General features: G+C 69.6%; 53 protein-coding genes and 2 pseudogenes (1 of these 55 only partly in view). 23 read left to right on the top strand and 32 right to left on the bottom strand.

From position 1 onward, the window contains the following. The 9 genes from L6E10_RS34020 to L6E10_RS33980 form a co-directional block, all read right to left on the bottom strand. A protein-coding gene (locus L6E10_RS34020) for an FAD-dependent oxidoreductase (protein WP_236224248.1) crosses the window boundary here: on the bottom strand, positions 1 to 405 show its beginning. Its footprint begins 831 nt before the window's first position; only the first 405 of its 1,236 coding nucleotides appear in the window; it begins with the start codon at positions 403 to 405; the stop codon falls past the left edge of the window. Further along, positions 402 to 743 carry a 2Fe-2S iron-sulfur cluster-binding protein gene (locus L6E10_RS34015; protein ID WP_236224247.1) on the bottom strand — a complete coding sequence of 114 codons (342 nt, stop codon included), beginning with the start codon at positions 741 to 743 and terminating at the stop codon, positions 402 to 404. Before L6E10_RS34015 ends, L6E10_RS34020 begins: the two co-directional genes overlap by 4 nt. Further along, entirely contained in the window at positions 740 to 1,960 is a 1,221-nt protein-coding gene (locus tag L6E10_RS34010; protein ID WP_236224246.1) for a cytochrome P450, read from the bottom strand. Before L6E10_RS34010 ends, L6E10_RS34015 begins: the two co-directional genes overlap by 4 nt. A gap of 19 nt (positions 1,961 to 1,979) precedes the next feature. After that, a complete protein-coding gene (locus L6E10_RS34005) occupies positions 1,980 to 2,879 on the bottom strand; it encodes an SDR family NAD(P)-dependent oxidoreductase (RefSeq protein ID WP_236224245.1) in 900 nt (299 codons plus the stop codon). Positions 2,880 to 2,903: 24 nt separating this feature from the next. After that, positions 2,904 to 3,824 carry an SMP-30/gluconolactonase/LRE family protein gene (locus L6E10_RS34000; protein WP_236224244.1) on the bottom strand — a complete coding sequence of 307 codons (921 nt, stop codon included), beginning with the start codon at positions 3,822 to 3,824 and terminating at the stop codon, positions 2,904 to 2,906. A 22-nt stretch (positions 3,825 to 3,846) separates the two neighbouring features. Next, positions 3,847 to 4,791 (bottom strand): alpha/beta hydrolase, encoded by a 945-nt coding sequence (locus L6E10_RS33995; RefSeq protein ID WP_236224243.1) that lies wholly within the window; start codon positions 4,789 to 4,791, stop codon positions 3,847 to 3,849. A gap of 11 nt (positions 4,792 to 4,802) precedes the next feature. Next, positions 4,803 to 5,660 (bottom strand): SDR family NAD(P)-dependent oxidoreductase, encoded by an 858-nt coding sequence (locus L6E10_RS33990; RefSeq protein WP_236224242.1) that lies wholly within the window; start codon positions 5,658 to 5,660, stop codon positions 4,803 to 4,805. Continuing rightward, a complete protein-coding gene (locus L6E10_RS33985) occupies positions 5,657 to 6,799 on the bottom strand; it encodes a serine hydrolase (protein WP_236224241.1) in 1,143 nt (380 codons plus the stop codon). The genes L6E10_RS33990 and L6E10_RS33985 overlap by 4 nt, the downstream gene beginning before the upstream one ends. Positions 6,800 to 6,879: 80 nt before the next feature. Beyond that, complete coding sequence (locus tag L6E10_RS33980; protein WP_236224240.1) at positions 6,880 to 7,290, bottom strand: nuclear transport factor 2 family protein; 411 nt, start codon at positions 7,288 to 7,290, stop codon at positions 6,880 to 6,882. 121 nt (positions 7,291 to 7,411) lie between these two features. On the opposite strand from L6E10_RS33980, the gene L6E10_RS33975 reads away from it, so the two are divergent. Continuing rightward, complete coding sequence (locus tag L6E10_RS33975; RefSeq protein ID WP_236224239.1) at positions 7,412 to 8,188, top strand: enoyl-CoA hydratase/isomerase family protein; 777 nt, start codon at positions 7,412 to 7,414, stop codon at positions 8,186 to 8,188. Between the two features lie 15 nt (positions 8,189 to 8,203). On the opposite strand, the gene L6E10_RS33970 is transcribed toward L6E10_RS33975, so the two are convergent. The 3 genes from L6E10_RS33970 to L6E10_RS33960 are packed head-to-tail and all read right to left on the bottom strand — an operon-like array spanning position 8,204 to position 12,136. Continuing rightward, positions 8,204 to 9,370 carry a glycoside hydrolase family 1 protein gene (locus L6E10_RS33970; RefSeq protein ID WP_236224238.1) on the bottom strand — a complete coding sequence of 389 codons (1,167 nt, stop codon included), beginning with the start codon at positions 9,368 to 9,370 and terminating at the stop codon, positions 8,204 to 8,206. Then, positions 9,367 to 11,319: an NAD(P)/FAD-dependent oxidoreductase gene (locus L6E10_RS33965; protein ID WP_236224237.1), complete on the bottom strand. Its 1,953-nt coding sequence runs from the start codon at positions 11,317 to 11,319 to the stop codon at positions 9,367 to 9,369. The genes L6E10_RS33970 and L6E10_RS33965 overlap by 4 nt, the downstream gene beginning before the upstream one ends. 37 nt (positions 11,320 to 11,356) lie before the next feature. After that, the gene (locus L6E10_RS33960; protein WP_236224236.1) at positions 11,357 to 12,136 is read right to left on the bottom strand and encodes an IclR family transcriptional regulator; all 780 of its coding nucleotides are present in this window, start codon (positions 12,134 to 12,136) and stop codon (positions 11,357 to 11,359) included. A gap of 166 nt (positions 12,137 to 12,302) precedes the next feature. On the opposite strand from L6E10_RS33960, the gene L6E10_RS33955 reads away from it, so the two are divergent. Beyond that, entirely contained in the window at positions 12,303 to 12,902 is a 600-nt protein-coding gene (locus L6E10_RS33955; protein WP_236224235.1) for a TetR/AcrR family transcriptional regulator, read from the top strand. A 4-nt stretch (positions 12,903 to 12,906) separates the two neighbouring features. Here L6E10_RS33955 and L6E10_RS33950 read toward each other — a convergent pair whose 3' ends face one another. The 8 genes from L6E10_RS33950 to L6E10_RS33915 form a co-directional block, all read right to left on the bottom strand. Beyond that, positions 12,907 to 14,073 carry a CaiB/BaiF CoA-transferase family protein gene (locus L6E10_RS33950; RefSeq protein ID WP_236224234.1) on the bottom strand — a complete coding sequence of 389 codons (1,167 nt, stop codon included), beginning with the start codon at positions 14,071 to 14,073 and terminating at the stop codon, positions 12,907 to 12,909. 11 nt (positions 14,074 to 14,084) lie between these two features. Continuing rightward, positions 14,085 to 15,083 (bottom strand): acyl-CoA dehydrogenase, encoded by a 999-nt coding sequence (locus tag L6E10_RS33945; protein ID WP_236224233.1) that lies wholly within the window; start codon positions 15,081 to 15,083, stop codon positions 14,085 to 14,087. Continuing rightward, the gene (locus tag L6E10_RS33940) at positions 15,080 to 16,225 is read right to left on the bottom strand and encodes an acyl-CoA dehydrogenase family protein (protein WP_236224232.1); all 1,146 of its coding nucleotides are present in this window, start codon (positions 16,223 to 16,225) and stop codon (positions 15,080 to 15,082) included. The genes L6E10_RS33945 and L6E10_RS33940 overlap by 4 nt, the downstream gene beginning before the upstream one ends. Positions 16,226 to 16,305: 80 nt before the next feature. Then, the gene (locus L6E10_RS33935) at positions 16,306 to 16,797 is read right to left on the bottom strand and encodes a GntR family transcriptional regulator (protein ID WP_236224231.1); all 492 of its coding nucleotides are present in this window, start codon (positions 16,795 to 16,797) and stop codon (positions 16,306 to 16,308) included. Then, complete coding sequence (locus L6E10_RS33930; RefSeq protein ID WP_236224230.1) at positions 16,758 to 17,003, bottom strand: GntR family transcriptional regulator; 246 nt, start codon at positions 17,001 to 17,003, stop codon at positions 16,758 to 16,760. Before L6E10_RS33930 ends, L6E10_RS33935 begins: the two co-directional genes overlap by 40 nt. Before the next feature lie 38 nt (positions 17,004 to 17,041). Further along, entirely contained in the window at positions 17,042 to 17,788 is a 747-nt protein-coding gene (locus tag L6E10_RS33925; RefSeq protein ID WP_236224229.1) for an SDR family NAD(P)-dependent oxidoreductase, read from the bottom strand. Positions 17,789 to 17,822: 34 nt separating this feature from the next. Next, on the bottom strand, positions 17,823 to 18,194 hold the full coding sequence (locus L6E10_RS33920) for a VOC family protein (RefSeq protein WP_236224228.1): 372 nt from the start codon (positions 18,192 to 18,194) through the stop codon (positions 17,823 to 17,825). Positions 18,195 to 18,679: 485 nt separating this feature from the next. Further along, positions 18,680 to 19,894: a trans-acting enoyl reductase family protein gene (locus tag L6E10_RS33915; RefSeq protein WP_236224227.1), complete on the bottom strand. Its 1,215-nt coding sequence runs from the start codon at positions 19,892 to 19,894 to the stop codon at positions 18,680 to 18,682. A 205-nt stretch (positions 19,895 to 20,099) separates the two neighbouring features. Between L6E10_RS33915 and L6E10_RS33910 the strand changes: the two genes are divergently transcribed. The 3 genes from L6E10_RS33910 to L6E10_RS33900 all read left to right on the top strand — a co-directional run bounded on the left by L6E10_RS33910 (position 20,100) and on the right by L6E10_RS33900 (position 23,457). Continuing rightward, positions 20,100 to 20,669, top strand: a complete 570-nt coding sequence (locus L6E10_RS33910) for a QsdR family transcriptional regulator (protein WP_236224226.1) — start codon at positions 20,100 to 20,102, stop codon at positions 20,667 to 20,669. 119 nt (positions 20,670 to 20,788) lie between these two features. Next, positions 20,789 to 22,150: an alpha/beta hydrolase domain-containing protein gene (locus L6E10_RS33905; RefSeq protein ID WP_236224225.1), complete on the top strand. Its 1,362-nt coding sequence runs from the start codon at positions 20,789 to 20,791 to the stop codon at positions 22,148 to 22,150. Beyond that, entirely contained in the window at positions 22,147 to 23,457 is a 1,311-nt protein-coding gene (locus L6E10_RS33900) for an alpha/beta hydrolase (RefSeq protein ID WP_236224224.1), read from the top strand. Before L6E10_RS33905 ends, L6E10_RS33900 begins: the two co-directional genes overlap by 4 nt. 32 nt (positions 23,458 to 23,489) lie before the next feature. Here L6E10_RS33900 and L6E10_RS33895 read toward each other — a convergent pair whose 3' ends face one another. Next, complete coding sequence (locus L6E10_RS33895; RefSeq protein ID WP_236224223.1) at positions 23,490 to 23,981, bottom strand: glycoside hydrolase; 492 nt, start codon at positions 23,979 to 23,981, stop codon at positions 23,490 to 23,492. Positions 23,982 to 24,182: 201 nt separating this feature from the next. Here L6E10_RS33895 and L6E10_RS33890 point away from each other — a divergent pair, with 201 nt between their 5' ends. From L6E10_RS33890 to L6E10_RS33865, 6 genes are read left to right on the top strand one after another with little or no spacing between them, the layout of a single operon-like run. Further along, positions 24,183 to 24,350, top strand: a complete 168-nt coding sequence (locus L6E10_RS33890; RefSeq protein WP_236224222.1) for a hypothetical protein — start codon at positions 24,183 to 24,185, stop codon at positions 24,348 to 24,350. A 34-nt stretch (positions 24,351 to 24,384) separates the two neighbouring features. Further along, the gene (locus L6E10_RS33885; RefSeq protein WP_236224221.1) at positions 24,385 to 25,149 is read left to right on the top strand and encodes a hypothetical protein; all 765 of its coding nucleotides are present in this window, start codon (positions 24,385 to 24,387) and stop codon (positions 25,147 to 25,149) included. Further along, the gene (locus tag L6E10_RS33880; RefSeq protein ID WP_236224220.1) at positions 25,146 to 25,883 is read left to right on the top strand and encodes an amidohydrolase family protein; all 738 of its coding nucleotides are present in this window, start codon (positions 25,146 to 25,148) and stop codon (positions 25,881 to 25,883) included. Before L6E10_RS33885 ends, L6E10_RS33880 begins: the two co-directional genes overlap by 4 nt. Then, a complete protein-coding gene (locus tag L6E10_RS33875; RefSeq protein ID WP_236224219.1) occupies positions 25,835 to 27,103 on the top strand; it encodes an extracellular solute-binding protein in 1,269 nt (422 codons plus the stop codon). Before L6E10_RS33880 ends, L6E10_RS33875 begins: the two co-directional genes overlap by 49 nt. Continuing rightward, positions 27,103 to 27,909: a carbohydrate ABC transporter permease gene (locus L6E10_RS33870; RefSeq protein WP_236224218.1), complete on the top strand. Its 807-nt coding sequence runs from the start codon at positions 27,103 to 27,105 to the stop codon at positions 27,907 to 27,909. The genes L6E10_RS33875 and L6E10_RS33870 overlap by 1 nt, the downstream gene beginning before the upstream one ends. Continuing rightward, the gene (locus L6E10_RS33865; protein ID WP_236224217.1) at positions 27,909 to 28,709 is read left to right on the top strand and encodes a carbohydrate ABC transporter permease; all 801 of its coding nucleotides are present in this window, start codon (positions 27,909 to 27,911) and stop codon (positions 28,707 to 28,709) included. The genes L6E10_RS33870 and L6E10_RS33865 overlap by 1 nt, the downstream gene beginning before the upstream one ends. Here L6E10_RS33865 and L6E10_RS33860 read toward each other — a convergent pair. After that, positions 28,690 to 31,509, bottom strand: a complete 2,820-nt coding sequence (locus L6E10_RS33860; RefSeq protein WP_236224216.1) for an AfsR/SARP family transcriptional regulator — start codon at positions 31,507 to 31,509, stop codon at positions 28,690 to 28,692. The genes L6E10_RS33865 and L6E10_RS33860 overlap by 20 nt on opposite strands. A 232-nt stretch (positions 31,510 to 31,741) precedes the next feature. Here L6E10_RS33860 and L6E10_RS33855 point away from each other — a divergent pair, with 232 nt between their 5' ends. The 5 genes and pseudogenes from L6E10_RS33855 (at position 31,742) to L6E10_RS33840 (ending at position 36,223) form a co-directional block, all read left to right on the top strand. Continuing rightward, a complete protein-coding gene (locus L6E10_RS33855; RefSeq protein ID WP_236224215.1) occupies positions 31,742 to 32,224 on the top strand; it encodes a ricin-type beta-trefoil lectin domain protein in 483 nt (160 codons plus the stop codon). 127 nt (positions 32,225 to 32,351) lie between these two features. Next, positions 32,352 to 33,316: pseudogene (locus L6E10_RS33850) on the top strand (hypothetical protein). Between the two features lie 349 nt (positions 33,317 to 33,665). Next, entirely contained in the window at positions 33,666 to 34,706 is a 1,041-nt protein-coding gene (locus tag L6E10_RS33845) for a hypothetical protein (RefSeq protein WP_236224214.1), read from the top strand. Between the two features lie 539 nt (positions 34,707 to 35,245). Next, positions 35,246 to 35,374, top strand: a complete 129-nt coding sequence (locus L6E10_RS40505) for a hypothetical protein (RefSeq protein ID WP_275677252.1) — start codon at positions 35,246 to 35,248, stop codon at positions 35,372 to 35,374. A 105-nt stretch (positions 35,375 to 35,479) separates the two neighbouring features. Beyond that, positions 35,480 to 36,223: a class I SAM-dependent methyltransferase gene (locus L6E10_RS33840; RefSeq protein WP_236224213.1), complete on the top strand. Its 744-nt coding sequence runs from the start codon at positions 35,480 to 35,482 to the stop codon at positions 36,221 to 36,223. 476 nt (positions 36,224 to 36,699) lie between these two features. On the opposite strand, the gene L6E10_RS33835 is transcribed toward L6E10_RS33840, so the two are convergent. Further along, positions 36,700 to 37,119, bottom strand: a complete 420-nt coding sequence (locus L6E10_RS33835; RefSeq protein WP_236224212.1) for a hypothetical protein — start codon at positions 37,117 to 37,119, stop codon at positions 36,700 to 36,702. A gap of 40 nt (positions 37,120 to 37,159) precedes the next feature. Continuing rightward, entirely contained in the window at positions 37,160 to 38,491 is a 1,332-nt protein-coding gene (locus tag L6E10_RS33830) for an FAD-dependent oxidoreductase (protein ID WP_236224211.1), read from the bottom strand. 98 nt (positions 38,492 to 38,589) lie between these two features. Between L6E10_RS33830 and L6E10_RS33825 the strand changes: the two genes are divergently transcribed. Then, positions 38,590 to 39,426, top strand: coding sequence for a metalloregulator ArsR/SmtB family transcription factor (locus L6E10_RS33825; RefSeq protein WP_236224210.1), 837 nt, complete (start codon positions 38,590 to 38,592; stop codon positions 39,424 to 39,426). 58 nt (positions 39,427 to 39,484) lie between these two features. Next, positions 39,485 to 40,501, top strand: coding sequence for an NAD(P)/FAD-dependent oxidoreductase (locus tag L6E10_RS33820; RefSeq protein ID WP_236224209.1), 1,017 nt, complete (start codon positions 39,485 to 39,487; stop codon positions 40,499 to 40,501). Here L6E10_RS33820 and L6E10_RS33815 read toward each other — a convergent pair. Next, on the bottom strand, positions 40,494 to 41,006 hold the full coding sequence (locus tag L6E10_RS33815) for a DinB family protein (RefSeq protein WP_236224208.1): 513 nt from the start codon (positions 41,004 to 41,006) through the stop codon (positions 40,494 to 40,496). The two genes, L6E10_RS33820 and L6E10_RS33815, sit on opposite strands and share 8 nt — an antisense overlap. Positions 41,007 to 41,122: 116 nt before the next feature. Between L6E10_RS33815 and L6E10_RS33810 the strand changes: the two genes are divergently transcribed. From L6E10_RS33810 to L6E10_RS33800, 3 genes are read left to right on the top strand one after another with little or no spacing between them, the layout of a single operon-like run. Further along, positions 41,123 to 41,851: a co-chaperone YbbN gene (locus tag L6E10_RS33810; protein ID WP_236224422.1), complete on the top strand. Its 729-nt coding sequence runs from the start codon at positions 41,123 to 41,125 to the stop codon at positions 41,849 to 41,851. Continuing rightward, the gene (locus L6E10_RS33805; protein ID WP_236224207.1) at positions 41,848 to 42,264 is read left to right on the top strand and encodes a MerR family transcriptional regulator; all 417 of its coding nucleotides are present in this window, start codon (positions 41,848 to 41,850) and stop codon (positions 42,262 to 42,264) included. The genes L6E10_RS33810 and L6E10_RS33805 overlap by 4 nt, the downstream gene beginning before the upstream one ends. Then, a complete protein-coding gene (locus L6E10_RS33800) occupies positions 42,261 to 42,569 on the top strand; it encodes a hypothetical protein (protein ID WP_236224206.1) in 309 nt (102 codons plus the stop codon). Before L6E10_RS33805 ends, L6E10_RS33800 begins: the two co-directional genes overlap by 4 nt. A 612-nt stretch (positions 42,570 to 43,181) precedes the next feature. Here the strand turns inward: L6E10_RS33800 and L6E10_RS33790 are convergent. From L6E10_RS33790 to L6E10_RS33775, 4 genes are all read right to left on the bottom strand, one after another. After that, positions 43,182 to 45,818 carry a DEAD/DEAH box helicase gene (locus tag L6E10_RS33790; protein ID WP_236224205.1) on the bottom strand — a complete coding sequence of 879 codons (2,637 nt, stop codon included), beginning with the start codon at positions 45,816 to 45,818 and terminating at the stop codon, positions 43,182 to 43,184. Positions 45,819 to 45,906: 88 nt separating this feature from the next. Continuing rightward, a complete protein-coding gene (locus L6E10_RS33785; protein ID WP_236224204.1) occupies positions 45,907 to 49,185 on the bottom strand; it encodes a helicase-related protein in 3,279 nt (1,092 codons plus the stop codon). A gap of 1,365 nt (positions 49,186 to 50,550) precedes the next feature. After that, positions 50,551 to 52,071, bottom strand: a complete 1,521-nt coding sequence (locus tag L6E10_RS33780) for an MFS transporter (protein WP_236224203.1) — start codon at positions 52,069 to 52,071, stop codon at positions 50,551 to 50,553. 73 nt (positions 52,072 to 52,144) lie between these two features. Beyond that, on the bottom strand, positions 52,145 to 52,723 hold the full coding sequence (locus L6E10_RS33775) for a TetR/AcrR family transcriptional regulator (RefSeq protein WP_236224202.1): 579 nt from the start codon (positions 52,721 to 52,723) through the stop codon (positions 52,145 to 52,147). A gap of 128 nt (positions 52,724 to 52,851) precedes the next feature. Between L6E10_RS33775 and L6E10_RS33770 the strand changes: the two genes are divergently transcribed. Continuing rightward, complete coding sequence (locus L6E10_RS33770) at positions 52,852 to 54,021, top strand: NAD(P)/FAD-dependent oxidoreductase (RefSeq protein ID WP_236224201.1); 1,170 nt, start codon at positions 52,852 to 52,854, stop codon at positions 54,019 to 54,021. Here the strand turns inward: L6E10_RS33770 and L6E10_RS33765 are convergent. Then, positions 54,008 to 54,562, bottom strand: a complete 555-nt coding sequence (locus tag L6E10_RS33765) for a TetR/AcrR family transcriptional regulator (RefSeq protein ID WP_236224200.1) — start codon at positions 54,560 to 54,562, stop codon at positions 54,008 to 54,010. The two genes, L6E10_RS33770 and L6E10_RS33765, sit on opposite strands and share 14 nt — an antisense overlap. Positions 54,563 to 54,673: 111 nt before the next feature. On the opposite strand from L6E10_RS33765, the gene L6E10_RS33760 reads away from it, so the two are divergent. Next, positions 54,674 to 55,897, top strand: coding sequence for a cytochrome P450 (locus L6E10_RS33760; RefSeq protein ID WP_236224199.1), 1,224 nt, complete (start codon positions 54,674 to 54,676; stop codon positions 55,895 to 55,897). A gap of 60 nt (positions 55,898 to 55,957) precedes the next feature. Here L6E10_RS33760 and L6E10_RS33755 read toward each other — a convergent pair whose 3' ends face one another. Both L6E10_RS33755 and L6E10_RS33750 read right to left on the bottom strand, forming a co-directional pair. After that, positions 55,958 to 56,569: a class I SAM-dependent methyltransferase gene (locus tag L6E10_RS33755; protein ID WP_236224198.1), complete on the bottom strand. Its 612-nt coding sequence runs from the start codon at positions 56,567 to 56,569 to the stop codon at positions 55,958 to 55,960. Continuing rightward, a pseudogene (locus L6E10_RS33750) lies at positions 56,556 to 56,937 on the bottom strand (MFS transporter); the annotation flags it as partial. The gene L6E10_RS33755 and the pseudogene L6E10_RS33750, both read right to left, overlap by 14 nt.

Here is a 56,937-nt window from a genome sequence, read left to right as displayed (position 1 = left end):
GGCGTCGGTGACGTCCCGCAGGACCACGACGCCCTCGAGCTCGGAGCCCTCCAGTTCCAGGCGCCGCGGTTCCGCGCCGGTGGCCAGCGCCAGCCTGTCGAACGTCCACCGCCGTCCCGACTCGGCGACCGCTTCCCGGCCGGCGAGGTCCACCTGCGCGACGCGTTCGCCCACGACGAGATCAATGCGCTGCTGGGTGTAAAAAGCGTTGCTGCGCAGGGCCAAAGCCCCTGCGTCGATCTCTCCGCGCAGGTATGCCTTGGACAGCGGCGGGCGGCCGTACGGGGCGTGCGGCTCGTGCCCGACCAACGTGATGGGACCGGCCCAGCCCAGTTCGCGGGCGCTGCTCACCAGTTGGGCGCCCGCCTGGCCCGCGCCGATGACGAGCAGGTGCCCCGTGCTCACAGCTGGGTCTCCGGAATGGTGACGTGGACTTCCTGGCCTTCGGTGAGGACGAGCTGGCAGGACAGCCGGGAGTTGTCCTCGCGGTCGGTCGCCGCGACGTCGAGCATGTCGTCCTCGTCCTCGCTGACGGGTGGGAAGTCGTCGGCGTGGCGCTCGTCGAGGAAGACGTGGCAGGTCGCGCAGGACAACGATCCGCCGCACTGGGCGAGGATGCCGGGGACGCCGTTGCGGACCGCTGCCTGCATCACGGAGTCGCCGTCCTCGGCCTCGACGACGCGCTCGGTGCCGTCGGGCTGGGTGTAGAAGACCTTGGGCACGGCTGCGTTCTCCTTCGTCACCAGGTGACCGGCAGGCTGGTCATGGGCTGGGTCAGGACCGTGCGGTCGAACACCGGCTCACCCGCCAGCTTCAGGTCCGGGATCCGCTTGAACAGCTCCGCCAGGCCGACCTGCAGCTCCATCCGGGCCAGCGGCGCTCCGAGGCAGTGGTGCAGGCCGTGGCTCAGCGTCAGGTGGGCGTTGTCCGCCCTGGTGATGTCGAACCGGCCGGGATCGGTGACGGCGGCGGGGTCGTGCCCGGCAGTGACCATGTCGATGCTGACCGCCTCTCCGGCGGCGATGACCTGACCGTCGATCTCGACGTCCTCGATGGCCACGAACGGCACCAGCCCGCCTCCTCCACCCACCATCGGGGCGATCACGAACCCGCCGTGGCGCAGCACCTCCTCGGCAGTGGTGGGAGCGAGGCCGTCCGGATCGGTGAGGAACACGGCGCGCTGGTCGTCGGAGCGCAGCAGGGAGAGCACGCCGGTGGAGAGGAAAGTCGCGGTGTTGTCGAAGCCGCCCACGATCAGGATGAACGCGATCGGCAGGATCTCGGCGTCGGTCAGCGTCTCGTCGCGGTCGCGGGCGTGTGCCAACGAGCTGAGCAGGTCGTCTCGCGGTTCGGCGCGGCGCTGGGCGATCAGGTGGGACATGTAGCCGGCCAGTTCGGCCATGTCCGCCGCCACCTCGGCCTCGGTCTTGCCCGCCACGGCGAGCGTCGAGGAGCTCCACCGCTCGAACTTCTCCCGGTCTGACGAGGGCACGCCGAGCAGGGAGCTGAGCATCTCGATGGGCAGCGCCAGCGAGTACTCGGTCACCAGGTCGCGCACACCGCCGCGAGCGACCATGCCGTCGATCAGCTCATTGGCGAACGCCACCGCCGAGTCCCGCATCTCGCGGACCCGCTTGGGCGAGATCGCTTTCTTCACCAGCTTGCGCAGCTTGGTGTGCTGGGGCGGGTCCTCGAACTGGAGGGTGCCGCGCAGGAAGTCCGGGAACGGCACGAAGAACGGCACGGCGCGCTCGCCGGTGCGGAACGGTTCGCGCACGAAACGGCGGTCGCTGAGGACCTTGCGGGCGGCGGCGTTGCGGTGCACCAGCCACACGTCACCGCCGTGCGGCATGGTCATCTTCGTCATCGGCCGGTCCGCGACCAGGCGGCCGATGTGCGCGACTCCCTCGGACGGGGTGACGGGCCCGAAGGGGTACTCGGTGCCGGGAGTGGTGGTCATCGTGGTTCTCCGGTGTTGTTCAGGCGGTGTGCGGGACGGCGACCAGTTCGGGGCGCGCGTCGGGAGTGAGGGCCATGACCTCGTCGAACCGGGCGGCGACCGTCTCAGGGGTCAGGGCCGGGTCGTGGATGCCGGTGGTGGTGACCACGACGGCGCGGTTCACCGTGCCGCCGGCGGCGTTGAACAGCTCGCCGGTGACCGTGCACGAGGGGTGCACGAGGTAGGCGGCCAGCGGGGCGACGTGCTCGGGCAGCAGCTGGGTGCGCAGGTACTCCATCACCTCGGGCGCCAGCGACTCCGCCGAGTTCTCCGCCATGCGGGTGCCGGCGCCGGGAGCGATGGCGTTGACGAGGATGCCGTGCTCCGCTCCTTCGAGGGCGAGGTTGCGGGTGAGCGCGAACACAGCGCCTTTGGAGCTGCCGTAGTGCGTCATCAGCGGGTTGCCCAGCATGGCGGCGGACACGGTGTTGACCACCCGGCCGCGGCCCGAGGCGATCAGGTGCGGCCACGCTGCCTTGCAGATGTTCAGGGAACCGAAGAAGTGCACGTCGAGATACCGCTGGTACTCCTGCGTGCCGACCTCGTCGAAGCGGGCCGTGCGCACGATGCCGGCGTTGTTGATCACGGCGTCGAGCCGGCCGAACTCACGAATCGCGGCGTTGACCACCTCGGCAGCGCCGCTCTCGGTGGAGATGTCGGCACGGCAGGCGGTAGCTCTGCCTCCGGCGGCCTCGATCTCGGCCACGACATCGCCTGCCGGGTCGTCTCCGTTCACGCCGGCACCGTCGACCTTCGCGCCGAGGTCGGCGACGACGACAGCCGCGCCACGGGACGCGAGCAGCAGTGCGTGGGCACGCCCGATGCCGCGCCCGGCTCCGGTCACGATCACGGCGCGGTCGTCGAAGGAAAGGGTTTCCACGGGTGTTCTCCTCTGTCGGGGCGATCAGGGACGGTTGGCGCCGCCGCCGACCGGGACGTCGGCGATCCAGATCGACCCGCGGCGCAGGCGGCGGGACTCCTCCCAGTCCATGACGTCCAGCCCCGCGCAGACGAACAAGGTCCGCCGGTCCTCACCGCCCAGCACGCACGCCGGGGGCAACGCCTGCTGCGGGTCGAACCGCACCACGTCGGTCACGGTTCCGCCCTCGACGACGCGGGCGACAGCGGGAACCATCGGCATGCCCGCCCACACCCCACCCTCGTCGTCCAGGCAGATGCCGTCGGGAAGCGTGGAGGTGGTGGCGAACACGCGGCGGCCGCTCAAGCCGCCGTCGGTGTCGCGGTCGAGCACGGTGATGCGGTTGGCGAAGGCCTCGGCGGTCACCACACGCGTGCCGTCGGAGCTGACGGCGATGCCGTTGGCGCCGGCGAAACCACCCAGCTCGGTCAACGCTCGGGCGGACCCGTCCGGCTCGACCACGAGCAGTGCCGAGTCGCGCGGTTGCTCCCCCGCGAACAGCTCGAAGCCCAGCTGGGTGACGTAGGCGCGGCCGTCGGCGTCGACGACCATGTCGTTGATCGGTCCGGTGACCAGGTCACGCAGGTCGGCGTGCACGGTGACGTTCTCGCCGTCGTAGGCCAGGACCAGCCGCTCGTGCATCGAGGTGACGACCAGCCTGCCGTCCGGGAGCCAGCCGAAACCGCCGGGGACGACCTCGCTGCCGTTGACCGGGGTGCGGCCGGACAGGTCGAGGACGGTCTCCGGCTCACCGGCGGCGTCGAGGCGGACGAGCCGATGGGCGTACATGTCGCTGAACCACAACGCACCTTCGTGCCAGCGCGGGCACTCGGCCCAGGTGTAGCCGCGGGACAGCTCACGCGGGGCGATCTCGCGCGCGGTGGCGAGCAGATCGGCTTCGGTCACGGGTTCTCCAAGATCAGTTCGGTCAGAACGGGAGCGGGTGGGCGAACTTGGCTCGCAGCAGCGCGCCGGTTTCGGCGACCGCGAGCCGGCCGCGTGCCAGGTAGTCGGACTGGAGCGCGAAGCCGTGGAACAAGCCGGGATAGCGGGTGACGGTCGTCTGCACCCGTGCGTCGCGCAGACGCTCGGCGTAGCGCTCACCCCAGTCGCGGATCGGGTCGCACTCCGCGGTGACCACGATCGCCGGAGGCAGGCCGGACAGATCGGCCGCGTAGGCGGGGATCCGGTACGGGCCGTCTGGCACGCCCTGGCCGGCGTCAGCCAGTTCGTTGAGGTAGAGCACGTCATCCCGGCCGAGGATCGGAGCGCCGGCGTAGCGGGTGATCGAGGCTGCGGCCAGGTCGCGGTCCACCCCGGGGTAGATCAGGACCTGGCAGGCGAGGGCCGGTCCGCCGCGGTCGCGGGCGGCCAGCGCGACCGCCGCGGCCAGGGTGCCGCCGGCGCTGTCACCGACGACGGCCAGCCGTTGCGGGTCGACACGCAGCTGCTCGGCGTGCTCGGCGACCCACGTGGTGGCGGCCCAGGCGTCGTCGAACTGCGCGGGCGGCGGCGCTTCCGGCGCGAGGCGGTACTCCACTGCCACCACCACCGCTCCACTGTGGTCGGCGAGATGGCGGGCCAGCGGCTCGAACGAGTGGTTGGAGCCCATGCACATGCCGCCGCCGTGGAAGTACACGAGCACGGGCGCGCGGTCATCCGTGGTGGGGCGATGCACGCGCAGCGCGATGTCCCCCTGTGGCCGGGGAACCACGTGATCCTCGGTAGCCGCCATCACCGGCAGGGCAGGCGGGTGGGGTGCCGCCTCCAACGCCGCGCGCACGGCCTCGATGCCCCGCTCACGCAGGGACGGGGCGTCGATCACGGCAGCGGCGATCGCGGCGGCGTCCGGATCCAACGGGAATGCGGGCACGGCTGACTCCCTCACTCGACGGCGAACCCGCCCACCGGCAGGACCGGTGCGCGGCGGTGGGCCAGGGTGTCGGCACGGGCGGCCATGGCGTCGTGCACGAACGACTGCGAGGTCAGGTAGAACTCGCCCGCGGCCGCCTGGTCGAAGAAGATGCGAGCGGCCTCGAGCGGGGACATCGCCTGCGCCTTGATCCCGAGCATGGCCGCTCGCTGCCCTTCGGCCGCTGCGGTGTCGCCGTCCTCGACCCCGCCCGCGGACTCGAAGATGTCCGACGCGACCGCGCCGGGCAGCACCGCCTGCACGTGGACGTGGCCTGCGTGTCCGGCCAGTTCGACTTCCTGGTGCAGGCACTCGGTGATCGCGAGCACGGCGTGCTTGCTCATGATGTAGGCGGCCTGCAGCGGCGCGGCCGTCACGCCGCCGACCGAGGACAGGTTCCACACCCACGACCGGCCGGGCTCGGCGAGCATGCGCGGCAGGAAGGCACGGATGCCGTGGAAGACGCCGTTGACGTTGATCGAGACCAGCCGCTCCCAGTTGGCGACCGGGGTGTCCCACAGGTAGCCGAACTGCTCCACGCCCGCGTTGTTCACCAGCAGCCGGACCGGCCCGAGCTCGGTCACCGCGCGCTCGGCCAGGCGTTCGACGGCCTGCGGATCGCGCACGTCGCAGACCACGTCCACCGCACGGGCGCCGCACTCCTCCAGTTCCGCCCGCAACGCCGCCACGGCTGCCGCGTCGACGTCGGCCAGGACCACGGTCATGCCCAGTTCCGAAGCGGCGTAGCGGGCCAGCCCGGCACCGATGCCCGCGCCGGCACCGGTGATCACCGCGACCCCGCCGCCGAAGAGGTCCTCCGCGCCGGTCATCGCGTGCCCTCCGCGACGATCTCGCGAATCGCGCGGACGATCGGGGCGAACGTCCGCTCCGGCTCGAGAACCGCTGAGGCGTCCATGTTGTTGTGGCAGATCGCCACGGCGATCCGGTCGCGCAGGTCGGCCCAGGCCAGCGAACCACCGGCACCGGGGCTGTAGACGATCTCGCGGTGATCGCCCACCAGCGGGTCCGACGCGCCGTGCTCGCCGCCGAGCCAGTAGCCGGCGGCACCGAACCACACCGGGATGGGCAGCACCTGGTCCGGGTCGTGCGCACCCTCACGGGGACGGGTGAGGGAGGCGACGCGGTCGCGGGACAGCAGCCGCACGCCGTCCAGCTCGCCACCTTCGGCGAGCAGCGCGAAGATGCGGGCCACCGACGACGCCGTGGCGATCGCACCCGCGCCGGGATCGACGGCCTGGTGCACGACCCGCAGGTTGTGCGCGTCCGAGCCGGGGAAAACGGCACGCGGGCTGATCCCGTGCTCGTCGACGATGGAGAACTCGTTGCCGCCGTACAAAGTGGCCACGCGTGGCAGGTCGTCGTCCGGCACGCCGAGGTGGAAGTCGGCGACGCCGAGAGGCGCGCAGATCTCCTCGCGCACAAAGGCGTCGAACGGTCGTCGGGACGGATCGGTCCGGCGCACGACCTCACCGATGACCCAGCCCCACACCAGCACGTGGTACGCGTTGGCCTTGCCGGGCGGGAACACCGGGGTGAACGCGGCGATCCGCTCGGTCATCCAATCCCAGTCGGCCATCAGCTCCGGCGTGACGCCCGCGGGCATCTGCGGAATGCCCGCCCGGTGCGACAGCGCCTGCTCGACAGTGGTGGTGTGCTTGCCGTTCACACCGAACTCCGGCCAGTAGGTCGCGACCGGGGCCTCGAGGTCGAGCAGCCCGCGCTCGGCCTGGAGGTGGGCGGCGAGCGCGGTGACTCCCTTGGTCACGGAGAACACCGGGAACAGCGTGCGGTGGTCGGCCGGTGTGCCGTTTTCAGCGTCGGCGAGCCCCGCAACGGCGTCGACGACCAGTTCGCCCCGGTGGTAGGCGGCGACGGCGATGCCGGTCTCCCCCAGCTCCAGGGCTCGGTCGAGCGCCTTGCGAATGCGCGGGTCGTGCGGGACGGGCATCGGATCTCCTCGAGCGGCGGCCGGCCGAGGCTAGGAGGCCGGGGCTGCGGCGGGGCCGGGTTGTTCCGGTGAGTGGACGGTCAGGTGCTGATCTGGCGCCGGGCGAACAACCAGCGGCCATCGGCGGAACGCCGCAGTTCGTCGGTGTAGGAACCGACGGCGAGGATGCTCGCGGGCAGATCGCCGGACACCAGCTGGAAGTAGGCGTGTGCCGCGGCGCGGTCGCCGTCGACGTGGACCTCGTGGTTGGTGATGACGTGCCGGTTGCGGGACTCCGGGCTGGCGTACCCGAGTTCGCGCATCGAGCCGAGTCCGTTCAGGACCTCCTGGCGGCCTCGCCACGACACCTCGGGCATCCACCACTCGACGTCGTCGGTGCACAGCTCGCCGATGTCGGCCAGCGTGCCCTCGTCGGCCATGCGGCCGAACCGGTTGAGCAGGGTGATGATCGCTGCCGTGTCGGCGGCCGGGTTGTTCCCTTTGGCGCTCAACGGTTCTCCTGTGCGGTCGGGGGAAGGCGATGATGGCGTGGCGGTCGCCACAGCGGTGGCACTCCTCCCAGTCAGCGGAACAACGGGCTCGCGCACCGCTGTTGTGCGGCAGGTTCGGCGTGTGACAACTGGTTCCGAACTGTCGGTCTCGGTGCGGGAGGGCGTTGCGCTGCTGGAGATGCGCCGCCCGCCCGCCAACTACTTCGACGAGCCGCTGATCGGCGAGCTCGTGGACGCGGCTCTCGCCCTGGACGACGATCCGGACTGCCGGGCGATCGTTCTCGCCTCGCAGGGCAAGCACTTCTGCGCGGGTGCGGACTTCGGCGACGGCGGGGGCTTCGACCAGGACCGGGTGGCCGTGTCCGAACGCCTGTACCACCGGGCCGCCCAGTTGTTCGAGGTGCGGACGCCGATCATCGCCGCCGTGCAGGGTGCTGCGGTGGGCGGCGGGCTCGGCCTGGCCTGCGCGGCGGACTTCCGGGTCGCTGAACCGTCGTCGCGGTTCACCGCCAACTTCGCGTTGCTCGGCTTCCACCACGGCTTCGGCCTGAGCGTGACGCTGCCGGACCTGGTGGGCCGGCAGACGGCGGCCGATCTGCTGCTGACCGGCCGCAGGGTCTGCGGCGAGGACGCGGTCCGCATCGGACTGGCCGACCGGCTGGCCGGACCAGGTGAGGTGCGGGAAGCGGCAGTGGGGTGGGCCCAGGAGATCGCTGACGCGGCACCTCTCGCGGTGCGGTCGATCCGGGCCACGTTGCGCGCGGACCTGCCCGCGCGGGTGAGGGCGGCGCTGGATCACGAACTGGCGGAGCAGGCCCGGCTGTGGCAGACGCGCGACTGTGCCGAGGGCATCGCCGCGAGTCTGCAACGGCGGCCACCGGTCTTCATCGGCCGGTGACCTGCCGGGCACAGCTCACAGCGCGTTCGCGCGGGCGACGGATCCCAGCCACGCGAGGCTCGGCTTGGGGCGCCTTTCGAAGGTCTCGCGGTCGACGGCGACGAGGCCGAACGTCGGCCCCCACCGTCCCCATTCGACGTTGTCGAGCAGACTCCAGTGCAGGTATCCGCGGACGTCCGCGCCATCGTCGACGGCGTTCAGCACCCCTTGCAGAGCACTTGTCGTGTAAGCGATGCGGCGTTCGTCGTCCGGCGTGGCGATGCCGTTCTCCGTCACCACGACCGGGACCTCCCCGACGACCTCACGGGTGTGCCGGATCGCGATCTCGAGCGCGTCCGGGCGGTAGGCCCACCCCATGAGGGTGTTGTCCGGGTGCTCGGGGTGCGGCACGATCCCGTTCTCGTCGACGAGCTGGCTGGTGTAGGACTGGACTCCGACGAAATCGTCCTCACGTGCCGGTTCGAGGTACATGTCCTCCCAGATCCGTTGCACCTCGGCGTGCTTCGCCTCGGCACCGGCGGCAGGTACCAGCGCCTGGTTGGCGACGGTCCAGCCGACCTTCGCACCGGTGGCCTCGCGCAGCAGAGGTGCCACCGCCAGGTGTGCCTCGATCAGGCGGTCACCGATCTTGGTGTCGGGCAGCATCCCGAACGGGTAAGGCCGGCCGGCGGCGACCTCGGCGAGCGCGCCGTGGTTGACGGCGAGCACGTTCGGTTCGTTGATCGTGCACACCCAATCGACGCCGTCCAGGATGGACGCGGCTTCGCCGACGTACCGGGTGAACAGGTCGACGACGTCGTCCCGCAGCCAGGCTTCGTGAGCACCCAGCCACCTGGGGTGGGTGAAGTGGTGCAGCGTCACCACCGGGGTGAGCCCCAGCCGCAGCGCGGTGTCGATCATCCGCCGGTAGTGCGCGAGTTCGGCGCGGGAGAACTGCCCCGGCGCGGGTTCGATCCGTGCCCACTCGATGCTGAACCGGTAGGCGTTGAAGCCCGCGTCAGCCAGCAGGCGCATGTCCTCCTCGTACCGGTGGTAGCTGTCCACCGCGTCACCGCTGGCTTGGATGTGCTCCGCGGTGTCCTGTTCGAGCTTCCACCAGTCGTTGTTGAGGTTGTTGCCCTCGGTCTGGTGGGCCGACGTGGCGGCTCCCCAGAGGAATCCGTCAGGGAGTGCGCGGGTCACAGCAGATCTCCTTCGAGCGTCGGGGTGAACACGTGGTCCTCGGGCACCGGGGCGCGCAGCATGGTCCAGTAGTCGACGAGCCGCCACGGGCAGGTGACCCAGGCGCGTCCGTTCTTGTTGCGGTAGTAGCCGTTGGCGCTGCCGCCGTGCTGCCACACCGTCTTGTCCAGCGCCTCGTCCACCCGGCGGTTGTAGTCGTCGGTCGCCTCGCGAGTGGGCTCCATCGCCGTCAGATCTTCCTCCACCAGGTACTGCAGGCACTCCACGACGTAGTGGACGTGCTCCTCGCTGGTGATGTTGTGCCCACCGCCGTGGTTCGGCGCCGCGTTGGGACCCGCGGTGACGAAGAAGTTGGGAAAGCCCGGCACCGTGATGCCGAGGTAGGCGCGGGGATCCTGGTCGGCCCACGCGTCGGCGAGCTCGAGCCCGTCGCGGCCGGCGACGTCGAGGAAACTCAGGTACTCCAGCTTGAAGCCGGTGGCCCAGATGATGACGTCGGCCTCGATGAACTCACCGTCGGTCGTGACCACGCCGTCAGGCAGGATCTCGCGGAACGATGCCCTGTGAACGGTCACGTGGTCACGTTTGACCGCCTCGAAGAAGCCGGGATCCTTGACGATCCGCTTGGCGAACGGCGGGAAGTCCGGTGTCAGCTTCTGCTTCAGATCCGGGCGGTCGGCGAACGAGCGGTCCAGGTGGTCGGCACACACTCGCATCACCGCGTCGTTGGCCGGGGACGCCGAGACGTGCGTGGCGTACCACTCCTCGTCGATCCGCGCGACGGCCCAGTTCTTGTCCGCCGCCCACCAGTAGGACTTGAGCCGGAACCACTGGTGGAAGTACGGAATGTTCGCCAGCGCCCACGTCATGCCTTCCGGCACATCGGAGTGGACGGCGTTCTCCGGGATGACCCAGTGCGGCTGGCGCGCCACGACGTGCAGCGCGTCGACCTGGTCGACGATGCTCGCCACGACCTGCACCGAGGTGCAGCCCGCGCCGAGGACGACGACCTTCTTGCCGGTCAGGTCGACCTCGGGCCGCCATTGCGCGGTGTGCATCATCTCGCCGCGGAAGGTTTGTGCGCCCGGGACTTCGGGGATCGAGGCGGCGTTGAGGACACCGGTGGCGGTGACCACGGCGTTCGCCCGGTGGGAGCGGACCTCGCCGTCCTGGCCGCGCACGGTCAGCGTCCACGACTGGTCCTCCTCGTCCCACACGCAGCGGAGAACCTTGGTGGAGAAGGAGATGTGGCGGTGCAGGTCGTACTTGCGCGCCACGCCCCGCAGGTACTCCAGGTACTCCGGGCCGGTCGGGTAGTACTTCGACCACAACGGGTTCAGCTCGAAGGAGTACGAGTAGAAGTGGCTGGGCGTGTCGACCGCGGCACCGGGGTAGGTGTTGCGCGACCAGGTGCCGCCGAGATCGTCGCGCTCCTCGAACACGTGGTAGCGGAATCCGGCCGCGCCGAGCTTGATAGCGGCGTTCAGCCCGATCATTCCCGAACCGATGACGGCGACGGTGAAGTCCTCGGGTGGGCGGCGGGTCGCCGGCACCACGCGGCGCGCGGGCTCGAACCCGGCCTGCTCGCGCAGGTGTGGCACGAACTCCGGGTCGACGGTGTCGTTGACGCACACCTCGGCGATGCGCCGGAAGAGCTCGTCGTCGGGCACCTCGATCCTGGGCACGAGCGAGTCGCCGAGCAGCCGTCGGGCACGGGCGCGGACCTCGTCGGCGACGCTCTCCGGGTAGCCACCGGCCCACGCCGTGCGATGCGCGTCGAGTTTCGCCTTGAACTCGTCCACCAGCGTGGTGTCGCCGGTCAGGTGCACCAAGGCGGCGAGCAGCGCACCCGGTTCGGCGACGTCGACGGCTGCGGCCAGGGCGGCTCGGTCGACACCGGTGACGGGCGAGATGACGTAGGTGGGCTGGTCCGGGGTGATCACGGTCATCGGGTCACCGGATTTCTCGTGGTGGTCAGGGTGGAGGTCAGCCGTGGGCGAGAACGGCGGGCGCCGCGGCGTGGACGCGGCCGATCTGCCTGCCGTGCAAGCGAGTCACGCCCGAGGCCGCGTACCAGATGTCGGCCGCTGCCCGCCGCACCGCGGCCACGGCCCTGTCGACGGGCACCGACCCGGCCGGCCCGCACAGCGACAGCGCGGCGGACAACCCGCCCTCGCACGGACCGACCGGGGCGGCCACGGCCGTGACACCGGCCGAGCAGCCCTCTAGGTCGATGGCCACGCCGTCGCGCTCGCGGACCCGTTCGACCTCGGCTCGCAGGGGCTCGTGGCCGGACGGCCCCGGCCAGTCGGCCTCGTCGAGCTGGGCCAGCAGCGCGAGTCCGGCGGCCGAGCACATCGCCGGTTGCCGGGCGCCAAGACGCCAGCCCTCGCCCTTCTCCGGCCAGCCGCCGACTCGTTCCAGGTGCAGCACGTCGCCGGACACCAGCGCGCTCAGGTGCACGGTCAGCCCGGTCGAGCGGTGCAGGGCGTGCATGTACGGCAGGGCGGCCTGGTGCACGCCGTCGCGGCGCACCACCTGGGAGCCCAGCTCGAACATGCGGATGCCCAGCCCGTACTCGAAGCCCCTGCGCTCCACCCAGCCGAGCTCGACCAGGCGTTGCAGGATGCGGTGCGCCGAGGAGCGGGGCAAGCCGGCCCGGCGGGAGATCTGGGCGAGGGTGAGCCGGTCGTGCCCGTCGAAGACCTGCAACAGCGACGCCACCCGGTCGATCATCGCCACGGGCGGTTCGTGCTCTCGGGTCATCGCCCCTCCCGATCCCTGTTGCAGAATCTGCCGACATGTCAGAAACTGACAGGTGTGAGCGTAACCGCCTCCCTCGACCGTGTAAACGGATCGTGTCCAATTTCCGCATACAATCTTGCATCCAACTACATTGATGCAGGTGAGACGGCTGCGAAGAGGTGCCGGCATGCCCCGAGGTGAACGTCCGACGCTGACCGAGCGGCGGGCTGAGGAGCTGCGCGTCGCCATCGCGCACAAAGCCAAAGAGATCTTCGTGGCCGACGGCGACACGTCGGCGACGGTCGAGCGCATCGCCGAAGCCGCCGGTGTCTCGCCGCGCACCTTCCACCGCCACTTCCCGGTCAAGGAGGACGTGGTCCGGCCGCTGTTCCGCGCCACCTCCGAGTGGGTCGCGGACAGCCTGAAGAACGTCGCCGACACCGAAGACCTGGTCGAGGCCTTCGTCTCCGCCTGGACCTCCGCCCTGCCCGGCGGGCGGCTCAGCGAGGCCGACCAGCGCTTCCTCGAGCTGATGGTGACCACCCCGCAGTACCGCCTGCGCTGGCAGGAGGCCGACGAGGAACTGTGCGAGGTGGTCGCCGACTTCCTCGACCGGCGCTTGCCCGCGGGCGGGCACCCGCTGCACCGGACGCTGCCCGCCTACCTGGTCGTGCACGCCACCCGGCACGTCTTCGAGCACTGGATCACGTCCGGTTGCCACGAAGACCTGACCGGGCTGTTGCGGGATGCGTTGCGGATGGTCCTGGCCGGAGCCGCCGTGCGGTGAGCTCTCAGCCCAGCGCTCCGCTCTCGCGCAACGCGGCGAGGTCGTGGCCGCGGGCGGCCAGCACCCGTTCGGTGTCCGCGCCGTGGGCGACGGGTGCGCGGGGCGGCACCGAGCCAGAGCGGCTGAGCTTGATCGGCACGCCGACGCCCCGGTAGTCGCCGTCAGCGACCACCATCGCCCGGTGCCGGACCTGGGGCGCGGCCAGTGCGGAGGCCACGTCGTTCACGGGGCTCGCCGGCACTCCCCTCTCCCGCAGGGCCTCGGCCAGTTCGTCCGCCTTTCTCGCGCAGAACAGCGGTTCCAGCAAGGCCAGCAACTCCGTGCGGTGCTCGACGCGATCCCGGTTGCGCAGGAACCTGCTGTCACCCGCCAGCTCAGGCCGGCCGAGCACGTCCGCGAGCGCGGTGAAGTGGGCGTCACTGGCGGCGGCCACGAACAGGCTGCCGCCGTGCGCCGTGCGGAACACCTGGTACGGCGCAACGGTCGGGTGCGCGGCCCCTGTGCGCACCGGCAGCGTCCCCGAGGCCAGGTAGGCGGCCGAATGCGGGTGCATCAGCGACACCACCGCGTCCACCAGCGTGATGTCGACCAGCTGTCCACGGCCGCTCGCCGCCTTCTCGGTCAGGGCGAGCAGGACACCCGCGAACGCCTGATGTGCCGCGGTGATGTCGACGACCGGCACGCCGACGCGCAACGGGTCGTCGTCCGGCTCGCCGTTCACGCTCATCAAGCCGCCGTGGGCCTGCAGCACCGCGTCGTAGCCGGGCTCGCCACCCAGCGGACCGTCCACCCCGTAGCCGGTGATGCGGCAGTACACGAGACCGGGGAACTCGGCGGCCAGCCGCTCTTCGTAATCCAGTCCCCAGCGCCGCATGGTGCCGGCCTTGAAGTTCTCCACGACGACGTCCGCGCCGGCGATGAGGTCGTGCAGCACGTCGCGCGCGGCCTCGATACGCAGGTCCAGCACGACGTTGGCCTTGTTGCGGTTGAGGCCCTGGTAGTAGGCGCTGGTCGTCTGCTCCTCGTCGACGAACGGCGGGCCCCAGCGCCGGGTCTCGTCCCCCGCCGGCGCCTCGACCTTGATCACGTCCGCGCCGTGGTCGGCGAGCATCTGCGCGCACAGCGGCCCGGCGAGCACCCGGCTGAGGTCCAGCACCTTCAGTCCCCGCAACGCTCCCCCGCTCACCTGCCACCGCCCGTCACCGCGGACCACACCGAGCCGTCGGCGGCGGCCAGGCGGTCGTGCCAGTGGCTCTCGTTGCCGAACTCCTCGCGCCACGACCACAACCTGGTGGTCGCCGCGCCGAGAGCGTGCTCAGCCGAGTAGCCGAGGGCACCGTGCAACTGGTGCCCGACCGACGCGACGACGTGCGCACCGGCAGACGTGGTGGCCTTCGCCGCGGCAACAGCGATATCGGCCCGACGATCGGATGCCTCGACCGCGAGCACAGCCGCGTCGGCGCTCACCCGCATGGCGGTGACCTCCGCCGCGAGCGCCGCCAGGTGTTGTTGCACAGCCTGGAAACGGGCCAACGGGCGACCGAACTGCTCCCGTTGGGCGACGTGCCGCCGTGCCGACTCCAGCACGGCTCGCGCCGCGCCTGCCAGCTGCACAGCCCGGACGAGTGCCCCTCGGTGCAGCACCTCGTCCGGTTCGACATCGGCGGGTGCGGCGGCGGTGACCTCGACGTCGTCGAGGACGACGACGTCACGGGGTTCGCCTGCGAGGTTCTCGTGGCGTTCGACGGCGCTCACCGGGGCCACCGCGACGTTCCCGTCGTGGGCGATGGTCACCACGTGACCGGCATGCCGCGCCCACGGTGCCCGCACCCGGCCGGACAGCCGCAGCCCGTTGCGCCGGTGCACACGGGCCTGGTCGATCGACGCGACCACCAGGCCGTCCGGAATGGACAGACCGGCGCGAGCCAGCAGCCATCCCGCCAGGAACGCCGACTCCGCCACGGGCACGCGGGCACCGTGGAACGCCAGCAGGTCGACCACGACCGCGAGGTCGCGGAGCCCGCCACCGCTGCCGCCGATCTCCTCGGGGACACCCAGGAGGTGGAAACCGGTGTCGCACAGGTCTTCCCACAGGGAGCGGTCGAAATCGTCCTCGCTGTCGCGGCCCTTGAGGATGGCACCGACAGCGGCGCGGATCTCCTCGTGCAGCTCGTCGCTCACCGAACCCCCAGACCACGGGCCACCACGGACCGCAGAACCTCGTTGGTGCCCCCGCGCAAGGTGAACGCCGGGGAGTGCAGGACGCCGTCGGCGAGCAACCCCGCGAGCCCTTCAGCCCCGCGCCGGGGTTCGACGCCGGCGACACGCCGCACGGTCTCCACGACGTCTCCTTCGAACCGGGACCCGAGGTCCTTCACCAGTGCGGCGGCCACCTCCGGCGAACGACCGGCCGCCAAGTCGGCCGCGACCGCGAGCGAAAGCTGCCGCAACGTCCAGGCGCGGGCCATGAGCCGCCCGACCTCCCTGGCCGCCACCGGGTCGTCGCTCGTCTGCGCCGCCCACGCCTCCAGCAAGGGGAAGGTGCTCAGGAACCGCTCGGGTCCCGAACGCTCGTGGCCGAGTTCCGCGATCACCTGCCGCCAGCCGAAGCCGCGGTCGCCGAGCAGAGCGTCTGCGGGCACGACGGCGTGGTCGAAGACCACCTCGTTGAAGTGGTGCTCGCCGTCGATCGTCACGATCGGCCGGACCTCGACGTCCGGGTGCGGCAGGTCCACCACGAACTGCGACAGGCCGGTGTGCCGGTCTCCCGGTGTGCCATCGGTGCGAGCGAGCACCACGATGGCGTGCGCGAAATGCGCTCCGGTCGTCCACAGCTTGGTGCCGGTGATCTCCCAGCCGTGTGGTGTCTCGACCGCTCGGGTGCGCACGGCGGCGAGGTCGGAGCCGGCGTCCGGCTCACTCATTCCGATGGCGAAGAAGCACTCGCCCTTGGCGATCTCCGGCAGATACCGGTGCCGCTGCGCTTCGGTGCCGTTGCGCAGGATCGACGGAGCCATCTGACGGTCGGCGATCCAGTGCGCGGCCACCGGCGCACCGGCCGCCAGCAATTCCTCGACCACCACGAAGCGCTCCAGCGGAGTGCGGTCGTGGCCGCCGTGGTGTCGCGGCAACGTCATCCCCACCCAGCCGCGGCTGGCCAGCAGCCTGCTGAACGCCGGGTCGGCCGCGGTCATCCAGGCGTCGCAGCGGGGTCGGAAACCACCCGCCGCGCGCTGGTCGTCGAGGAACTGGCGCACCTCGTCCCGCAGTTCGTGCTCGACGGTGCTGTGGCGGTGCGCGACCAGGTCGATCGTCGGTGTCACCCGGACTCCTCTCTCGGGGTCCGGGCCACGCTAGGAAATCGGATCCAGTTCTGCGTCCGATGTTCCGGTCAGTGGACGCGTCACCCGGCGGACGGCCGCGCCGCCGCACCCGACCGCAGCATCACGTCGAGCTGGGCCTCCGAGCCGGAACGGTGCGCGTCCATGAGTTCCACCAGCCGCTCGAAGTCACCTTCGGCGAGCGCGGCGACCATCTCGCGGTGCTCTGCCAGCACCCGCGCCCGTCCGGCCTCGTCGTACAGGTAGACGGCGTGGTAGGGCAGCGCCCAGGTCCAGATCCTGCTGATTTCGGCTACGACCAGGTTCAGCGAGCTCAGGCCGAAGATCGCCTGGTGGAACTCGCTGTTGAGAGTGCGCATGCGCGCCAGGTCGAGATCCGCCGCCGCTTGCTCGACCGCCTGTGCCAGGGCTTCCACGTCTGCCAGCTGCTCAGCGGTCGGCTGGGCGAGGCCGCGGATGACCTCGGTCTCCAGCAACCGCCGCATCAGGTACACCTGGTCGAACTCCGCGCGGCTCAAGCGCGCGACGGCGAACCCGACGTTGTGCTCGTGCACCACCAGACCGTCGGAAGCCAGCTGCCGCAGGCCTTCCGCACCGGCAACCGGCTCACACCGAGCACGGCCGCCATCTGCTCCTGGCGGATCTGCTGCCCCGGCAGCAGATCCCCGGAGACGATCATCCGCTTGATCCCGCCGACCACGCGGGACACCGCCTGCTCGGCGCCGATCTTCCCGGCCGGGCCGGTCCTGCTGGGCGACATGGGCACTCCTCACGATCAGCCCCACCGTACGGGGTGGATCAGGAGGTGACGCTGCCCCCGTTGAGGTCGAGGATCTGACCGGTCAGCCACGACGCTTCCGCCGAAGCGAGGTAGACCACCGCGGCACCGACGTCCTCGGGCGTGCCCAGTCGCCGCAGCGGGATCCTCTTCGCGAACATCTCGGTGGCCGCGCCGGCGACGTTGCTCTGCAAGCCCAATGCCAGCGTGTTGGCCGTGACCCCGGAAGGCGCCAGCTCCTGCGACAGGTGCCGGATGAAACCCTCCACCCCGCTCTTGGCCGCCCCGTAGAGCGACAGCCCCTGGTCGGACCCGACACGCGCGGCACCGGAGGAGATCTGCACGATGCGCCCCCACCCGGCCTCGCACATGTCGTCGACCACCGCGGAGACGCAGTTCATCGCGCCGAACAAGTTGATCTCCACCGGCCCCCGCCACCGGCTCGGCTCCAAGGTCCGGAAGTGCCCCTGCCCGAAATCAGCAGCGATGCCCGCGTTGTGCACCAGAACGTCGACGTGCGTCCCGAACTCGCTCTTCACCTTCGCGACGGCCGTGAGCACCGCCTCGCGATCGGTGACGTCGAAGGGCACCGGCACCGCCCGTCCACCGGCCGCAACGATCTCCTCCGCGACCGCCTCGGCGCGCTCGGCCACCAGGTCGTTGACCGCCACCGCCGCACCCTGCCCCGCCAACGCACGCGCGATACCCGCTCCCGCGTTCTGACCGGCCCCGGTGACCAGGGCCGCGTGGCCCGACAGCTCGAACATCGATGTCCTCTCCTGTGGCTTGTTCCCGTTGCGGTCACGGCATTTGCATCAACTCGACGGCATGTCCCTCCGGGTCCGAGACCACGGCCACCCGCCTGCCACCCGCCGACTTCGGAGCGACCCGCACGGACCCGCCCGCCGCCACGGCGCCATGCACCGTGACATCCACGTCGGCGACCTCGAACCCGAGCACCGCCTCACCCGGCACAGGCACCTCGCGGGAGGAGTAGGCGACCAGCACCAGCGATGGCCCTTCGCCATCGCCGCGCAGGACGACCTGCTCGTGCTTCTCCGCACCCTCGCCGTTCGTCATCCGATGCACGGCTTTCAGCCCCAGCACGGCGCCGTAGAACCCGCACTGAGCGTCGAGATCGCCGACGACGACCTTGGTGAAGGTGAAGCCCATGATGCCTCCGAGGAACGGCGTGCCGCGACGACGCGGAGTACACCGCCCACCTCGCGATCACGTGGGTGAACGTTCCACTCAGCGGACACCGGCCTGCACCGCCGATGACTGCCCGGTACCGGCCGGCCACCGTCTCCACGGGCGAAGTCTTCGAGTCCATTCGGACTTGTCGTCCGCCGTGAGCTGGGGGCGCTCGCATGAAGACGCTCACCAACGCCAGCCACCTGAGCCCTTCCAGATTGCAGCCGGCCCATGTCGGCGGTGAGCTCGCCTGCGCCGTGCGAGGTGGGCGCCGGCCTCTGCTCCAGTCCGGAGTTCTCCCACACGGGCCGCTCAACCCAGGCTCGACGTGCTCGCCTGGATCAACTTCTTTCAAGCCCGCGTGATGCATCGACACCGAGAGCCATCCGTCCGAGGCTTCAGTGCCACGACTAGGACACGCTTCCGAGGCCGCAAGAAGCATTCAACCCCTACGGCGGCGTGGGTCAGGCGGTCGTGATGTCGTAGGTGTGGCCGGCGAGCCGCAGACGATCGATCAGAGGCCGGCCCATGGCCGTCGCAGGCGTGAGCGAGCCGGACCGCTGCGGGAGGTCGTCGAGGGCCAGGCAGAGGGCGCTCTGCCCGAGCATGACGGCCGTGGCGGCGTAGCCGGGATCGCCTGGTCCGGCGACGGTGGCCCGGTAGCGGCGCCCCGAGCTGGTGGTGGCGTGCAGCACCGAACGGAACCAGCCTTTCGCGCGAGCCTGTTCGCTGGGCCCGGTACCGGGTGCGGGCAGCACCCGGTCGAGCAGGCCGCGGACGGGCTTGACCGACATCGCGCCGACCAGCCCGACCAGCCCACCGGTGATACCGGCCGCCATGAGCGCTCCGGTGACGCCCTGCCCTGCGCCCATTACCTCGCCGTAGCGCAGCTCCGGCCCGTAGGCCCAATCGAGCAGGGCGTTGCTGCGCCGCACGATGCGGGTGTTGAACGGGGCCATGACGAACGGCGCCTGCCACGTTCCGTCGGCGGCGCGGGAGGGCATCCCCGCGTCACGGGGCTGGGCGGGCGTCGGCTCGGCTGCGCGGTCGGGGCTGAGCGCGTGCGGATCGGCGGCGACGCGGCGCAGGCCGGGATTGCTCTCGTAGGCCTCGATCTGCGCCCGCAGCGAGTCGATCGTGCCACCACTGAAACCGCCGCGGACCGTAGCCACCAACCGCACGTCGGTGAGCGGACCCGCGCCGTCGGCCACGGCCCGCTCGTGCAGCAACAAAATGCCCAGGTCGGACGGAATCGAGTCGTAGCCGCAGGCGTGCACGATCCGGGCTCCGGACTCCAGGGCCACTTCGTGCACAGCGTCGATCGCGGCGCGGACGAACAGCACCTCGCCGGTCAGATCCGCATAGTGCGTGCCGGCCCGTGCGCACGCCTCGACGACCGGGAGCCCATAACGCGCGTACGGGCCGACGGTGGTCGCGAGCACCCGCGTCGACGCGGCCAGCGCCGCCAGCGCGACCGGGTCCCCCGAGTCGGCGACGACCAGCGGCCACTCCCGCGCCGCCGCGGGCAGCCCGGCCCTGGTGGCGGCGAGCTTGTCCGCGGACCGCCCGGCCAGCGCGATCCGCACGCCCTCGGGGGCGTGCCGGGCCAGGTATGCGGCAGTCAGCGCCCCAACGAACCCAGTGGCGCCGTAGACGACGACGTCGTGCTCACGATTCATGGCCATCAGCTTGCCCCCAGGCTCCGGCCACCGCACCGGTTCGATCGCCACGGCGCCGCCACCGCGCACCTGGGCCTCGCCCGGCACTCGGGAAGTGACGTGACGCACACCCCGGCGGCACCGGTCCGGGTCTCGCGGGCAGACCCGCAGGACGACGATGATGCGGGTGGCCGGACGGGCGGGCCGGCGGAGGCGAGGGCTGCGAGTGGGGTCGATCGGCGCCCGGCGGGTGGTGAGCCAGGACCAGGTGCTGCGCGGCGCGTGCCGGTTCTTCCTGCGGCACGGCCGGGTCGAGATGGACGCGCTGGCGGCGAGCCTGGCCATCAGCCGGGCGACGCTCTACCGGGTCGTGCACAGCCGCGACGGGCTGCTCGCCGACGTGCTGTGGGTGCTCGCGGACCGGCTGCTGGTCCGTGCCCGGCAGGAGCGCACGAACGTCGGCGTCGAGGGCGTCCTGGAGGTCACCCGGCGGTTCGTGGCCGACCTGCGCGCGGCCGGCCCGTTCCGGGCGTTCCTGCGCAGCGAGCCCGACACGGCCATCCGGGTGCTGTTCAACACCGCCGGCGGGGTGCACCGGCGAGCGGTGTCGGCGCAGAAGGAGATTCTGCTCGAAGTGGACGGCGGGCCGTGGTCGGCGGCGGCCCTGGACCAGGTCGCGTTCCTGTACGTGCGGATCGTGGAGTCCGCCCTCTACGCCGAACTGCTCAGCGGCGCGCCGCTCGACCCGGCCCTGGCCGAAACCGCCGCCCGCACGGTGCTGCTGCAGCACCGCTGACCCGACCACCGCAGCGTGCTGCGACGGCGGTCTCACGATGGCGCCGCGTTCTGGTGCCGGTCGTCCGGGCCTGGCTACGGTCGGTTCCGCACCCATCCCCCATCGCTGTGGGAGCCGGTATGTCCCCTTTCCCCTGGCGTCGCCTCGGTCTGGTCGCGGCCGTGCTCGGCCTGCTGGTCCCGACGTCCGTCCCCGCCTCCGCCTCCGCGCCCGCCGGTCCGGCGCCGCGGGTCGTCGGCCCGTTGCCCGGGACCGTGCCGGGTGACCGGCTGGCCGACCGGATCGAGGACACCTACCCGTTCTTCTCCACGCCCGACGACCTCGCCGCCGCCGGTTACGTCGAGCAGGAATTCCACGTCTCCGGCGCGGCCGACGGCTGGGCCGGCAACGGCACGAAGGTCGCCACCGGTGTGCCGTACGTGACCCGGGTCGTCGTGCGGCGGCCCGCGCACGCTCGCGACTTCAACGGAACCGCCCTGGTCGAGTGGCAGAACGTCACCGCCGGGTACGACCTGGACGCGTTGTGGAACGCCGAGTCCGTCGTCCGCGCGGGCTACGCCTGGGTCGGTGTGTCGGCGCAACGGGTCGGGGTGGACCAGCTCCGCGCGTGGAGCCCCGCGCGCTACGGCGGGCTGGACGTGACCGGCGGCGGTCGGTTCACCGCCGACGAGCTGTCCTACGACGTGTTCACCCAGGCCGGCCGCGCCGTCGAGTCGGGTGCGGTCACGGGCGGCCTGCGGCCCCGGACCGTGCTGGCCATCGGCGCCTCGCAGTCGGCGGCCCGGATGACCGTGCTGTACGACCGGGTCCTGCCGCAGCAGCAGCCGGTGTTCGACGGTTACGGCTTCGTCGTCGGCACGGCGCCGACGCGGGCCGGCGCGGAACCCGTCTTCCAGGTGCAGTCGGAGACCGACGTGCGCAGCGCGACCCGTCCCGCCGACACCGACCGGTTCCGCCGCTGGGAGGTCGCTGGCGCGGCCCACTCCGGCTACGAGGGCCAGGCCTACCGCGTGCCGATCTCCGAACGCGACCTCGGCGGCGCACCGCAGTACGACTGCGACCGGCCGCCGTTCAGCCGGGTGCCGATGCACCACGTCACCGCCGCGGCCTACGACCACCTGCGCCGGTGGGTCGAACGGGGCACGCCGCCGCCGACCGCGCGCCCGTTGGAGTTCGAACCGGACGGCGTCACCAAGAAGCGCGACGCGCTGGGCCTCGCGCTGGGCGGCATCCGGTTGTCGCAGGTGACCGCACCCAGGGCGCTGAACACCGGCGACAACACCGGTGAGACGTTCTGCCGCCTGTTCGGCACGCACGTGCCGTTCGACGCGGCGACGTTGGCCCGGCTCTACCCGCACCGCGGGGACTACCTGCACCAGGTGGTGACCGCCGACGTCGCCAACGTGCACGCGGGCTACCTGCTGCCGGCCGACGCGCGGCAGAACCTCGCCGACGCCCTGGCCGTCGGAGGTCGGCGATGAAGATCCCGTTGCTCGCGCTCGTCGTGGCCCTCGCGTCCACGGTCGCGGCCGTGCCCGCCGGCGCCGAACCGCTCACCCCGATCGTCTTCGTGCACGGCCAGCAGGGGTCGGCGCAGCAGTGGCAGTCCAACGCCAAGCGGTTCTCCGGCAACGGCTACCCGGACGCGCTGCTGCACGCTTACGAGTACGACACGAGCATCCCGACCAACGACCGCGCCGTCGCCGACCTCGAAGCGTTCATCGCCGCCGTCCGCGCCCGAACGCGGGCGGCCAAGGTGGATGTGATCGCGCACTCGCGCGGCACGACGGTCATGCACAGCTACCTGTCGTCGCCGGAACGGGCCGCGTCGGTGCGCAAGTACGTCAACGTCGATGGGCGCTCGAGCGCCGCACCGCCGGGCGGCGTGCCGACGTTGGCGCTGTGGGGCAGCCTGCAGCCCAACGGGTCCATCGGCGGCGCGACCAACGTCCATCTGACGACGCTGGGCCACACCGAGACCACCACGTCGGCCGACGGTTTCGCCCACATGCACCGGTTCCTGCGCGGTCGGCCCGCGTTGACGACCCGGGTGCTGCCCGAACCGCCCGGCCTGGTCCGGATCGCGGGCCGGGCGACGTACTACCCGCAGAACGAGGGGCTGGCCGGACTGCTCCAGGTGTGGGAGCTCGACCCGCTCACCGGCGCGCGTCGCGGCGAACCGCGGCACAGCGCCCGGACCGGCGCGGACGGCTCGTTCGGTCCGCTGCCCGTCAACGGCCGCGCGCACCACGAGCTGGTGGTGCTGCGCGAGGGTCAGGTGCCGCACCACTTCTACTTCGAGCCGTTCGAGCGCAGCGACCGGTTCGTGCGGTTGCAGGTGTCGCGTCCCGGCGGCATCACCGACCACATCGACCGGTGTCCGACGCACAGCGCGCTCACCGTCATCCGCAACCGCGAGTGGTGGTCCGACCAGCCCGACAGCGACCGGCTGGAGCTCAACGGGGTCAACGTCCTCACCGCCGACGTCTCGCCGCGGCTGCGCCAGGTGATCGCCGCGTTCGCGTTCGACGACAACTGCGACCTGGCCTCGACGCCGGGTGCCGCGCTGCCGCCGTTCGCCGCGCTGCCGTTCCTGACGGGCGTGGACGCCTACCTGCCGACGCGGCCGGAGGGCACGATCCGGGTCACCCAGACGGCGCGCGGCACCGGTGGCGGGTCGCGCACGATCGCGGTGCCGAATTGGCCGTCGGACGCGCACGCGGTCACCGTGCAGTTCAAGGATTACCTCGACGTCGGAATCGGAGGACCCCGCGCAACGTCCCCCTGAGCGGAGAAGGGGTTCGTGCGGTCGAACGGTTGTCAGGGTCTGGCGAAGTCGTCCACCCGGTCGGCGCGGATCTGGTCGGCGCTGGGGTCGAACCCGCCCGACACGTACCCGCTGACCGTCTGGAACCACGGCGGCGAGTTGCTGAACGCCTCCCAGGTGTCGCCCCTGTCCTTGATCCGGTCGATCCGCCACCGCTGGTTCGCGTCGGCGTCCCAGTCCCAGTGCTCCGGGTTGTCCGGATCCCACCAGTCCACGTCCTCGCGGGTGGTGGGATCCGGCGCGCGCCAAAAGCCCTCCATCGTCGCGCCGACCTTCATGTAGTACTTGCGGACGTCCGGCGCGTTCCCGCCGCCGATGTTGTAGCGGGCGATGTCGAGCCGCAGCCCGTCCTCGCCGAAGAGCAGGTCGGCCAGGTGGTTGCGGATTTCGTCCCGGTGGCCGCCGGTGATGTTGGCGAACCACACCAGGCTCGTGCCCCAGCCCTCGAACGCCGACTGCTGGTAGGACGGGTCGGGGCGGACCATGACAGACCGGACGTCCGCCTCCTGCCCCGCGGCCTGTTCTCCCTGACCGGGTCGCCGTACCGGTGCATCAGCGTGCGGGCACGGGTCAGCGCCTGAGCCGCCTCATCGGTGTGGCCGGCGGCCAGGCAGGCCTCACCCAGCTCCACCAGCGTGTTCGCCTGAACGTCAGTAGCTCGTTCTCGGCGGCTGGCCTGGTAACGCGTGACGCGGCGGTGGCTGGGGTTCGAGGACGCGGACATCACGCTCAGCCCCGACGGCATCTTCCACTCACGCATCCTGTTGCCGGGCACACCGATCGCGGGGTTCAGCGGCCGGTGGCTGGTGCCGGGCGACATCCTGATCACCTCGATCGCCGTCCCGGCCGTGTAGGGCGTGTGTAGGGACGATCAGCACACTGGTGGTCATGTTCAGGCCACCTCTCCCACCGGTGCCGGTCGAACGGCAGAAAATCGACCTCGACGCGGACGTGCTGTTCGGCGCGATCCCCAGCCGCGATGTCGACGCGTCGCTCGACGCGGTGACAGACCAGCTTCAGCGGCACGGGATCCGCACCGGGCTGATCTGCTCACTGCGTGGCGCCTTGTTCGACGCGTGCTCCGGCAACGACGAGATGCGCAAGGCCTCGGAACAGGACCCCGGGCTGGTCCCGGTCGGCACCGTCGACATCCGGGACGCGTTGACGGCGGAGACCGAGATCGGACGGCTGGCGGAGACCGGGGTGCGGCTGCTGAGGCTCTTTCCGGTCGAGCAGGGGGTCGAGCCGGACTCCCCCGGCCTTCAGCACGTCATCGACGTCGCGGTCGCACACGGGCTGGTGCTGCTCACGAGTGGGGACGTCAGCCAGTTCTGGCGGCCGTTCAGCGGTGCACGGGTCTGTTTCCTGGACGTGCACGCGTACCGGGTGGCCGACTTCGTGATCCTCGCTCGCCGCGAGCCGGGGTTCGTGGCCTCCACCCGCTCGCTGGTCGGTCCCGACTCCATCGAGCGGGTCGCGGGCGAGGTCGGCGCGCACCATCTCGCGTACGGTTCGCGGGCTCCACTGCACGATGTCATGCCGTCGGCAATGCGACTGCGCATGGCGGCGCTGAACGACGAGGAATGGCAGCAGGCGGCCGGTGGCACCGCGAGCCGATGGCTGGAGACAGCGGACCTGGAGGATGAAAAGTGATCATCGACGTGCACGCGCACGCCGGGCCGTGGTTCTTCGCCACGGAGGTGGGTGCGGTCGAGCTCAACCTCGCGTTGATGGACCGCTACGGCATCGACCGGCAGATCGTCTCGGCCTCGGAGGCGGTCACCTACGACATGGTGAGCGGCAACAGGTGGATGGCGCAGCGGCTGGCCGAGCAACCGCGACTGCTCGGCTACCTGGTGGTCAACCCCAACGAGCTCGCCGAGGCCGAGAACGAGCTGGCGCGACACCTGCCGGGCGGGCGGTTCGCGGGCATCAAGGTTCACACGACCTATCCGGGGCATTCGCTGATGTCGAAGCCGGTCCGGGACGCACTGGGGCTGGCGGCGCGGGCGAAGCTGCCGGTGCTGATCCACACGTGGGACGACAGCGTGCTCGGTCTGGTGGACGTGCTGGAGCAGCACGAGGAACTGCGGGTGATAGCCGGGCACATGGGCGGCCCGGCGTGGCGGACGGCGGTCGAGGCGGCGTGCCGCAGTGACCGGCTCTATCTCGAGCCGTGCTGCTCGATCACCGATCGCGACAGGTTCCGGTACGCGCTCGACCGGGTGCCGGTCGAGCAGATGTTGTTCGGCACGGACAGCACGCTCGTCGATCCGGCTATCGCGCTGGGTGTGGTCGCGGCCGCGAAGATGACTGAAAGTGAGTACGAGCACGTGATGTGGCGCAACGCGGCGAAGCTCTTCGGCATCGACGAGGTCGCGGCATGAGAAGAGTTCTTTTTGCGGCCTTGACATGCTCTCTGGCAACGTCCTTGCTCGTGGCGTGCGGGATGACCGCGACCGGCAACACGGTGACCCTGTGGATGTACCCGGTGATATCGGACCCTGTCAAGAGCAGGGAGTTCTGGGAAAAGGTCGAGGCCGGGTTCGAGGCGCGCAACGGCGTGGATCTGCGGGTCGAGCTCCAGCCGTGGGCGGGCCGGCAGGAGAAGCTCGGCGCCGCACTGATGTCCGGCAGCGGGCCGGACGTCGTGCTGCTGCAACCGGACATGATTCCCCAGTACGTCGCCCAGCACGCGCTGCAACCCGTCGATGGGTCGCAGCGCGGCGAACGCAAGTTCCGGCCGTCGGCGGTCACCGCGTTGACCATGCAGGGTCAGGCGTATGGCGTACCGATATACCAGACGGTCACGACAACCGTCTACAACCGCAAGGTGTTCGCGGAGGCGGGCATCACCGAGCTGCCGCGGACGTGGGACGAGATCAAGGCGGCGGCGCCCAGGCTCGCGGCGCGCGGCGTCCCGGTGCTCGACTACTCCGGCTCCACCGAGGAGACGCTCAACCTCACCTTCTACCCGCTGCTGTGGCAGGCGGGCGGCAGCGTGTTCAGCCCGGATGGCGAGAGAAGCGCCTTCTCGTCACCGGAAGGCGTTGCGGCACTGAGGTTCCTGGTCGACCTCAAGTCGATGAACGGGCTACCGCGCGACGCCACCACCAGGCGGAGCAGCCTCAAGGACTACCCGGTCGCAACCGGGCGTGCGGCGATGGCCCATGCGGCGACCGACGCGGAGGCCAGGAACGTCATCGCCGCGATCGGCAGGGAGAACACCGCCATCGGCCTGCCTTTGCAGCACAAGACGCGAGCCACGTTCGGCACGCCGGGCGCGTTGTCGTTGTCACGCACGGCACCGAGCGCGGCGAAACAGCTGCTCACCTACCTGAGCTCGCCGGAGGTGGTCGAAGAGCTCTGTGCGCGGTCGGGCTTCTTCCCACCGTGGTCAGATCCGGCGACCCCCACGGACGAGGTGGACAGGAGCTTCACCGAGGCACTGCCATTCGCCTTCGCCGGTGACACGCATCCGCAGGCCCGCAAGACGATGAGCCTGCTCGCGCCCCACATCCAGGCCGCGCTGCTCGGCGAGAAGACACCTGAGCAGGCGCTCGCCGAGGCGGCTGTCGAAGTCGACGGGATACTCGGCGGCAACTGATGCGCAAATCCGTCACGATCCTGCTGTTCCTGCTGCCCTCGCTGGTGTTGTTCGGCGTGTTCCGTTTCCTGCCCATGTTGGGCGCCGTCGGTCTGAGCCTGACCGAGTTCCACATCGGCGGCGACTGGCAGTTCGTCGGCATGGCGAACTACCGGGACCTCGCACAAGACAGGATCTTCCTGACCAGCCTGCGCACCACGCTCGGCTATGTCGTGATCTGCGTGCCGCTGACGGTGGCTGTCGCGCTGGGAACCGCCTTGCTGCTCAACCGGGTGCGCTGGGCACGCGGTGTGTTCCGCACCGCTTTGCTCACGCCGTACGTCACCAGCCTGGTACTCGCCGGGGTCGTGTGGCAGTGGCTGTACGAACCGTTGGGAGTCCTCGGCAACCCGTCGCTGGTGCTGCCCGCGCTCGCCGTGGTGAGCGTGTGGAAGGGCTTCGGCTACTCGATGCTGATCCTGTTCGCCGGCATCCAGAACGTGCCGCCCGACTGCCTGGACGCGGCGAAGGCGGACGGCGCGAACTCGTGGCAGCGTTTTCGCCTGATACTGCTGCCTTTTCTGCGTCCGGCCCTGTTCTTCGTCGTGGTGATCGAGACGATCGGCGCCTTCCAGGTCTTCGACATCGTCTACGTGATGACCGGCGGCGGCCCGACGCGGTCCAGCTACACGCTGGCGTACGCGGTGTACGACTACGGCTTCAAGCACCTGGACTTCGGCCATGCCGCGGCGGCGGGCATCGTGCTCTTGGCCGTCGTCATGCTGGTGTCGCTCACCCAGCGCGGTGTTCTCGATCGGAGCCGCTGATGCGTTCCCGGCAGGTGCTGCCCACGGTGCTGCTGGCGTTGGTGGCATTGCTGGCCGTCGCCCCATTCCTGCTGATGCTGCTGGTCGCTCTCTCGCCGCCCGGCTCCCCGACGATCCCGCACCGGCTGCCGGGGTCGCTCACACTCGCGAACTTCGCGCGTGTGCTCGCGGCGGAGGACTTTCTGCGGTGGACGACCAACACGTTCGTCTACGCGGCTGTATCAGTGGTCGCGGTGCTGCTGTCGGCATCGATGGCCGCGTACGTCTTCGCCCGCAAACGCTTCCCCGGCCGGGATGTGCTGCTGTGGTCGATGCTCGGGACGCTGATGGTGCCGTTCCACGCCGTGTTCCTGCCGTTGCTGCTGCTGGTCGCGGCACTCGGCTGGGTGGACGGCTACTGGGGCCTGATCGTGCCGTCGCTGGCCAACGCCCAGGCCGTCCTGCTGCTGCGGCAGTTCATCCGGGCGCTGCCGGACGACGTGTTCGACGCCGTCCGGGTCGACGGGGCCGGAGACTGGCGCATGTACTGGCACGTCGTGCTGCCGTTGTGCCGTCCGGTGCTCGCCACCCTCGCGGCGTTCGTGTTCCTGTGGCATTGGAACGACTTTCTCTGGCCGCTGGTGGTCACCCGGTCCGAACGGATGTGGACGCTGACCGTCGGTCTATCCACAATGGACTCCGGGCACATCGGCATCGCCGAGCTGATGGCTGCCGCCACCGTGACCGCCGTGCCGTGCCTGCTTGTGTTCGGGCTGCTGCAACGGCACCTGGTCAGCGCCATCAGTGGTCAGGGACGCTGAGTTCGAGACTGCGCAGTGCCGTTCTGACCTTGTCCTGTGGCATCGGCATGGCGAGTTTCTCGTAGAGGCGCAACGCCCGGCCGAAGTAGTCGGCGGCGTCGCCAGGCCGCTGGTCGCGGTGTGCCACCCACCCGAGGCTGTACAGCATGGCCGCGTGCGAGGGGCTCTCGTCGGCCGGGGAGAAGGCCTCGAGCGAACGCGACATCAGCGCGAACGCCCGGCCCGCGTCGCCTTCCTTCGCGTGGGTCGCGGCGAGCACGTGCAGCGCCAGCGCCTCGTCACGTGGACAGGATGCCGACCGGAAGAGCTCGGCGGACTCCATCAGCACGCGTTCGGTCGACTTCAGATCACCTTGGGCGCTGTGGTACATGCCGAGACTGAACAACGCGCACGCCTGTCCGTATGTGAAGTGCAGCGCGCTGAAGGAGTCCAGCGCCTGGCCGAGGAGCGTCGCCGCTTCGTCGAGCCGGTCTTGGTTGCGCCGGACGACGCCGAGCGCCTGCAGCGCGAACGCCTCACCGTACGCATCGGCGCTGCGCTGGAAGGACGCCTTGGCCCTGACCAGCAGAATCGCCGCGTCGTCATGGTTGGAGCAGAACATCTGCACGGTGCCGAGGCCGAGGTTCGCGTAGGCATGCCCGTGGATCTCACCGATCTCGGCGAAGATCCGTTGCGCCTGCGCGAAGTGGCCCTCCGCCTCGGCGAAGCGGTCGCGGTAGAACGCCAGCGCGCCGAGCCCCTGATGCAGCATCGCCTTGTGGCGCGCCTCGGTCGCCGCAGCCAGCGCGAGCTCGTGGGTGCGCCGCCACAGGTCGTAGTGGCTGCGCAGGTCGAACAGGGCCGTCAGCACGCAGGCCGTGTCGGCCCCCAGCGTGGTCATCTCCAGCGACAGAGCCTGCTCGACGACCGCGACCAGCGCGTCCCGCTCGCTCTCCAGGAACTCCAGCGGATCGGCGAGGAGCCTGGCGGTGGTGGCGTCGTCCAGCCGTGCCCGCTCGACCTCCAGCCGCACCTTCAGAAAGCGGCTCGGCAGGCCGGCCTCGGCCCGCACGGCCAGGTCGAGCCACGCCGTGAAGGCCCGCCTGAGCGCATCGGCTTGTTCGGCGGCCGTGTCCTGTTCGCTGGCCCGTTCCCGGCCGAACACCCGCAGCAGGTCGTGGAAGCGATAGCGCCCCTGACCGGCGGGTTCGAACAGGTGCACGTCGGCCAGGCCGTCGACGATCTCCTCGCCGTCCGGCACGGCGACGTCCAGCAGCGGGCCGGCCACCCAGCCGGGGAAGTCCGGCACGTCGAGCAGGCTCAGCAGCCGGAACGCCCGCTGCTGCTCGGTCTGGAGAGCCTCGTAGCTCAGCGCCAGGCTGGCGCGCGCTTCGAGGTCGTCGATGCGCAGCTCGTTGAGCCGAGTTCCCTCGTCCGCCAGCCGTTCCGCGAGCCTGCCGACCGTCCAATGTGTCCGGCGGGCCAGCCGGGAACCGGCGATGCGCAGTGCCAGCGGGAGGTTGCCGCAGTAACGCGCGACCGCCGCTGCCGCGTCCGGCTCCGCGGTCAGGCGTGACCGCCCGGCGATCGACGCCAACAGCCGCACGGCATCCGCGGCGTCGAGCACGTCGAGGTGCACGGTGTGCGCTTCGAGCAGCTGCACGCGACTGGTGATCAGCACCGCGGACCCTGCGGTTCCCGGCAGCAGCGGGCGGACCTGCGCCATGTTCGCCGCGTCGTCGAGCACGATCAGCACCTGCCGTGCGGCCAGCTGCGAGCGGTAGAGGGCGGCGCGGGCCTCCGGATCCTCCGGCACCGCGTGTGGATGCACACCGAACGCGATGAGCAGCTCGGCCAGCACCGTCACCGGATCGCGCGGAGACCGGGCTCCGCCCAGCCGCACGTAGAGCTGCCCGCCACCGAAGTGGTCACCGAGGTCGTTGGCCACCCGGACGGCCAGCGTCGTCTTGCCGACGCCGCCCTTGCCGGTGATCGCGACCACCGGTCGCGGCTGGTCGGTGAGCAACCGGCGGAGCTCGGCTCGTTCGGCTTCACGTCCGGTGAAGTTCTCCGCACCGGGCGGCAGCTGCATCGGCCGCACGTGACTCTCGGACGGCGCGCCGCGCAGGATCTCCTGGTGCAGCTCCTGGATCTCTCCGCACGGCTCGACCCCGAGCTCCTCGACGAGCATGCCGCGCAGCGAGCGGTAGGTTCCCAGCGCCTCGGCTCGCCGCCCCACCCGGTGCTGCGCCAGCATCAGCCGCCGCCACAGCCCTTCCCGCAACGGCTGTTCCCGCACCAGCGCGGTCAGCTCCGTGATGGCGATGCCGAATTGGCCGGCCGCCAGCCGCGCGTCCGCGAAGTCCTCGCGAGCGGTAGTGGCCATCTCCTCCAGCCGCACCACCTCGCCCTCCAGCCACCCGCACCGCGGCACGCCCTCCAACGGGGAGCCCCGCCACCAGGACCACGCCTCTTCCCAGACCGCTACCGCTTTCACGGCGTCACCCGACGCCAGTGCCGCCCGCGCTTCTTCGGCGGATCCCAGGAAGAGTGCGCTGTCGAGCTCGTCCGGCTCGACGTGCAACCGGTAGCCACCACTGTCGGTGACAAGCCGGTCCGGCAGGCCGATGCCGGCCAGATCGCGCCGCAACCGGCTCACGTACGTGTGCACGTTCGCGACCGCCGACGCGGGCGGCCGCTCCGCCCAGAGCGCGTCGACGATGCCGGGCAGCCCGACCGGCTGCCGCGCCCTGACCAGCAGCGCGGCCAGCAACGCCCGCTGACGTTGACCGGACTGCGGCAGCCGCCGTCCGTTGTTCATGACGCGTAGCGGCCCCAGGACCGCGAACATCGCTGTAGTAACCAAGGCTCCCCCACTTGGACCAGCCGATGGCATCGGAGCGTAGCAGCGCCACCACCGTGCGGACACGGCTGAAGGGGTGCCAAAACCGGACATGTTGGTGTGGCAGCCATGTAGGCGCCGTGTAGAACGGCTCCATAACTTCCCTCTCAGATCGCAGAAATCCGCGATTCTGAGAGAGGGGAGACACCACATGGAATTCAAGGGAATGCTGCGCCGAATCGCTGGCGCGGGGATGGCGCTCGCGGTGGCGGGCGCGATGGCGATCGCACCGGCCTCGGCCACGGCGGCACAGGACGGCGTCAGCGCCTCTACGGAGATGAGGATCCTGCACGCGAGCACGCGCGCCTGCCTGGACTCCGACCACCTCGGCAAGGTCTACACGCTCAAGTGCAACGGCGGGCTTAACCAGCGGTGGGACAACTACACCTCGGGCAAGTTCAGGAACGTGGCCACCAACCTGTGCTTGGGCGGCGCTCGAAGCGGGGGCGGCACCCTGTACACCTTCACCGGCGAGTGCTCGGACCCCAGGACCACCTGGACGACGACCCCCGGCTCGCCGAGGAAGTTCAGGAACGCACAGCTCGGTCTCTGCATGGATGGTCCCGGAGGAAGCCCTGAGGGCGTCGGCCTGAAGGACTGCGACGCAGCTAATCGCTGGAGCATCGCTGCATGAGTCCCGTGGGACGGCGGGCCGCCTTTCCCAGGGCGGCCCGCCGTCCCGCGACGCGGTACACGGGTGTCGGATTGATCAACCATGGTGCACAGCGGTGGGGTGAACAGTCGACCGGCGGGAGGCCATCATGGGCGAGGACGTCGCGAAGCACGAGTTCACGCGCGAGGACCGCACGAAATACCGCACCAAGGTGCGCAGATGCCTCGACGTGTTCGCTCGGATGCTGCGTGAGGCGAGGTTCGACTTCGAAAGGCCGATGACAGGTCTCGAGATCGAGATCAACCTCATCGACTCCAACGCCGACCCGGCGATGAAGAACCGTGAGGCGCTCGACGTCATCGACGACCCGGACTTCGTGACCGAGCTCGGCCAGTGGAACATCGAGATCAACGTCGCACCACGCGCGATCGCGAACGGCGGCATCACCTCGTTCGAAAAGACCGTCCGGCACTTCCCCGCGTTGCTGCCGATCTGCGACGACGAAGACCCGCTCGCGATGCTGGACCAGGGTGACACGCCCGGTCTCAGCGAGCTCAAGCTGCACAACGGCACCATCTACCGCTGGAACCAGCCGGTCCACGACGTGGGGCGCGACCCGACCGCACCTGCGGGTGGAGAACCGCGTGCTGCCCGCCGGGCCCACCATCGTGGACACGATGGCCAACGCCGCGCTGTGCTTCGGTCTCGTCCGGGCGCTGGCGGAGGACGAGCGTCCACTGTGGTCGCAGGTGAGTTTCCAGGCGGCGGAGGAGAACTTCCACGCGGCCTCACGCAACGGGCTGGACGCCCAGATGTACTGGCCCGTGTTGGCACGGTGCCGGACGTGGAATTGGTGCTGGGCCGGTTGCTGCCGCTCGCACACGAGAGGCTGATCCGCTGGGTGTCGGCTCGGCGGAACGCGACCGGATACTCGGCGTCATCGAGCAGCGCTGCCTGTCGGGAATCAATGGTGCCACGTGGCAGGCGCGGGAGTTCCACCGCCACTACGACCACATCCACCTCGACCGGGCGGACGCGCTGCGCACGATGCTCCGGTCCTATGTGGAACTGATGCATGCCAACGCGCCCGTACACACTTGGCCGCTGACCTGACACACACCTGGCCGTTGGGCAGTATCCCGCACCCGAAGTTCGTGCCTTGAGTTTTGGTTCGGAGCAAAAAGCACGCTCGGGCCATCTAGAGGTACTAACGTCACGTTCGCTCCGAAAGGGGCAGGCTGGCGTGAACGTGACGTTCGAGCAATCCAGGGAATCAACGTGATTTTCGCGCCAGATCAGCAGAAGCGGAATTCGGCGACGAATTGACTACTCAGGACAGCAGCGGCAGCAGCAAGAAGACTTGTCACGCCTCTGAATTCGTCTCGGCGCGACAATTGAAAGGATCGTAATCATGTCGATATTTCTCTCGATACGGCGCAGGGTAGCTACTATCATATGCACGATGGCATTGCTCGGCGCCACCGTGACAGCGGGTGGAGCAACCGCGAACTCGGCCGCGCCACTGGCCGCGCAACCCGCTCCTGGAGGGAAAACCAACTTCGTGGTCTCGGTCGGCGGCTTCCAAGCCGGTCGCACCGACAACTGGCTGCGGATCAGCCAGTACACCTTCCGCCCCGACAATGGCACGGTGACCGCGCAATGGTGGCGGTGGAACCAGGGCAGCATGCGAGACATCAGGGTCGACACGCCGGTCGCGGCCGCCGACTGCGGTCCCACGCAATGCTACGCGCGGACACCGAAACGGTTTCTGTCGGGACCATCGGAATCCATTAATGGCACCTACCAGGTCAACGGATCAGCGCTGACCGTCTTGTGGAACAACGTGGGCACGACGTTGGAAGAACGGTGGACCGTCAAGACTGTGACCCGCACCGACGGTTCACCCGACCCGACGCTTGTCCAACTGGACTGGGCTGGCGCGGGTAGCGGATATACGGCGACCATCGGGTACGGGTTTGGTTCCAATGCCACTTTCTCCGCCCACGCGAGCGCGAGCGACCTGATGCGGCCGGAAAACAAGGTGAGCTATTCCTACCTGTACTCCGGAATCTCGAAGGGACAGCTCGGCTCCGGCGAGAGCGCCATGAATTTGCCGATCTACCAGCAGTGCCGCGATGCCCGCTGCATCGGCACAACCACGAAGAGGGCGGCGGGTGACGGATGCACGTACTACCCGCCGGGCGAGAACAAGGAGAGCACGACGATCAACTTCTATCTGGCCTCCTTCGCAGGAGACCGGCGCAATGCCTACGAGCACTGGTTCCGGTGCCTGGGCTACGAACCTGAGGCCGGCCAGACGTGCTACAAGATAAACTCGCATGTCAAGCCGCTGATCCAGGTCATCGACGACAACGGTGGCTTCCGGGGCTGGGTCGGGGCCGAGACCTCCTTCAGCAGCACCAAGGACGGCAACTCCGATGGCGCGCCGATCGGCGACACGTTGGGCGTGGTCAAGGCAGGCCCGCGCCTGCTGACCCCCTAGCCGGACCGGTCCTGAGGCCACGCCTGTCAATGAATTCGCGCGACCGGAACCGGCTGGTCGGGCATTCCCATGCGCCAGGATCTTGCTGAGGCCAGCCAGCAATCCGCCTTCGCGAGCGCGGAACATCGGCGGGTACCCGTCGGGCCGGCAAGCCTTCTTCGGCTGGAGCCGTAGTAGATGGTCCCAGCTTGATCAGCGAGACGGAACTGGCTACTCGACAGCAGTCGGCCGACTCGACACCGCCGACTACTACTCAGCGGTACCCACCAAGCTGCGTCACGAACGCCACATGTTGAACCAGCTTTGAGGACGGGCCCAAGCGGAGGCGGCGCACGGTGAGCACCACCCGCTCGCCGCGTAGCCAACCCGGAGCTGGGGTTGCCTGCTCGCCACACGACGAGCAGGCAACCCCAGATCACGACCTATTGCTGCTGAGGAAGGGCACGCCAGCAGTCAGAACACCGTGAAATGTCCTGTCCGCTCCAACTTGTCGGCGGGGCAGGCAGCAGAGCAGCTGTCTCATCAAGCTGGAGTTTGCGGTGGTGCAGATCCTCACCGTGCTGCGGTTGGCGGCGAACTGCTGGGCTCGTCCAGGGGTCGAGTCGATCCCGCGCTGGTCGGGCTTGTGGTGGGACGGCCCGCCGAAGGTGCGCTCCATGTGGAAGTGAACGCTGGGCTGGCTCGGTGGCGGCCAGCAGGTCTGCTCCAAGCGGCGATTGGCGAGGCAGATGATCTCCTGGCGCCCTGATTGATCACTGGGCAGTGTGGGAAACATGCCTGCCATTCCCGAGAGCTCTGCCGTCATCGCCGATGTGGCCGTGGAGAACGACTACGACGGCTTCGCCGAGGCGTACACGGCCGAGAACGAGACCAGCCTCCTCAACGCCTACTACGTCCGGCCCGCGATCGTGGACCTGGCCGGCGACGTGGCCGGTCGACGAATTCTCGACGCCGGCTGCGGTGCTGGTCCTGTGTCCGTGGCGCTACGTGATCGGGGAGCCGTCGTGAGCGGCTTCGACCGCAGCGCCAAGATGGTGGAGCTGGCCCGGCAGCGGCTCGGCGACGACGTGGACCTGCGGGTCGCCGACATAACGGACCCGCTGCCGTACCCCGACGCCGCGTTCGACGACGTCGTCGCCGCTTTGGTGCTGCACTACCTGGAGGACTGGACCGCACCTCTGGCTGAGCTGCGGCGGGTGCTGAAGCCCGGTGGCCGGCTGATCGTGGTCGTCAACCACCCCATCCTCCTCAAGATGGTGCATCGCGAGACTGACTACTTCGCGACCACCAAGTGGTCCGACGAGTACGACTTCAACGGCCAGAAGGCCGTGCTCACCTACTGGCATCGGCCGCTGCACGCGATGACCGATGCCTTCACCGCAGCAGGCTTCCGCACCGCCGTCATCAGCGAGCCGCCTCCGGCGCCGGAAGCGCACGAACTCTTTCCCGACGAGATGGCGAGTTTCCCCTCCGGGGCCTTCCTGAGCTTCATGTTCTTCGTCCTGGAGGCCGCCTGACCACGGCGTGGCACATGGGTGGTCTCAAGGTCGCGGCATGCCTGCCCTGACCTTGAGGCTGCGTACGGCGCGATCGCCGCGGTGAGCACCACCGGCACGGCGAGCAGTCCGCTCAGCTGTCCGTAGTGGATAGTGCCCCAGCGGTCGGTGATCGCCATTGTCCGTACGAGCGTGAAGATCCCGCGTGCGACGCCTGCGAGCACTGAACCGGCGATGAGCAGCAAGGCCGGGCCTGGGATCACGCCCAGCAACGTCGTCACCACTGCGCTCGCCAGCAGGAGCAGTGCCGTCCGCGCACGCACCGACGTCCTCGCGGTCAGCCTGGCACAACCGAGCCGCCCGAGTACCTGGCCCACCCCACCGAGGCCCAGGGCCCATCGCGGCCGCTGATGTCGGCATCCCGCGTTCGGTCAGCAGTGGCACGAGGTTGACCACGACCACGTAGACGCTGAATGCCGCCAGGCTCATCGCGACCGTCAAGACGATGAACGGCCTGCTTCTCGCCACGGCGGATGGATGGTGCTCCGCCTCGTGCTCGATCTCCGGTCACGGTGACCGCGGCCCGAACAGGTGCAGCGGAATCGTCGTGACCGCGAGGCGGCGGTCAACGGTGCGAACACCGTGCTGGCCAGGCCCGCCACCAACGTGAGCGCCGTCAGCGCCGGCACCGCGACGACCGAGCCGGTGGTCATGACGGCGCGAGGACCGTGGCGGTCGAGCAGCTTGCCCACCGGTACGCCGACCCGCCTCGCCACGATCTGACTCGCCGGGAAGCCCGCGGTGATCACCGCCTGCGACCACCCGGTCTGCGAGCTGATCGTCGGCAGCAGCACGGGGAACGCGTGGCAGTGGATCCCCGAGCTGATGATCTCGGTGGTGCACAGCACGATCAACACGCGGCGCAGCCCGGCATCGGTGCCGGGCTGCGCCGTCGTGTCAGTGCGCGCTGGGCGCGAGACCGATCGTCACCTCAACCGTTTCCGGTGCACCGCAGCACCCACCCTCGTTCTTCTGCTCCCCGGGCGCGTCGAACACCCCGGCGCCACCGCACACCCCGGTCTCGGGCAGCACCAGTTCGACGCGCCCGGCCGCCTCGTGGTCGCCGGCGATCGCGGCCACGACAGACCTCGACTGCTCGTACCCCGTCAACGACAGGAACGTCGGCGCCCGTCCGTAGCTCTTCATGCCGACCAGGTAGACGTTCGGCTCGGGATGGCGCAGCTCGGCTTCACCGTGCGGGTAGACGGTGCCGCACGAGTGCACGTTGGGGTCGATGAGCGGCGCTAGCTTCGTCGGCGCCTGCAGCACCGGGTCCAGGTCGAGCCGGACCTCCGACAGCCACGACAGGTCAGGCCGGAAGCCGGTCAGCACCACGACCTCGTCGACGCCCTCGACCCGGTGACCGTCGAACGACTCCAGCGTGAGGCTGCCGTCCGCCACGCGTTCGACCGCCGCGGTGCGGAACCCCGTGGCGGTCTCGACGTACCCGGCCTCGACAGCCTTCTTCGCCCGCAGACCCAACGCACCGCGCGCAGGCAGCTGATCAGCGTCGCCTCCGCCGAAGGCGTTGCCGACGGCACCGCGACGCAGCAGCCACACGATCTTCGTGCCGGGCTCCTGCTCCGCGAGCTCTGCCAGCACGACCAGCGCGGTGAGAGCGGAGTGCCCACTGCCCGCGACCGCGATCCGCTTGCCCGCATACCTGGCGCGCTCGGCCACCACGTCGGGTACGCGGTAGGTGATCTTCTCGGCAGCGCCCTGCTCCCCCACCGCGGGAAGCCCGTCGCCGCCCAGCGGGTTCGGTGAGCCCCACGTGCCGGAAGCGTCGATCACAGCGCGCGCCGTGATCCGCTCCTCGCCCTCGGCAGTCCGCACGTGCACGGTCAGCGGCTCGTCCTCACGTCCGGCATCCACGATGCGGTCCCGTCCACGCCGTGCCACGCCCACCACACGCGCACCGAACCGCACCCGGTCACCCAGGACCTCGGCGAGCGGTCGCAGGTAGCTCTCCACCCACTCCCCGCCGGTCGGGTAGCCGTCTCCGTCCGGACGCACCCAGCCGGCCTGCTTCAGCAGCCGCTCGGCCGCCGGGTCGACGAGTTCGCTCCACTGCGAGAACAGCCGAACGTAGTTCCACTGCGACACGGCTGCACCGGCGCGATCGCCCGCCTCCAGCACGAGCACCTGCTCGCCCCGTTCGACCAGGTTCGCCGCCGCGGACAAACCCGCAGGCCCGGCACCCACCACGACGACTGGGAACTCGCTCACCGCACACCCCTTGTATCGATGGATCTCAAATCAACACGGCAGACTCTATCGACCCGGATCGATTGACGCAACCATCGATCTGCGTCGATACTTCACCCATGACGACCACAGCGGCCGCGCCCGCCGTACTGCCCGGTGACGACGCCGCGACCTACGCCGACTGGTTCGCTTGCCTCGCCGAACCGACCCGCGTGCGACTGCTGCACGCCGTCGCCACCGCGGCACGCTCGATGACCGTCGGCGAACTGACCGAGTTGCTCGGCATCAGCCAGTCCACCTGTTCACACCACGTGCGCAAGCTCGTCGAGGTCGGCTTCCTGCGGCAGCACAAGGAAGGCACCGCGACGCACGTCAGTGTGAACCCGTCCTGCTGCACCGGCCTGCCCCACGCGGCCGACGTCGTCATGGGTGTACTCGCTCCTCGCCCCTGCTGCCCGACGGACCTCCCAGCCGACGTCCTGATCCGCCCGCTGGAGATCGCCGACTGGAACGCCGTGCGCCGCATCTACGGTGAAGGCATCGCCACCGGCGACGCGACCTTTGAGACCGAAGTGCCCCTGCGGCGCGCACTGGACGCCAAGTGGCTGCCAGATCACCGCTGGATCGCCGAGATCGACGGCCAGGTCGCGGGCTGGGCCGCCCTGACCGCCGTGTCCACGCGGGACTGCTACGCCGGTGTCGCCGAGACCTCCGTCTACGTGGGCGCGGACTTCCGAGGCCGTGGCGTCGGCAAAGCGTTGGTGCACAAGCAGGTCAACGCCGCCGACGAAAGCGGTCTCTGGACGTTGCAGACCTCGATCTTCCCCGAGAACCGCGCCAGCCTCGCCCTGCACCACTCCGCAGGATTCCGCACCCTCGGCGTACGCGAACGCATCGCACAACACCGCGGCGTGTGGCGCGACACCGTCTTCCTCGAACGCCGAACCGCCAACTAGTACCTGCCGAACCCACTCCTCCGTCGCCGTGCTCGGCGACGGCTACTTCGAGGTGCCCATGAACAGCCACGACGCCATCGTCATCGGCGCCGGACAGTCCGGCCTCGCCACCGCCCACGCCCTTGCCGCACGAGGGCTTCGCCCGCTCGTGCTCGAAGCAGGCGGCCACCCTGTCGGATCCTGGCCGCACTACTACGACAGCCTGACCTTGTTCTCGCCGGCGAGGTACAGCTCCCTGCCCGGCCTGCGGTTCCCGGGCGATCCCGAGCGCTACCCGCACCGCGACGAGGTCGTCGCCTACCTGAGCACCTACGCAGAGCACCTCAACGCCGACCTCCGCACCGGCCAGCGCGTCACAAGGGTGGTGCACGACCAGGGGTACCGCGTGACCACCACCGACAACACGACCTTCACCGCGCCGATCGTCATCGCCGCGACCGGAGGGTTCGGCAACCCGCACCGACCGGCTCTGCCCGGTCTCGAAGAGTTCCCCGGCACCGTCCTGCACGCCGCGCAGTACCGCTCCCCCGAACCGTTCGAGGGCCAGCGCGTCATCGTGGTCGGCGCCGGAAACTCCGCCGTCCAGATCGCCGCGGAACTCGCCGAGCACGCTCACGTCACCCTCGCGACCCGCAAGCCCGTGAAGTTCTCCGCTCAACGCCCGTTCGGCCGCGACCTGCACTTCTGGCTGGACCGCACCCGCCTCGACCACCTCCCGATCGGCCCCTGGCTCCCCGACGGCTTCACCACCCCGGTGCTCGACACCGGGCGCTACCGCAGCGCTCTCGACCGGCAACGCCCGGACCGCAGGCAGATGTTCACCGCCCTCGAGGGCTCGAAGGTCATCTGGCCGGATGAGCGGCGCGAACACGTCGACACGGTCATCCTGGCCACCGGCTATCGACCCGATCTGCCCTACCTGGACGAACTGGGCACCGAGCACCACCGAGGTGTCTCCCGCCTGCACCGCGGTCTTGGTTTCGTCGGCCTCGAATGGCAGCGCAGCCTGTCGTCGGCCACCTTGCGTGGCGTCGGCCGGGACGCGGAACACGTGGTACGGCGCCTTCTCAGCTGAGTGAGAGTTGGTCGCGGTGGAAGTCGAAGTGCTGCACCGGGAAGCGGTACAGGTCTGCCAGTGTCATGAACTCGCGGAAACACGGGTCCCAGCGAGTCGGGTAGGGCATGCCTCGGGCAAGGCTGATTTCGTCCTCACAGTCGAGGCGCCGGTGCAACGCGGCGATGGTGCGATCGGCCAAGGCCACCATCGCTTTGCGGGGCATGAGGGTTCCGCCGAGCCAGGAGCCTGCGAAGTTGACGACGTCGAACGGCTTGGTGCCGGCGTCGAGCAGCCTCACCCAGGCCCTTCCGACCCAGCCGGGCAAACGAGCAACGATCCGTGCCAACCTCAGCAGCGCCCGCATGATCAGAAAGCCGAGCAGCATGTGGAAGAGCAGTTGCCGGTTGGTCCACCGCGTCCCGTTCGACCGGCGCCTCAACTCCTCCTCGGTGGCGCCGTCGAGCAACGCGCGAAACGTCTCGCGCGCTCGTTCGAAGTCGCCGTGAACCGCCTGGGTGTCCACGGTGCCAGTGTGCACCCGGAAGGCCGCTGTGACCCAGGTCTCGTTGACTTCGGTACCTGGGTACAGGCTTAGCGTTGTGGGCGTTGGTGCTGGATGAGCGTTCGGAGGTGCACGACATGGCGGCGCAAGGCACCGATGCGACGTTCGAGCAGGAAATCGAGCTGTCACCGGTACCGGTCGTGGTGGAGTTCTACGCGACGTGGTGCGGCAACTGCCGGAGGATCGAATCCGTCCTCGACGACCTGGAGGCCGAGTTCGCACCGAACGTGCGGCTCGTGAAGGTCAACGCTGATGAGAACGCTCAGCTGGTGTCCAAGTTCGCTGTGACGTCCACGCCGACGTTGTTCGCCATCGTGAGCGGAGCCCAAGTGGCCACGACCATCGGCGCGCAGCCGGAGCCGGTCCTGCGCGCCGTGTTCGAGGCTGCCGCAACTCGCGTGGCGACCGAACCGGGTGAGGGATGTGGCTGTGGGCCGTCCTGTAGTTCGGCCACCGGCGAGCCGGCCATCGGATGGGTGGACGCGAGGGCGTGCACTCTGCCGACCGATGATCAACCGATGCGCCTCGCCGAGTTCGAAGCGCTGTTCGCCTCATCGCTTCGTGAGGTGCGTCGTGAGGAGTCGGGGTGGTTGCGCCTTCGCCTGGGTGGTGGCGCCGACGTCGAGGCCGGCGCACGGGATCTGGCCCGGCGAGAGTCCGATTGCTGCTCGTTCTTCGACTTCGCCGTAGGTCGTGACGGCGATGAAGTGATCGTCGATGTCCGGGTGCCCAGCGACAAGGAAGCCGTCCTCGACGGCTTGGCCGCCCAAGCCGAGGCGGCACGAACCGAGGGAGAGCAGTGGTGAGGTCAGGAGAGCTGGCGGCAGCGGCCGGGGTGAACGTCCAGACGCTGCGCTACTACGAGCGGCGAGGTCTTCTGCCCGAACCGCACCGTTCTCTGGGCGGTCACCGCGACTACGACGAGAGCTCCGTCGCTCTGCTCCGCGTCGTCAAGGCAGCCCAACGGCTCGGTTTCACCCTCGACGAGGTCGCCGAGCTCCTCGACACGGGCAGGCGGCACCACCCCACCCCCGACCTCCAGGCCCGCGCGCAAGCCAAGCTCGAGGAGGTCGACCGCCGGCTGGAAGACCTGAACACGATCCGCCAGGAACTCGTGAGGGTCATCGACGCCCGCTGCGACAGCCTGACCAACTGCACCTGCCGCGACTGCCCGATCCCCTTCATCGAGCTCACCGCCATCGCGAAAGGCCTCCCATGAGCACCTCTGCCAAGCACGGCGTCGACGCGGTCCACCTCCCCCTCGACGCCGCCGAGGACACACCGTCCGGACCGCCGAAACGCAGCAAGGTCATCGCCTACCTCGCCGCGATCGCCTGCATCGGCTGCTGTGCACTGCCGTTGCTCATCCCGCTCGGGCTGCTCACCGGTGCCGGTGTCGCCGCGGCGACCACCGGCTTGCTCGTGGTGTCAGCGGTCCTCTTCGCGCTCGCGGGCCTGCTGTGGTTCGCCCACCACCGCCGCAAGTCCGACCACGCCTGTTCTCAGGGCAACTGCTCGTGCTGACACCCGTCGAACCGCGTTGACACACCGCCTGCCGCCCATCAGGGAGAATGAGGTCCAAAGCGGACAGAGCACAGAAGCAGGAGGACGGGTTCGACTCAGCACATGCGGAAGCTGGTGTCGCAGACGGAGCACCACCAGGTTCCGCTCCACATCGGCGGCATCCTCGTCGGCGTGCTGGTCGGACTCATCGCCCCGGCAGCCGGACCAGGCCTTGAAGTCGCCATCAACCCTGTCCTCGGCGCGTTGCTCCACGTGACGTTCCTGCAGGTGCCCGCACGTGAGCTCGCGCGGGCCGCTTCCCGACCGCCGCCCTGGTCACGAACTCCGTGGTCGTGCCGGTCGTCGTCGCGGCCATGTTCGGGTTCCTTCCCGCCGACGACGCCGTGCGAATCGGCGTGCTCCTCGTGCTGCTCACACCACGCGTCGACTACGTGATCGAGTTCAGCGTCCTCGCGGGTGGCAACAGCGAACGACTCCTCGCCGCCACCCCGCTTCTGCTCATCGCCCGGATGCTGTTCGGGCAACCAGAGCCGAGGGGCGAGCGCTTGGACACGGCGAAGGCGTCAGACGATGGGACCTTCGCGTTCATCGACGACGAGCCGGCGCTGAGACCTACGAGGCCGGGCCACCGAGCAGTCGTTTCCGCTCAGCGGCCACGATCTCGCGGGCGATCTCGGCGTCGGAGATGTCGAACGCCTCGGGGGCGCTGTCGGCGGTCGCCGAGACACGTGCGAAGTCGTCGAAGAGCTCGCGCTTGCGTCCCAGGATGTCGGTGATCCGGCGGTCGACCCCCTCCTCGGACAGCAGCCGGTGGACCTGGACGGTCTCGAGTTGGCCCATCCGGCGCGCCCGCGCGATCGCCTGCCACTCCGTGGTGGGCTTGAGCTGGGGCTCGCAGATGACGACCACGGAGGCGAACTGGATGTTGAGACCGACACCGCCCGCCACGATCTGAGCGACCAGGACCGCGCCGCGGGGTGCCTGGGAGAACTCGTCGACCATCTCCTGACGCTTGGCCGCGGGCACCGATCCGGTGAGCGGCCCGAACACCTTGCCGGGCAGGATTCGGGCGACGTCGTCCAAGGCCTCCCGGAAGTGGGAGAAGACGAGCACCTTGCGGTGGTTCTCCTCGGCCTCCTCCACGATGTCGAGCAGCCTGCGGATCTTCTCGGACCGGCGGCCCGCCCGCATCGCGGCCTGGCGCATCGCCATGAAGTTCGACTGGGCCACGGACGCGCGGTAAGCCCGCTGGTCCTCGTCGGAGAGCGGCAGCCACTCCTCGACCTCGACCAGCTCCGGCAGCTCGGTGAGCACGTCCTCCTGGTTGCGCCGCAGGTAGACGGGGGCAACCTGCTTGCGGAACTGGCGCGGGGCGTGCTCCCCCGCGTCGACCGTGAGGTCGGGGCGCAGGTAGTCGACGAGGTTGCGGAACTCCTCGATCCGGTTCTCCAACGGCGTGCCGGTCAGCAGGATCGCGCGCGGAGTCCTGTCGATGAGTGCCCGCGACCTCTCCGTCCGCTTCGCCGAGGGATTCTTGATGTAGTGCGCCTCGTCGAACACCAGGCAGGATGGGGCGGCCTTCGCGGGAATCCGTCCCTCCAGCCACGCCAGGCTGTCGTAGGTCGTGACGGCCACGCCGCCGTCCCGGATCCACTGCTTGAGCGAGTCGTCGCGGCCTTGGCCGTGCAGCCGGAACGCCCACAGGTCCGACTTCGAGCGGACTTCGCGGATCCAGTTCGTCACCACGGCCGCGGGGCAGACGACCAGGAAGTGGTGGGAGCCTTTGGCGCGCAGGTGCGTGAGCACGGCCAGCGCCTCGACAGTCTTCCCGAGCCCCATCTCGTCGCCGACGATGACCTTGCGCTGCACGATCGCGAACCGCGCGCCGAACGACTGGTAGCCGCGCAGCGAAGCGCGGAGGTGGGCCGTCTCCAGCTTGAGATCGCGGACCGCGTCGAGGATCTCGTCCGGGAGGTCGCCAGTACCTTCCTCGTCATCGCTCGAGAGACCCAGCTCGGAGAGCATCGCGTAGTAGTCGGCAGGACGCGCGAAGAAGTCCTCCCACGGATCGGCCGGGCCGCCGGACGTCCCGCCGCCGTGGTGCCCGAGCACACCCGCCCAGTTCGTGACCCTGTCGCGGACCGTCCGAAGATCCGCGACCTGCCGTTCGGCGGGGATCACCACGAGGTGGGTGGCGCCGTTGACGACGGTGCTCACGATGGCGCGCAGCTCCTCCACGGCCGCCAGCTCGGCGGAAGCCGTGCCGATGGAGCGGACCGCGTCCCAGGCGCGCAGGGCGCGGAGCAGCTCGGTGGCCGCGGGTGTCCGCTTGGCGATGTCGATGCGAACCGGCATCTCGTCCAGGGTGGTCTGCCAGATGGTGCGCGCGGCCCCGATCATCCGTTTGCCGGTCACCTCTCCCACGCCGGGGAGCACCGAAATCACGGCTTCGTGTTGCAATGCCTGGCCGACGGTGTTGATCCCCGCTTCGCGGAGCGCGCCGAGCCGGAGCTGTCCACTCGTGGCGTCCCGCAGTCGCTCGATCGGCATCTCGGCGACCATCGCCATGGTCTCGGCCTGGCGCAGCGCTTCGGCGGCGGTGGCGACGGCGGCCTGCACCTGGTTCACCTGGCGCAACGACCGGTCGATCGCCACCAAGGCTGCCCGTGCCGGTGCCAGGAACCGCATGTCGATCACCTGCGAACCGGCCGGAAGTCGCTGAGCGAAGCCGACTTCGGGTGCCAGCAGCATGTTCTCGGCGACGTCAGGTGTCAGCGCCGGGTCCCAGCGCTCCAGTTGTGCCAGTGCGTTCAGAGCACCCGAGCCGGTCAGCCGGCCGTCGAGCTCGACGAGGTACCGCACACCGCCTGCGGCCTTGTCCTTGCGGTCTTTGGAGGCGAACAGGCGCCGGGCACCGAAAGCCGATCTGCTGTCGGTCAGCGCCAAGCGGATCCGATCGTCCGTCAGACCGTTCAGCGCCTTGTGCGTCACCTCGGAGAGCTTCGGCATCTCGTGTGCCCGCCGCAGCGCAGTGACGCGGGCGCGGTCGTCGGAGCGCAGGTTGAAGGTCTTCCACAGGACGGTCTGGCCGACCCCGCACCGGTAAATTCGGCGCTCGAACTCCCTGGCGGCGGCCGCGGCCTCATCCGTGACAGCCTTCCTGGTCGCAAGCACACTCGCCGCTCGGTGAGACCATTGCTTGAGGCTGGCCGCGATCTCCTTGGCGCGCTCGCGTTCGACCTTGTCCATCGTTCTCTCTCGTCACCCTGCCTGCCTGCGTTGACCGGCGGGCGCTGCGGTGGTCAACGACTGCTGTCTCTTGACGGACGTGTCCTGGTCAGAAGGGCGCTGCCCCTTTCGCCCACGACTGGGCCCAGTCGCCGCGGACGCCCGTCGCCGAGAAGCTGCCCAAGTCGGTGGTCCTGAAGGGATCGGCGAGGTAGCGCACCTGGTCGTGCTCCGGACCGCGCGGATCGACCGAGACAAGGGCGAGGCGGTAGTGGGGTGCGGCGTTCTTTCCCGTCATGACCTCGTTGTGGGTCACGAAGAAGTCCTCGGCACCTGCCTTGCGTGCCTTCACCTCGATCCGGACTGTGGTGCCGTCCGGGGCGACGGAGAGCACGTCGAAGCCGGGGTTGGTGAAGGCCTGCTCCTCGGGTGCGCGTCCGAGCTTCCGCTCAGTCGCCAGAACGAGGTCGATCCCACGCCGCTCGACCTCCTTGGTCTCTTTGGCGTGCAGGGGTGCGTTCTGGTCGATCTCGTCGGCAACCATGGAGAGTGGGAGGACCAGTGCGGTGGTGACGAACCGCGGTGGCCGCGTCGTCATGTGGCTCTGCCGGTCCAGCAAATCCATGCGCTTGGCGAGCCTGGCGTCCAGCTCGGCTGCCTTTGCGGTGAGGCTGGCGGCCGTCTCCTTGACCTTCTCCCCGCGCCGCTGCTTCTCCTGGGCGGCGGAGGCGTCCTGGAGCAGGCGCTCCCGCTCGGCGACCAGGCGCTCCCGCACCTGGCCCCGCGCACGCTCCAGCTCGGCGGCACGGGCCGGGCGGACCTCGTCGAGGTACTCGCGGAGCCGGTGAGCGCTGATCCAGCTCAGCGCCTTGGTCTCGGCGTCGGCGAGCCACGCGGCAGCCTTGGCCTGGTCCACCTTCCGGCCGCGAGGAGCGGCCACGCAGTCCAGGTACGGCGCCGGGCCCGCGGAGGTCACGGTGCCGTGCTCGTCCACGAACACGTAGCCAAAACGGCGTGCCACGGATGCACCCGTGCCGTCGTTCAAGGTTTCCTCGACGCCGACCAGGAGATGGGGTTTCTCCAGCGTCGCCGACACCAGCACCGTGCCGGCGTTGAGGGAACCGGAGAACTGTTTGATCGCCAGGTCCATCACCGCGTCGTGCAGCGGGTGGCCCGGCGCGAGCAGATCGGCCCGGACGGCTTCCTCGTCTCCGATGTGGTCGAGCGCGAAGCACACCCGCTCGTACTGCGATGCGACCGGGGCGTGCGCTTGGGCTCTGACCGCCGCCGGGACGTGGGTGATCTCGAAGCGCCCCTTCTCCCGCCGGACGATCTTTCCGCCCAGCCGGGCGAACGCGACCTTGAACGCCACCTCGATGTAGTGCGGCTGCAGGCGCTTCGCCCTGGCTTCGTCCATGGCCGCCCGCATCGTCTGGAGGTCGTCCCCCGAGAAGCTGGTCGCGGCCAGCGCCCGCTCGCTGAGCAGGTGCCGCACCCTCTTCCCTGCCGCCTCGTCGATGACCTCGTGCATGCGAGACCGCACCGCCGGCTGCTCGCCGTACTGGATGGCACGCAGCAACAGTTCGCGCAGGGGTGTCTCCGCGAACGCCTCGCCGAGGACGTCGAAGACCTTTCCGCCGTACGCCTCGCTCATCTGCTCCAGCTTCCAGAGCAGGGTGGTGAAGACCTCGCCCTCCCGGGTGTTGGCGGCCACCAGGTTCCACAGCCGGCACACCTCGGTCTGGCCGATGCGGTGCACACGTCCGAACCTCTGCTCGATGCGGTTCGGATTCCACGGCAGGTCGTAGTTGACCATCAGGTGCGCCGCCTGGAGGTTCAGGCCCTCACCCGCGGCGTCCGTCGCCAGCAGCACCTGGCACCTCGGGTTCTTGGTGAACTCCTCGGTGATCCTGCGCCTGTCTAGCCGCCGCACACCGCCGTGGATGGCCACGACCGCTTCGGGTCGCCCCAACAGCGCGGTGACACGTCCTCGCAGGTACTCCAGCGTGTCCCTGTGCTCGGTGAAGACGATCAGCTTGCGCGGCAAGCCCTTGGCGTCGGTCGTGAGCGTGTGGTCGTGGAGGATGCGGGACAGCTCCGACCACTTGCGGTCCGTGCCGGACGCGCGGACCTGGGACGCGGCGGCGATGAGCACGTCGAGCTCCTTGAGCTCGGCGACGAGCTCGGCGACGGTCTGGGCAGCCGTCGCGGCGTCCATGACCTCCTCTTCGAGGGACTCCCGCTCCTCGGCGCTCAGCTCGTCGTTGTCGAGATCCGCGAGATCCACGTTCGGCAACGACTCGGCGAACGCGCCCTCCTCGATCTCGCGCTTCTTGCGCTCGAGCCGCTCGGCGCGGCGGACCAGGGACTTGTAGATCGCTTCGGGGCTTGAAGCCAGCCGACGCTGGAGAACGGTCATCGCGAACCCGACGGTGTTCCGGCGCTTCCCGTCGAGACGCTCGGCCCGGTTCATCCCGGTGCGCACGTACTCGGTGACGTCCTCGTACAGCTCCTGCTCCAGCGAGGTCAGCTCGTACGGGACCGTCTCGGCGACGCGTTCGGGGAACAGCCGCTTCCCCTCGAAGGTGAGCAGGTCCTCCTTGACCATGCGGCGCATGAGCCCCGCGGTGTCGACCGAGGTCTTCCTCCTGCCTGCGAACCGGTCCCGGTCGAGCAGGGTGAGGAAGGCCTGGAAGTCCTCCTCCTTGCCCGAGTGCGGGGTGGCGGTCATCAGCAGCAGGTGCCGGGCGATCTCGCCGAGCTTCTCCCCCAGCAGGAACCGCTTCGTCTTGCGCAGCTCGCCGCCGAACCAGTTCGCGCCCATGCGGTGCGCCTCGTCGACGACGACGAGGTCCCACCGGCTCTCCAGGAGCCTGCGCTGGAGCTCCTCGTTGCGGGCGAGCTGGTCCATCCGCGCGATCACGAGGTTCTTCGTCTCGAAGACGTTGACGTTGACGTTCGCGTCGATCAGCTGGTTGGTGAGCAGGTCGAAGTTGAGGCCGAACTTGAAGAAGAGCTCGTCCTGCCACTGCTCGACCAGCCCACCGGGAGCCACGATCAGACACCGCTGCACGTCGTCTCGGAGCACGAGCTCCTTGACGTAAAGACCAGCCATGATCGTCTTACCCGCGCCGGGATCGTCCGCCAGGAGGAATCGCAGCGGCGTGCGCGGCAGCAGCTCTCGGTACACGGCGGAGATCTGGTGCGGCAACGGGCGGACGTTGCTGGTCGCCACCGCGAGCATGGGGTCGAAGAGGCCGGCCAATTGGATCCGGTTGGCCTCGGCCGCCAGCTTGAAGTCCTCCGCAGGGGCGTTGAACGCACGCGCTCCTGTATCAGCGACGGCTAGCGAGCCCTCGTCGTCGCGGAAGACGAGGCGCTGCCCCAAGGAGCCGTTAACGCGCTTGTAGGCCAGCTCGACAGCGTCGGCACCGTGTGGCTGAGCGAAAAGGACGGTGACCGTCTCTCCCGGTTCCACCCCGTTCAACCGGATACCGGACGTCAACGACTCCAAGCGCACGCGCAAAACTCCTGTCGACCGCACCACGACGTTCCCCACGGCATGTCGTGTCCCCGGCAGGCGGTGTTACCCGGTCGGCGTACCAATTGGGTCGCGCGCTGGCGAACGCCTCCACGAAGAGCGGACTCGCGGAGACCAGCTGCGCCTCGGCCGCCAAGTGGGTGTGGCCGAAACGAGACCACCTACGTGGTGAGCGTTGCGCGTGCCGAACACAGCATCCGCCCAGTTAAGCGGGATAACGGCCCTCATGGATGACTCCGCCCAGACGGGCCGGCCGATCTGTGGCGAGGTGTTCAACCCGGCCTGGTTCGAGCGAGCGAGACCGTGCCCGCAGGGCGCTTCGGCGACGAGCGATGTGCGAACTCAAGTCCCCTCGAACTAAAATGTCGCAAATCTGCGATGTCTACGTAGCAGGCGCTCAAGCCCGCTTGAGCACCCGCTTCGTGTTTCCACGCCACAAACAGGTGGCGTTCGATGACCTTCTGCTGCATCCGGCCGATCGTCCCGGACACCACACCAGGACAAGCTGCAGGCGTCTCCGCCCGCACTGCGGGCCAGCCTCTCCCACTCATCGCAGTCCCGGCATCATGGCCGCCCGGCCGACGAACTTGCTGTACCGGATGGCCGCCGATCGCCACAGCAAAGCGGCACTGGAATGGGATGCGGATACCCGCCTGAACGCCCGAAGCACGCCGGCCTGCTCGTCGTGACGCTGATCCGCACGGCGTCTTCAAGCCCACCAGGGAGGGCTACCTCCGACTGCCCGCCGACGCCAGCCGCGTGGCGGACATCAGTCCCGGGGAGCGGGTCCTCCTGGCGGCTCACCTCGACCGCCGCACCGTCACGAAAGTTCCCGCCCGTCGCCCTGGACGACCTGGTGCTCCCCCTCCTGCAAGGTGGTAACGGCGCATGACCACCGGGCCAACCCGAGCTCGACGCCGCACGTCTGGTCCTTCACCGCATGGGCGTGATCGCCGAGGACCTGCCCGACTCGGTCAAACCGCCGTTTCCGACGTTCGGCGAGTACATCCCGGTCGTGGCCGCCGACCTGGACGGCAGACTCCTGTCGACCTGACGTCGGCGCGCGCAGTCACAGTCCGCTGCAGACGCGCACTGGTGTCCACTTTGGTGAGCGGCATCGCGCAGAGCTTGCTCCGCACAGATTTCGCCCGGGCCCGTTGCCAGCGCCGGGCACCGGCCGTCACCCGGACACTACGGAGCTGCGACGCGACCTCAGTGTTCGCCCTTGCCGACCGCGGTGGCAGGAATGACGCGCCACGCCATGACGGCGACGGCGAACACGATGCAGGCCGCGATGATCGACGAGGTCGTCATCGCGTCGGTGAAAGCTTGCTCAGCGGTGCGCAGCAGTGACGCGTCCGCGGGGTCTGTGAGCACGGCAGTTCCTGCGGCGAGGGAGTCGTTGAGGGCGTGTGCCTTGGCCGGATCGGTGCCGGCCGGGATGTCGAGGTGGTTCCGGTACATCCTGGCGTGCAGGGATCCGAGCACGGCGATGCCCATGGCGATGCCCAGCTCGTAGCCGGTCTCGGCGATGGACGAGGCCGCGCCCGAGCGCTCCTTGGGCACCGCCGAGACCATGGCGTCGGTGGACAGGGTCATCACTGTGCCGACGCCGAAGCCGAGGACCGCGAGCGAGATTCCGAGACCCCAGTACGTCTCGAGGTGCACGGTGAGGCCGATGCCGAGCAGTGCGAGGCCGACGAGGAAGTGGCCGAGCCCGATCGAGCGGCCCACGCCCAGCTTCGCGGCGACGAACCCGATGATGCCGATCACCACCATCGAGCCCGCGGTGCCGGGCAGCTCGGCGATGCCGGCCTCGAGCGGGCTGAGGTCGCGAACCAGTTGCAGGTACTGCGAGAAGAAGAACAGCAGTCCGGTGAACGCGAAGCTGCTCAGCGCGTTGGACAGCACCGCGCCGGAGAACGCGGGGATGCGGAACAGCGACACGTCGACCAACGGCTGTTCGAGGTGCCCTTGCCGGCGCAGGAAGAACCATCCCGCGACGAGGCCGATCGCAGCCGAGAGCGCGACCTTCCAGTCGAACCCGTCGGAGAAGACGTGCTTGATCGCGTAGACCAGGCCGATGATCATGACCACCGAGAGCGCCGCCGAGCCCAGGTCGATCGGCTTGCGGGTGTCTGCGCGCGACTCCGGCAGCAGCAGCGCGCCGCCGATGACGATGACGACCATGATCGGCACGTTGATCAGGAAGACCGAGCCCCAGTAGAAGTGCTCCAGAAGCACCCCACCGACCAGAGGGCCGACCGCGGCACCCGCGGTGGCGCCGGCCGACCAGATGGCGATCGCCCTCGTGCGCTGCTTGGGGTCGAGGAACAGGTTGCGGACGATCGACAGCGTCGAGGGCATGATCGTCGCTCCGGCGACGCCGAGCAGTGCTCGTGCCGCGATCAGCAGTTCCGCGCTGGGAGCCATCGCCGCGACCAGTGAAGCCACACCGAACAGGGCGCTGCCGATCAGGAGCAGCCGCTTGCGGCCCACCCGGTCGGCGAGGTTGCCCATCGTGATCAGCAATCCGCCCAGCGCGAAGCTGTAGATGTCGCCGATCCACAGCAGTTCGGTGGTGCTGGGATCGAGCTCAGCGCTCAGCGAGGGGATCGCCAGGTACAGGACGGTGCCGTCCACCGTCAGCAACACGACGGCCAGGACGAGGATGCCGAGCGCCCACCAGGCGCGCTGATCCGCCTTGGGGGGCGAAGGGGTCGATGTGCTCACCGGACGAAGCTAACAGTCCAATCGGTCGGTTAGCCAGTACGATCGTTCGACAGTGGGTGATACCGGTCACCGATCAGGGCGATGATGCGCCCGGCCAGTCGGGTTCGCACATCGCGAGCAGGCGGTCGCGGACCGCGAGCCGCTGCTCCTCCGAGAGGTACGGGCTGCCCAGCGATCCGGCGACCCCTTCCGCGGCCAGCCTGATCAGCAGGATGTGCGTCGGGTCGAGCCCGTCGCCCGCGAACGCCCTGCTCCACTCGTTCGCGTCGCGTTCGCACACCTCGTCGACGGCGGGGAACCTCCCGACGGCCGCCCAGAGGAACGACGGGCCGAACAGTCGCCGCGCGTCCACGCCGCCACTCGTCAGCGCACGGACATAGGCGCGGGCGAGCTTGCCCGCGCGGTTCTCGGACAGGTCGACGTGGGCCATGACCTCACGGCGCAGCGCTTCGGCGCCGTGCCCGGCGACGGCGGCGAGCAGTTGCTCTCGCGACGGGAAGTGGTGCGCCAGACCGCTCTTCGACACCCCGGCGGCCTGTGCGATCTCACCGAGGCTGACCCCACCTCCCACCTCTGCGAGCAGGCGTTCGGCTGTCTCCAGGATGCGCAGGCGGGTGCGTTCCTTGTCGCGCGTCTGCGTAGGCGGCGTCATGGCCGCGAGTCTGCCACCGCCCGTCGAGCGAACCGCAGGAGGAGACGGACAGCGCGGACGTGATTAAAGATCCGGTAAACTATCGAACCAGTACAGTTTCTCGGGTTGCTCAGAGGGGAAGTGGGCGCATGAAGAGGGCGCTGGTCGTCGGAGCCGGTGTCGCGGGCAGTGCCACCGCGTGGTGGCTTGCCAACACCGGGTGGGACGTCGTCCTGGCCGACGCGAAGGAGCAGCCGAACGAGGGCGGTTACCTCCTGCACCTGGACGAAACCGCCGTCGAACTCCTCAGGCGGATGGGCCTCGCCGGCGCGGTTCGCGCGGTCAGCGGGCCGAGCCCGGATGTCGAGATCCGGTGGAGCAAGGACCGCACGAGCCAGATCGCAGCCGGCCCGGTCGAAACCTGGCTCACGCGACGGCAGAACCTCCTCGGCGTGCTGCACGACCATCTGCCCACGGTCGTCCGACGGCGGTTCGGGTCGGCGCTGGTGTCGCTCGAGACACGCCTCGACGGAGTCGTCGCCCAGTTCTCCGACGACTCCCGGGAGCCGTTCGACCTGGTGGTGGGCGCTGACGGCATCCACTCCACGGTGCGCCGTCTCATCCACGGCCCCGACGAGAACTTCGTCTACCGCAACGGGATCAGCCACGTCTGGATCGAACTGGACGAGCAGCTGCCGAACGGTCGCCGTGCGGTGATCGCCGGCGCGGGCTCGATGCTGACGACGCTCTTCCCCTACCACGACACCGGCACCACGGTGGTGTGCGCCGCGATGCCGCTGCCCGGACCGGCTCCGGCGCCGGAGGTCCTCGCCGAGCGGGTCGGCACCTCCATCCGATCACTGGGCCCGGACATGGCGCGCATCGCCGACGCCGCGTTCCAGGCGCGGCCCGCGCTGACGAGGTTCGCGCAGGTCCGCCTGCCCGGCTGGTCGACCAGCCGGACCGTTCTGGTCGGCGACTCCGCGCACTGCGTCGATCCCCTGTCCGGAGCAGGGGCGCATGCCGCTCTCCTGGCCGCCCACTCACTGGCCCACTGCCTCGAGGCCGAGACGAACCTGGCTGCCGCCTTGGCGATGTTCAAGGACACCGTCCACCCCTTCGCCGCGGCGCAGCAGCAGCTGACCGCTCGGCTGGTGGAGTACGTCGCCGAAACCGGCGGGCGCAGGCGGTTGTCGATGCTGGTAGACGGAGCACGTGAACTCGGTCGCCTGCTGCCCGCCGCGCTGTCGGCCACGGGACGCCGGGCACTGAGCGGAGTCCCTGTCCGATCTGGCGACAAGCGCTTCAGCGCAGCGTGAGCTTTTCCAGCTCCTCACGCAGGGCGGGCAGGTCGAGCTGGTCGAGCACCTCGTCACCGCCCCACACCGCGGTGATGCCGGCACCGTCCAAAGAGGTCAGGACGACGTCGATGGCACCACGGCGCAACCCGTCCGCGGCCAGGTCCCTGCGCCACGCGGCCGCGTCGGCGCTGGCGAGCTCGCCCACCCCGTCCACCGGGGCCAGCGCCGACAGCAGCTGCAGGCGTTCACCGGTCATCGCCAACGCTTCGTCGTCCAGGCAGGCGGCGATGAGCGCTCGCGCCAGGCGGCCCGGTGCCTCGCCCTGCTCCGCCGCCGTGACCACCTGCTCCCGGAAAGCGGTGAGTGCTTCACGTGCCACCTCCACCCAGAGGACCTTTTTGGACGAGAAGTGGTAGACGACCGCCCCTCTGGACAGCCCGGCCTCCGCCGCCACGTCGTCCAGCGACCCCTGGATGCCTTTGCGCAGCACGACTCGGAAGGCCGCGTCGAGGATGAGACGTCGCGTCTCCTCGGGCGAACGCCCGGCCTTCCGACCCACACCAGCTCCCTCCGCTGCGGCTGTGTTCGCAGCTTAACCACTGCGAACACAGCCGCAGCCGGGCCACACCCCTCCACGCCGGTGATGTCAACGTGATCAAGGACGGACCACATGACCCGAACCGAGCACGACTCACACGCCCTGCTCGAGGCGCTGTTCGATCCCGCACAGCGATCTGATCCCTACCCCGCCTACCGGGCCGCCCGAGAATCAGGGCCCTTGGTGGTGCCGGAACTGAACATGGTGATGTTCGGCCGGTACGCCGACTGCGAGCAGATCCTCCGCAACCCCGGCAGCGCCGTCGACCGGCGCAAGTCGACTCTGGTGCAACGCGCGATCGCGGACGGAGCCGATCCCGCCGTCTTCGACACCGACAGCTTCCTGCAGCTCGATCCACCCGATCACACCAGGCTGCGCAAACTCGTGCAGAAAGCGTTCTCCCCCAAGCGGGTGCGCGACCTGCAGGACGAGATCGCGACCATCGTCGACCACCAGCTGGACAGGGTCGCGGAGAGCGGCGACCTCGTGACCGACCTCGCCTACCCGCTCCCGGTCACCGTGATCTGCCGCATGCTCGGAGTTCCCGTCGAAGACGAACCGCGGTTCGGCAGCGCCTCCCAGCTGATCGCACAGGGCCTCGACGACTTCGTCCCGACCCCGGAACCCGCTGACGAGGGACAGCGGCAACGGCTCGACGCGGTCCGGTGGATGCACGACTACCTGCGTGAGCTCATCGACCAGCGACGCACAGCACCTCGGGACGACTTGATGTCGGCACTGGTGGCCGCCGAGGAGTCCGGCGACCACCTGACCGAGGACGAGATCGTGGCGACCTGCGAGCTGCTCTTCATCGCCGGTCACGAGACCACGGTCAACCTCATCGCGAACGCCGCGCTGGCGATGCTGACCACTCCCGGCCAGTGGTCCGCGCTCGCCCGGGACCCCGGCCGGGCCGGCGCGGTCGTCGAGGAGACACTGCGGTGGGATCCGCCCGTCCAGATGCTCAGCCGCGTCGCCGAACGCGAGATGACCATCGGCGACACCGTCGTCCCCCGGGGCGAGACAGCCGTTCTCCTCCTGGCCGCGGCCCAGCGCGATCCCGCCGAGTACGAACGCGCCGACGTCTTCGACCCCGACCGGGGCCCGACACGGCACCTCGCGTTCGGCCACGGAACCCACTTCTGCCTCGGCGCTCCCCTGGCTCGCCTGGAGGCGACCACCGCACTCCGGGCACTCACCGCACGTTTCCCCGCGGCACGACTCCTCGGTGAGCCGACCTACCGGCCGAACATCACGCTGCGGGGCATGTCACACCTGCCCATCGCCGTCGACTGACCTGGACCGGGGCACCGCCGGCGACGTGAACGAGCAGCGTTCTCGTCGCCGGCTCGCGTGTCACGGCTTCTTGTAGACGAGGCGGATGTTCTGCGGTCCGGCCGAGGTGCGACGGCGTTCGAAGAGTTCGTCGAGCAGAGCGATGACCGGGCGGCGGCGATGCCGGGTGAACACCGGGCGCCAGAGGAACAGGACGAGCTCTCCGCCTGGCCGGAGCACCCGGTGCGCCTCGCGGATGGCCGCCAGAGGGTCGGGCATCTCCTCGAGGCTGTAGCCGTAGAACAGGGTGTCGGCGTGGTGATCGGCGAACGGGAGCTTGCAGCCGTCGCCTGCGGTGAACGACATCTGCGCACCGGGAACGTCGTCGAGCCGGTGCTGCAGTGATCGCATCGCCGACTCTGACGGGTCGAGGGCGATCAGCGTGTTCTCACTGCCCAGGTGGGTCTTCAACGCCTTGGTGTAGAAGCCTCCCCCGCTGCCGACCTCCAGGCAGACCGTGCCGGGGTCGCGGTTGATCACGCGGAGGTCGCGGCGAGGCAGGTCCCATCCGAGGACCATGCGCAGCGCCCGGCTGCTGATCAGCCGGTAGAGGCGGTCGGGGGTGCGCCAGCCGCCGCGGACACCCGGCCGGGCCGGCTCTGTCGTGCTGGTCTTGCGGTCAAGCTCGGTCATCGTCGAGTGGATCCTTCGTCTTGGGCAGTGCGCGTGCCGCGGCGATCGTGGCGAGGACGAACAGGACAGCGCCGACCACCATCGCGGCTCGCAGACCTGTCACGAACGCGGCACGGGCCAGTTCGAGCAGGTGGGAGCCTGCTTCGGGGGTCAGTTCAGCGGCAGCGGCGGTCGCCTCGGTGAGGCCGTCTCGTGCCTGTGCCGCCTCACCGGGAAGGCCGGTCGAGTAGATCAGTGCGGCGATGCTGCCCAGGACCGTGACGCCGAGGCCGGCGCCGAGTTCGTAGGCGGTCTCCTCGACCGCTGCTGCCGCGCCCGCCTGCTCGGGCGGTGCGGCGGCGAGCAGGGCGTCGGAGGCGGCGGTGAGG

This window comes from Lentzea sp. CC55 (assembly GCF_021056325.1).
Taxonomy (GTDB): Bacteria; Actinomycetota; Actinomycetes; order Mycobacteriales; family Pseudonocardiaceae; genus Lentzea; species Lentzea jiangxiensis.
Note: the sequence above shows the minus strand (reverse complement) of the source record. Positions and strands in the feature narration are given on the sequence as shown.

Coding starts and splice junctions, on each gene's coding strand:
- L6E10_RS34010 (WP_236224246.1), bottom strand. CDS start 1,960: ATGACCACCACTCCCGGCACCGAGTACCCCTTCGGGCCCGTCACCCCG.
- L6E10_RS33990 (WP_236224242.1), bottom strand. CDS start 5,660: ATGACCGGCGCGGAGGACCTCTTCGGCGGCGGGGTCGCGGTGATCACC.
- L6E10_RS33985 (WP_236224241.1), bottom strand. CDS start 6,799: ATGCCCGTCCCGCACGACCCGCGCATTCGCAAGGCGCTCGACCGAGCC.
- L6E10_RS33965 (WP_236224237.1), bottom strand. CDS start 11,319: ATGACCGTGATCACCCCGGACCAGCCCACCTACGTCATCTCGCCCGTC.
- L6E10_RS33960 (WP_236224236.1), bottom strand. CDS start 12,136: ATGACCCGAGAGCACGAACCGCCCGTGGCGATGATCGACCGGGTGGCG.
- L6E10_RS33955 (WP_236224235.1), top strand. CDS start 12,303: ATGCCCCGAGGTGAACGTCCGACGCTGACCGAGCGGCGGGCTGAGGAG.
- L6E10_RS33930 (WP_236224230.1), bottom strand. CDS start 17,003: ATGTCGCCCAGCAGGACCGGCCCGGCCGGGAAGATCGGCGCCGAGCAG.
- L6E10_RS33925 (WP_236224229.1), bottom strand. CDS start 17,788: ATGTTCGAGCTGTCGGGCCACGCGGCCCTGGTCACCGGGGCCGGTCAG.
- L6E10_RS33920 (WP_236224228.1), bottom strand. CDS start 18,194: ATGGGCTTCACCTTCACCAAGGTCGTCGTCGGCGATCTCGACGCTCAG.
- L6E10_RS33915 (WP_236224227.1), bottom strand. CDS start 19,894: ATGAATCGTGAGCACGACGTCGTCGTCTACGGCGCCACTGGGTTCGTT.
- L6E10_RS33905 (WP_236224225.1), top strand. CDS start 20,789: ATGTCCCCTTTCCCCTGGCGTCGCCTCGGTCTGGTCGCGGCCGTGCTC.
- L6E10_RS33900 (WP_236224224.1), top strand. CDS start 22,147: ATGAAGATCCCGTTGCTCGCGCTCGTCGTGGCCCTCGCGTCCACGGTC.
- L6E10_RS33895 (WP_236224223.1), bottom strand. CDS start 23,981: ATGGTCCGCCCCGACCCGTCCTACCAGCAGTCGGCGTTCGAGGGCTGG.
- L6E10_RS33885 (WP_236224221.1), top strand. CDS start 24,385: ATGTTCAGGCCACCTCTCCCACCGGTGCCGGTCGAACGGCAGAAAATC.
- L6E10_RS33870 (WP_236224218.1), top strand. CDS start 27,103: ATGCGCAAATCCGTCACGATCCTGCTGTTCCTGCTGCCCTCGCTGGTG.
- L6E10_RS33865 (WP_236224217.1), top strand. CDS start 27,909: ATGCGTTCCCGGCAGGTGCTGCCCACGGTGCTGCTGGCGTTGGTGGCA.
- L6E10_RS33860 (WP_236224216.1), bottom strand. CDS start 31,509: ATGAACAACGGACGGCGGCTGCCGCAGTCCGGTCAACGTCAGCGGGCG.
- L6E10_RS33855 (WP_236224215.1), top strand. CDS start 31,742: ATGGAATTCAAGGGAATGCTGCGCCGAATCGCTGGCGCGGGGATGGCG.
- L6E10_RS33845 (WP_236224214.1), top strand. CDS start 33,666: ATGGCATTGCTCGGCGCCACCGTGACAGCGGGTGGAGCAACCGCGAAC.
- L6E10_RS33840 (WP_236224213.1), top strand. CDS start 35,480: ATGCCTGCCATTCCCGAGAGCTCTGCCGTCATCGCCGATGTGGCCGTG.
- L6E10_RS33825 (WP_236224210.1), top strand. CDS start 38,590: ATGACGACCACAGCGGCCGCGCCCGCCGTACTGCCCGGTGACGACGCC.
- L6E10_RS33820 (WP_236224209.1), top strand. CDS start 39,485: ATGAACAGCCACGACGCCATCGTCATCGGCGCCGGACAGTCCGGCCTC.
- L6E10_RS33810 (WP_236224422.1), top strand. CDS start 41,123: ATGGCGGCGCAAGGCACCGATGCGACGTTCGAGCAGGAAATCGAGCTG.
- L6E10_RS33800 (WP_236224206.1), top strand. CDS start 42,261: ATGAGCACCTCTGCCAAGCACGGCGTCGACGCGGTCCACCTCCCCCTC.
- L6E10_RS33790 (WP_236224205.1), bottom strand. CDS start 45,818: ATGGACAAGGTCGAACGCGAGCGCGCCAAGGAGATCGCGGCCAGCCTC.
- L6E10_RS33775 (WP_236224202.1), bottom strand. CDS start 52,723: ATGACGCCGCCTACGCAGACGCGCGACAAGGAACGCACCCGCCTGCGC.
- L6E10_RS33770 (WP_236224201.1), top strand. CDS start 52,852: ATGAAGAGGGCGCTGGTCGTCGGAGCCGGTGTCGCGGGCAGTGCCACC.
- L6E10_RS33760 (WP_236224199.1), top strand. CDS start 54,674: ATGACCCGAACCGAGCACGACTCACACGCCCTGCTCGAGGCGCTGTTC.
- L6E10_RS33755 (WP_236224198.1), bottom strand. CDS start 56,569: ATGACCGAGCTTGACCGCAAGACCAGCACGACAGAGCCGGCCCGGCCG.